Raw genomic sequence first — 57,671 nt, forward strand, 5'->3', positions numbered from 1 at the left:
CCGGTCAGGCTCCTATCAAGTCATGTCCTGCCCGGCACCGCGAAAGCGGCCCGGAAACGTGGACAAATCCACCTAAAGACAACCCGTAAGGGCGTCAGTGTAAAAAGCGAGTCACACGCTCCCGGACACCCATCCATCATCTCTGTGTAGCTGATCGGTGGTCGTGAGCGTCGTTGCTGACGTGAAGACGGCCACCGTGTGATTTTTCGAGGAAACTCTCACATCCCACTCAAAAGGCATCAACACCTCTCACATCCCACTCAAAAGGCATCAACACGATGACCGCTCCCTATATTGTCGACCCCGCTGGCCTGCTTGGCGAAGTTCTGTCGGGTCTGCCCAGAATTTGGTTGACACTGGGGGTGGGTGGTTTCTAGGCCGCGTGTGCGGCTGAGTAGATTGTCTCAAACTCGACCGGGGTGAGCTTCCCGAGAGCTCTTTGCCGGCGGCGGCGGTTGTACTTCTTCTCAATCCAGACGACCATCGCGAGGCGCAGTTCCTCGCGGGTGTTCCACCGGCGGGTGTTCAGAACGTTCTTCTGGAGCAGGGAAAAGAAGGACTCCATCGCGGCGTTGTCGATCGAGGACGCGACCCGGCCCATCGAGCCACGCAGGTCGTTGTTCTTCAGGAGCCGGACGACTTTCTTCGAACGGAATAGGCTGCCCCTGTCGGAATGGACAATCGTTCCGGACGGGGCGCGGAGGGTGATCGCGTTCCGGAGAGCTGCGGCGGCGAGTTCTGATTTCATGCGGGTGTCGATGGAGTAGCCGACGATCTTGTTCGACCAGCAGTCCTTGACCGCACACAAATACAGCTTCCCGTCACCGGTCCAATGCTTGGTGGGGGTCCCCCCGCCGGAGGCTCCCGGTGGGGGAATGTCCGTTAACCACACCTGATCCGGTCCCGTCGCGACAGTGCTGAAGTCGTGAGTGACTCGCCCGTTGTCGTGGACGACTCCGAGGAGGTCGTCGTGAACGGCAGGGCCGGGTTTATTGCCTTCGGTGGTGGGACGCCTGCGGCCCACCAATGGCTGCCAGGCGCCACACCCGGTTCTCGGAGGCAGTCGAGCCCTGGTCGGCGAGCTCATCGCTGAGGAACCGATACCCCAACGTCGGATCGTCGGCATGGATCTCCCGCAACACATCGATCAGATGCGCATCGTCCCAGTCCCTTCGGGACACGGGGTCCCGCAACCATTTGTAATACCCCTGGGTTGATCGGCCCAGGACCCTGCACGCCACTGCGACCGGCACCCTCAAAGGGGCGCCGGCCGCGGCCATCTCACGGACGAGCGTGAAGACTATTTTCCCGGCAGATTCGCCTGCGACAAATACGCTGCCGCCCGCCGCAACACCTCGTTCTCCTGCTCGAGCAACCGGATCCGCTTCCGCACCTCCCGCAGCTCCGCCTGATCGGCTGCGGTGACACCGGGCCGGTTGCCGTCCTCGATGTCAGCTTTGTGCATCCAGCCATGCAATGAATCGCCCCGGGGTGTCCGGAGACTTGATCGGGGTCTTGGTAGTAACGGTACAGAATTGAACGCTAGGCCGATTAACGGAGCCCTGGGACAGGACCGATACCATTTAGTGGCAACCAAGAAAATACTCCTGAACAGCAATTTCCTGCTGCTTTCAAACTCGCTACCTGACCCTGACCACCACCTCCGGCTCAGCGAAACAGACCGGCGCCATTCAGCCGCGACCCGTGCCGCTTAGGCCAGAAAATCCAGTAAAGAGCTACGGACCAGAGACTCCTGGAGGCTTAGCGTTCAATCCTGGTCCGTTACTACCAAGACCCCGCCTCGGCGGCAAGTGCGAGACCAGCTGAGGCAACGATTGCTAAGAGCGCCCACCGCCCATAGCGGCGAAGATGAAGGTCGCTCGGCCACAGGCGCTGCGAAACGGTGCCCAGCTCGCGTCGACGGAGTCGACCAATACGACCTCGGCTCCACGACCTCGCAACAGCCACCTATTGCGTCACCACCGCCCCAGACGCCGTCGACGCCCTCGCCGGTCCTCCCGCGAACGGCAACGAGGGAGCATGAAGCTCCTTCGGTGCTCGTACCGGCCTATTGCCGTCTGGTTTTGCGAATGCCGAAGATGCCGTGGATAAGGAGGCCCAATCCGACCAGGACTAGTAGAGCGTCGTGTCTAATGTTGTGGGTATAGTCGTCGAAGTTTGGTGCGGGCGTCGGTTGTGGTGAATTGCCAGTCGACTTGTCGCTGGTCGGCGTTGGTGGCGTTCTGCCAGGCGGCGAGTTCGGTGTTGAGCAGGTCGAGGTCGTCGATGCGCCGGGTGAGGCATTGCCGTGTCAGCGCGGAGAGCTCGATCTCGGCGATATTGAGCCAGGAGCCGTGTTTGGGCGTGTAGTGGATCTCCAGGCGGCGGGCGAGCGCGCGGGCCTTGCCGGGTTCGAATGCCTCGTAGAGCGACCCGAGGGTATGGGTGTTGAGGTTGTCCATGACCAGTACGACCCGTTCGGCGTGCGGATAGTCGACGCTCAGGAGCTGGTCGATCTCAGCGGCCCAGTCCACTCGGGTCCGCCTCGGCCTCGCGTCGACACGGCGGCGCCCGGCGAGTGGTTCAACCCAGACGAAGATCGAGCAGGTGCCGTGACGGACATACTCCGAGTCCTCTCGCAGGTCGCGGCCCGGCGCGGCGGGGATCGGGTCGCGGGCGTGGGCGAGCAGCTGGTAGGGCTTCTCATCCATACACACCACCGGTACCGCCGGATCGAACGGGCGATGGTAGACCTCTAGCACGTCCTCCATCCGGGCCACGAACTCGCCGTTGGCGTGCGGGGGGATCGTCCAGCACTTCTTCAGATGAGGACGAAGCCCCCTTTTTTGAGGGTCCGGCCGATCGTGGAATGATCCAGCGGCGGCAGGCCCTCGGTGAGCAGCACGTGTTTCTCCAGCAGCCGCAGCGACCACCGGTCGAAACCTGCCGGGGGCTTCGTGCACGCCAGCGCGATCACCCGCGCCTCAACATCCCCAGTCACCTTCGCGGGCACCGGCGGGCTTGCGCGTTTGCGGCGGCCGATCACCTCCTCGATACGGCCGGCGGACTCCGTGAACCGCTTCGCGACCAGATACACCGTGCCCTCACTGACCCCTGCCCGCTCGGCCACCACCCGACGATCCGGCACCGGGCCGGGTGCCTCGTCCAAAGCCAGCAGAATCCGTGCCCGGGCGATCATCCGTGCCGGATGCGTTCCCCGCGACACCACCCTCGTCAGCTTCACACGATCAGCGGCCATCAACACGACGACATGACCCTTCGGTCTCGGCATGGCAACGACTCCTCCCGATCAAGTATTAATCGGAAACAGCCAACCCCTTCAATACCCAAACAGTTAGAAGCGACACGCTACTAGGAACACCACAAGGATCCACAAGGGGACTTGGTTGAGAAAGAAGTTGTTTCCGTGTCGGGGGCCGTTTCCAACGAGGAGCGCGAGGATGGGGCCGAAGATGATGAAAAAAATGCCTCCGCCGATTTCCATCTTGGGGTGCCGGGCTTGCGGCTGAATGGTTGCCATCTTTGCTCCTCGGTGGCTCCTGCACGGCTTCCCCTCTGAGAAGCCTGTCTAAGCTGATTATCGTCTCTGGTGCTCGATAGCAGACCGCCTAACCGTGTTTTCCCGATGCGATGAAGACGCCGGTGAGTACGAACGCGACTAGCCCAATCCCCAATCCCGCGACGGCCAGCGCCCGGCCGCGTTCTCCGGTCTTGCGTATTTGTGAAAGAGCGATGCCGGAGAGGACGACTCCGGCGACCGACAAGAAGAACGACAGGACGAACCCCGCTATGGCGAAGGTGTTCCATTTGCGATTCACCACGGTGGGGAAGTTAGCGGATGAGGGGGCTGACCTGTCGTCTTTTCTTCGCCTCCGGTTACAGTAGGGCTGCACCGACGCCCTCGAATTGACATCAGTAGATTCACGCCCTAGCCATCTATGGCTTTGTCGACAGCATCGGAGACAAGGTTGCCGGCGACCGCACAAGCGCCCGTTGCGACGATTGCCGCTATCCCGTCGGTGATTCCATCGAAGAAGGCATCGCAGGCGATTTCGAAGGCAGTTCCTGTGATATAGCCCAACAGGTTTTCGCTGGTGAGCACTTCGTAGACGGATTCTCCCGCAGCAACGGCGCTGATGATTCGTTTGATGAGCGCGACTGCGATTGAGCCGTCCGGGTCGGTGCTATTGATCGGGTCATCTCCGGCGTAGGAGTACCGGTTTGCGTTCGCGGGGTTCAGCGGGGCATCAAGGGTGTCCTGCTGGGTCCAGGTTCCGGTCACCGGGTTGTACCAACGGAGTCCGAACTTGACGAGGCCGGATGCGCGGTCCTGGATCCCACCATGGAACGCGTAGGGGTTTTGTCCGGCCCCGTTTCCCGTTCCACCGGCCGTGAGGACCTGAGTGCCGTATGGGTCGTAGGAGAAGGAGAAGGCATTGGTGGAAAAGTCCGTGAGGAGCCCCACGGGGTTTTCGAGGCCGTCGTCGACATACAGGCAGGCGATGTCGGATGAGGTCGTGAGCATCAAAGGTTGGCCTGTGATCGGGTCGCTGTAGACGTAGCCGGACGCGGTCTGTGTCGTCACGACCTGATAGCCAACGATCTCGGGTTGCCCTTGGGCGTCGTTCTGTCCGTAGCTGATGTTGAACGTGTGCTGGTTGGGGGTCGTTTCGGAGAGAACTTCGTTCTGCGCGGCACCAGCGTAGGTATACGACGTGACGACTCCGGTCGCCGTGTTCTTCGAGGTGGTCATCTGCTCGGCCGCGTTGTAGGTGTACGTCGCGGTCGGGGTGGTCGTGAGATTCCCGGCCCCGTCATAGACGTACCCGGTGGTGGTGATCTGGTTCGCCGCGTTGTAGGTCAGGGTCTGGGATGAGGTGGTCGATCCGGATGCCGTGGCGGTGAGGCGGGGTCTTGGTAGTAACGGACCACGATTGAACGCTAAGCCTTCAGGAGTCTCTGGCCCGTAGCTCTTTACAGGATTTTCTGGCCTATGCGGCACGGATCGCGGCTGGATGGCGCCGGTCTGTTTCGATGAGCCGGAGGTGGTGGTCACGGTCAGGTAGCGAGTTTGAAAGCAGCAGGAAATTGCTGTTCAGGAGTATTTTCTTGGTTGCCACTAAACGGCATTGGTCTAGTCCCAGGATTCCGTAGATCGGCCTAGCGTTCAATTCTGTACCTTTACTACCAAGACCCCGTCCTCGACTAGGGGAAGCCCCGGATCCCTGGATCCGGCAGATGGCGAAGCAAGTCGGCGACGTGGAAGCAGCCCTCCGCGATGTCTGACTCGTCAACTCAGTTGTAGCCGCCGGCGAGTAGTTGGGCTTTCAGAATTTCAAATTCGCCATCGTCGAGGATTCCCTGGTGGCGGAGGGTGGCAGGCTTCGTCAGCGACGGAAACCGACGGCCCGCCACCCTAGGCAGTGCAACCCTGAGCCAGGCAGCCGTGGAGATAAGGCGGTCTGAGGCATTCTCCGTATCAGCCCCGGGACGCTGTTTCCTAAGCAACACTGGCGTCTGAACACGGCGAAGCGGGGAGTGATAACCGGGGACGCGCACATTGCCCCTGACCGGACCAGAGGAGCAGGGTCGTCATGATGCGGTGGCGGCCCGACGTAGGGCCGTGGCCGGCTGGTCTTCGTGCCATTCATCCACCAGCGCGCCGGCAGTCAGGACGACTCCGTAAACGCTTTCAGCTTGGTCGGCCGTTAATAGTTCGTCTCTTACATCGGCGAGCACGCGAGCTGGTTCGCGGTCAAAGGGCTTGCCGTATCCACCGCCACCACCCGTACGCACCGCCATGATGGCTCCAACCGGTACAGGGTAATCTCCCACGCGCTCGTTGTGGATTTCTGAGGTGCCGTCGGGAAAGAGAAGTTCGCCATGATTAGCGATCCCGTTGCCACCACCGGCAACGCCTCGGGAGAGGATGTCCTTTGTGTTCTCGAGAGCCGTCTTGATCATGCTGTTGGCCTGAAGAATGCGGAAGTCTCGTCGGACGCCCATACCGCCTCGGAATTCGCCGGCGCCCGCCGAGCCGGGGTTGAGAGCGAATTGCTCCACGATGATCGGATATCTCGACTCCATCACCTCGACTGGGGTGTTCCAGGTATCTCCGTCACCCATGTAGACCAGCGTGCCGCCGTCGTGGCCAGGGAAGCCGCCGTGGCCGCCCTGAACGGGCTCCGCCATGACGAAACGGTCTTCGGCGGGTGCGTTCGTGCAGAGAATGTATTCAGCCCACATTTGGTAACTGCCGGCTCGTCCGCGGTCTGCGGTCAGCTCGCCGAGTGCGTAGGCGACGGATTCGGTGATGATCACGTTGGCGTAGCCGTATGAGTCACAGGGCGCGGGCTCGACGGGGGAGATCATTGTGGGATGGTCGGGCCAGGTGATTTCGCCGATGTTCATGTGGGCGTCATTAGTCCGGCCGAGGGGATCGAGGATGCCCTTGAGTGCAGTGGCGACTGAGCTGAGCACTGCGGGCCGGCCAATGTTGATAGGACCGGTGGCCTGACGGGTGGTGCCGTCAAAGGAAACAGTGATTCGGTTTCCGGCAATGGTGACTTGGGTGTCGATCACCGGTGTGTAATCCCGGTCGACGCCGTCGAAGTCCATCTCGACTCGGGAGGAATATGTTCCATCGGGCAGCTTGCTAATTTCTTCACGCAATGCGGCTTCGGTGTTCGTGATGACGTAATCCATCAGGTCGGTGACGACCTCGGTTCCATAGCGCTTGCAGAGGGCTCTGACTCTGTCGGCGCCCGTGCGGCAGGTTGCCACCTGGGCGTAGAGGTCTCCGAGAACGGTCTCGGGCACCCGAACGTTCATCGCGATGAAGTCGAGCAGGTCACGGTTGGGATCACCAGCCAGGAAGATCCGCTGGTTGGCAAACCTCATGCCCTCTTGGTAAACCTCGGTAGATGCGGTCGACCAGCCGCCAGGGCTTGCACTGCCAATGTCCGCCCAGTGCGCCATTGTCGTGGTGTAGGCAACGATTTCATCTTCGTAGAACACGGGTAACGAGATGGCGACATCGGAAAGGTGGGTACCCGTCAGGTATGGGTCGTTGCAAATTAGGATGTCTCCGTCGCGGAGGGGTCTGCTGCACGGTTAGGTGACATCTGATCTGGCTTGCCCATGGGGTGGGCCTGGAAGGATGTTCCCGTGCCTAAGCCCTATCCTGTTGAGTTCCGTGACGACGTCGTGCGCGTTGCGAAGAACCGCGAGCCCGGAGTGACGATCGAGCAGATCGCGAAAGACTTCGGAGTCCACCCGATGACCTTGCAAACCTGGCTGCGTCGAGGTGACGTTAACGAGGGGGTGAAGCCTGGTCAGTCGCGCTCTGAGCAGGCAGATTTGCGGGAGGCGCGGAAACGGATCCGTCTCCTCGAGCAGGAGAACGAGGTGCTGCGGCGGGCGGCAGCGTATCTGTCGCAGGCGAACCTGCCGGGAAAAGGTTCTACCCGCTCGTGACGGAGCTCACCGGAGCAGGGATCCCTGTGACGGTGACGTGTCGGGTCTTAAAGCTCTCTCGCCAGCCCTACTACCGGTGGCTGGCTGACCCGGTGACGGCAAGGGACGTGGCCGGGGCGTATCGTGCGGACGCGTTGTTCGACGCGCACCGTGACGACCCCGAATTCGGTCACCGTCTCCTCGCCGACGAAGCCCGAAGCCACGGGCAAGCGATGTCGGACCGGACGGCGTGGAGGATCTGCCGAGACAACTCCTGGTGGAGTGCCTTCGGGAAAAAGCGGGCCAGGAACGGCAAACGGCCAGGTCCCGCGGTCCACGACGATCACTGCACCGTCACCGATGAGAACGGCCGCGTCCGGCACGAGTTCACCGCCGACAGGCCCAACCAGCTCTGGTTGACCGACATCACGGAACACAAAACCGCCGAGGGCAAGCTCTATCTCTGCGCCATCAAAGACGTGTTCGCGAACAAGATCGTCGGCTACTCCATCGACTCACGGATGAAGTCCCGCCTGGCCGTGAACGCCCTAAACAACGCGGTCGCGATGCGGGGAAACGTGGCCGGCTGTGTCGTACACAGCGACCGAGGATCTCAATTTCGGAGCAAGAAGTTCGTCCGCGCTTTGACCGGCCACGGCCTGGTCGGATCGATGGGGAGGGTGGCGTCCTGCGGCGACAATGCCGCGATGGAATCCTTCTTCAGTCTGCTGCAGAAAAACGTCCTCAACCGACACTCCTGGACCACCCGCGAGCAACTCCGCATCGCGATCGTGAACTGGATCGAGCGGACCTACCACCGACGCCGCCGACAGGCGTCCCTGGGCCGGTTGACCCCGGTCGAATACGAGACAATCATGAACACGCCAGCCGTCCCGGCTGCGTGACTACAACCTGTCACCTAAACGTGCAGCAGACCCGAGCTCCTCACCCCATTTTTCCTTGAGGCTGCGAACCGTTGCGGGCAGCGTTCCTAGGAAGACCGGTAGGCCCGGCGCTTCGGCCCAGAGTTGGCCCTCAGCGGACGTGATAGCGACGCCGAAGTCCTTGACGTCAAAGATGAGAGGGTTATAGGCGCTCCGCACGAGGGTATCGTGCATCTCTTCAGCGGCGGATCCCAGGGCATTACGAGTGATTTCTGCTTTGACGATGTCGATGGTTTTGGGCATGTTAGTTGCTCTTTCGGAACTCGAGGATGATGTTGCCAAGGGCGTCGATTCGCGCCGTCCACGCGGGAGGAACGATGACAGTGGTTGTCCATTCGTCAACGATGGCAGGACCGATGACTACATCCTGAGGGCCGAAATCGTCACGATTATAGACAGGGACGACGTCATCCCATCCAGTTGCCGGGAACCAGACCCGCCGATTTCCCCTGGTCACAAGGAGGCTTTTTCTATAGGTCGCGGCCACCATCGGACGCAAGACCGGGGCCACGTTGCGGCACCGAAGGACGACGACTTCCATTGATGCGGATTCGTCGCCGTGACCAAAACGCTGGCGGTGTCGCGAGACGAAATTTTGCTTGATCTTTTCAACCAAGGCATAGTCGTCAAGTGGCAACCACTCGGCTCGGACGGGAGTGTCGATTGTGTGCTCTTGACCGAGATACCGCACCTCGAGCGAGTAGCCGGGTCGAAGGACGTCATCCGCGAATCCATATGCTCTCAAGGTTGCGGCTGTTTGTGACCGCAGTTGTTCAAGCTCATCGCGGATGGCCGGGACGTGAGATGGTGCCAGTTCCGTGCGGGCGGTCATCGAGGCGTCGTCGCGATAATCAGCATTCAGCATGCCCCAGGCGGAGAAGCCAGCGGCGGCTTGGGGCACGATAACTGTGGTGATTCCGAGTTCTTCGCTGACGCCGGCAGCGAAAAGGCCGCCACCGCCGCCATAGGAGAGCATCGCGAATTCGCGAGGGTCAAGGCCCCGTTGGGTCGTGATTTGCCTGATGGCGTTCGCCATGTTCGCTTGGGCGACGGCGAGGATGCCTGCGGCGCTTTCCGTGACGCTGTGATTGGGGCCGAGTTCTCGGTCGATGACCTCGGTGGCAAGGTCGGCGCGGAGTTTCATGCGACCGCCGAGGAAGTTGTCTGGGTCAAGGAGACCGAGGACAACTTGGGCGTCGGTGACGGTGGGTACCTTGCCGCCGCGGTCGAAGCAGGCGGGGCCCGGGAAGGCGCCGGCACTTTCGGGTCCGACCTGCAGGCTTCCGGTCATTTTGTCGAGTCGGGCAATGGAACCGCCGCCGGCTCCGACGGAGATGATGTCAATGACTTGCCCCATGATGGGACGTTTTTCGATGATGGTATCGGCGCGCTCCACGATTTCACCGTCAGTGATGAGGGCCACGTCATAAGTCGTGCCGCCCACGTCGGCGCAGACAACGTTGGGGTAGCCGGAAGCCTGCATGAGCTGGCGGGCGCCAACGACGCCACCCGCAGGCCCGGAACCGAGAGTTTCGACGGGTCTGATCTGCGCATCGGCGATGGGGATAACTCCGCCGTTAGAGCGCATAAAGGCGATGGGGTTAGCGAGCCCCTCTTGGCGTGTGCGCTTGTCTATTTGGGATGCGTACGCCTCAAATGCGGGCTGGGTAAAGGCGTTAATTACGGTCGTCGACGTGCGTTCGTATTCGCGCCATTCTCGAATGAGCTCGCTGGAGACGCTAACCGAAATGCCGGGGTATTCGGCACGCACCAGCTCAGCGATTGTGTTCTCGTGGCCGGGAGAACGGTAGCTGTGAAGCAGCACGACAGCGATTGCTTCAACGCCGTGACTGAGGAGGATCTCGACTTCACGTCTCACTTCGTCCAAGTCCAACGGCGTTCGGATGGTGCCGTCAGCGAGGACCCGTTCATGCAACTCTCGGCGCAGGTAGCGAGGCACCAGCGGTTCCGCGGCGAGGTAGCGCAGGTTGTAGAGCTCAGGTCGTCCTCCGCGCCCGAGTTCGAGGACATCCCGGAATCCGTGGGTAGTGAGGAGGCCTGTTCGAGCCCCACGTTCTTGGACCAGCGTGTTAAGGGCGACCGTCGTACCGTGGATAAGCATGTCAATTTCTGGTAGGCCCACGGGGAGGCGTTTGACACCCGTGGCGAATTCCTCCGCTAGTGAAGTGGCTGTGGCGGGTTGCTTCTCAACTGTGACGCGGCCAGTTGCTTCCTCTAGGAGGATGTAATCAATGAATGTGCCGCCGACGTCGACGGCGAGTCGCCAGCCGGGTGCTGAGGGTGTAGCCATGGTTGATCCGTTCGTAGTGCAGGCAGCCATTGGTGGAGCCTTAGGGAAAATGGGGGGACCTAGAAATGGTTGACAGTGCGCGCTTCTTCGCGTACCAGATCGAGAATGCGTCCAGAGAGCTCTGCGAATCGAGGATCATCAGGCGTGGCTGCTGAGCGACCACGTGGCAGGTCGATCGCTATGTCGTGGAGTCCTCCTTCGGCGCGGCTTGACATCACGACGACCCGGTCGGATAGGAACACGGCCTCGGAGATGTCGTGAGTGACGAACACGACGGTGAGTTTGTGCTCCTCCCAGACCCGCATCAGCAGTTCCTGCATGAGGGTGCGGGTCAGAGCGTCGAGCGCACCGAAGGGTTCGTCCATGAGCATCACCCGGGGCCGGTACGCCATCACCCGGGCGATGGCAACGCGTTGCCGCATGCCACCGGAGAGCTGGGCGGGGTGCGCGTCCACAAAATCGCCAAGCCCCACAGTGTCGAGCAGTTCGCGGGCGCGTGCCTTCCGGTCACGGTCGGGGTCGCGCGCTTCTTTGAGAGCAAATTCGATGTTCTGGCCAGCGGTGAGCCAAGGCAGCAGCGAGTAAGACTGGAAGACGACACCGCGGTCAACGCCTGGGCCCCGCACCACGGAATCGTCGAGGCGTATCTCGCCCCCGGTCGGCGCCTGCAGGCCGGCAATTAGGTTCAGCAACGTGCTCTTGCCGCATCCTGAGACGCCGACCAGGGAGACAAATTCATTCTCTTTCACGCCAAAAGTGGTGTTCTTCAGCGCGAGCACGTCTTTCCGACGAGTTCGATAGCGCATACTCACGTTGTCAATTTCGAGCTTCATAGGCCGCCTTTGCGGAGGTAACGGAACGCGATGCGGTGAAGAACTCGGAAGAGTTGGTCGCTAAGAAGACCGAGAACGCCAAGCACGAGGATGTAGGCGAAGATCAAGTTCGTCTCCAGGTAGCGCTGGCCCAGGGTTATTCGATAGCCAATTCCTGACGTTGCCGCGACGAGTTCGGCGAGAATAAGCCACGTCCAGCACCAACCGAATGCGATCCTGAGTGAGTCGACGATGTTGGGCATGGCGCCGCGCAACACGATCTTCCAGAGGATGCGACTTTCGGACATACCGAGCGTTCTTCCAAAGTCGATGAATTCGGGTGGAACCCGACGTATGTCGTCGATGATCATGAGGACCAGGGCGAAAAACGTGCCAATCCAAATGACGACGTATTTCTGTGCTTCCCCGGTGCCCGCCCAGATGATCGTCAGGGGAAGGAACGCCGCCACCGGGAGGTACCGGCTGAACTCAACGAGCGGGGTGACGAGGGCGTCTGCCAGTCGTACCCTCGCTGCAACGAGACCTGTTGGGATGGCCATCACCGCTGCAATAGCAAATGCAACAAGGATGCGAGAGACCGAGATGCCGATGTCGCTCCACAAATCACCTGTCTGCGCCTGGGTGATGAGGGCTGAGATGACGTCCGGGATTGCTGGCAGGTAAAGCGGGGACACAACATGGGTTGTCGTGGCGATGACCCAAATTGCGATCACTATTGCAAAGCCGAGCAGGCTCAGGCTGATCCCCTGAGTTCGGGGTATCGAGCCGTCGATGCGCGTAAGCGGCGGGCTCAGGCGTCGGCCGTTGTAGCCGGCCGTCATGCGTTTCCCTCAAGGTCTTTCATCGCTTACTTTCCTGCTGCCTTGTCGACACCGGTCGCATTGATCGAGTCACTCAGGTCCACCTTCGTTTTCATCATTCCGGCGGAAATCATTGCCTTCTGGATCAGTGGCAGCGTCGTGGTTTTGAATGAGCCGTTGAGCTCGCTCGCGTTGTCCGCCAGGGTGTAGAACTTCGCGCCTTTGAACGCGGTACTGAGAGAGGAGACGCTTGCGCCCAGAGCCTTGGCGATGATCGCTTTCGCTTGAGTGGGATGAGCTTTGTAGAAAGTGATCGACTTGTTCCATGCGGTAGCGAGGGCGGCCGCGACTGCTGGGTGGGCTTTCAGGTATGAATTCTGGAGGTACAGGGCGTCGGAGATGAGGCCAGGAAATTCCGCCGCAGTCACGAGACTGTGGACGGTTCCGCCCGCGACGGCCGTACTGATGTACGGCTGATACGTCACGGCGGCCGTCGACCTTCCCGAGACCAGCACTCCCGCAGCCTGGTCAGCTGGGGTCGGGACGGATTTGATGTCGGAGAAAGACATACCGTCCTTGCTCAGAGCGGCAGAGAGCAGTAGTTGTGACGTGGTCCCGTCCTCGAAAGCCACGCTTTTGCCTTGCAAAGATTTCAGTGAGGTGACCCCTTTGCCGGCGAGGACTGCGTCGCCCGAAGTGCTCTGGTCGAGGAGAAGGGTCGCCTTGACAGGCAGCTTGGAGTAGTTCTCTAGGACGCTGCTGACCGGGAACGAGACGCCGTCAACCTGATTTGAGCTAATGGCAGGGGTCTGCCCAGGGTTTGGTTGTCGCCTGACCTGTGAGGATTCGTTCTCGCTGGAAGGATGTCCATCATGGCAAAGGCATACCCGAAAGAGTTCCGCGACGATGTCGTGGCCGTGGCCCGGAAGAGCCAGTCACCGTTGAAGCAGATCGCAAAAGACTTCGGGATCTCCGAAGGCTCCCTGCATGGCTGGATACACAAAGCTGACGTCGAGGACGGCAACCGCCCCGGCGTCACCGCAGCCGATCAGTCCGAGCTGCGGGAGGCGCGAAAGAGAATCCGGCTGCTCGAGCAGGAGAACGAGGTGCTCCGGCGGGCGGCAGCGTATTTGTCGCAGGCGAACCTGCCGGGAAAATAGTCTTCCCGCTCGTCCGCGAGATGGCTGCGACCGGCGCCCCAATCAGGGTGCCGGTCGCGGTGGCGTGCAGGGTCCTGGGCCGATCAACCCAGGGGTATTACAAGTGGTTGCGGGACCCCGTGTCCCGCAGGGACTGGGATGATGCGCATCTGATCGATGTGCTGCGGGAGATCCATGCCGACGACCCGACGCTGGGGTATCGGTTCCTGAGCGACGAGCTCGCCGACCAGGGCTCGACTGCGTCGGAGAACCGGGTGTCGCGCCTGGCGGCCATCGGTGGCCTGCAGGCCTCCCACCACCGACGGCGCGGCAAAGGCAACAAACCAGGTCCCGCGGTTCACGACGACCTCCTCGGCGTCGTCCACGACAACGGGCGAGTCACCCACGACTTCAGCACTGTTGCTACGGGACCGGATCAGGTCTGGTTGACGGACATCACCGAGCATTGGACCGGTAACGGAAAGCTCTACCTCTGTGCGGTCAAGGACTGCTGGTCGAACAAGATCGTCGGCTACTCCATCGATACCCGCATGAAATCGGAACTCGCCGCCGCGGCTCTTCGGAACGCGATCACCCTCCGCGCCCCGGCCGGCACGATCGTCCATTCCGACAGGGGAAGCCAATTTCGTTCGAAGAAAGTCGTCCGGCTCCTTAAGAACAACGACCTGCGTGGCTCGATGGGCCGGGTCGCGTCCTCGAGTGACAACGCCGCGATGGAGTCCTTCTTTTCCCTGCTCCAGAAGAACGTTCTGAACACCCGCCGGTGGAACACCCGCGAGGAACTGCGCCTCGCGATGGTCGTCTGGATCGAGAAGAAGTACAACCGCCGCCGCCGGCAACGAGCCCTCGGGAAGCTCACCCCGGTCGAGTTTGAGACAATCTACTCAGCCGCACACGCGGCCTAGAAACCACCCACCCCCAGTGTCAACCAAACTCTGGGCAGACCCCAGCGTCAGGGCGAGAACCGCTTGCTGAACTGGCAGCAGTGCTTTTTTGAAGCCGTACCCCACGAACGCGGAACTCGCGACGGCATCGGCCGACACCTCCCGGCCCCCTTGGAACGGTGGGCACGGGGCGAGCTGCACGCCCACCGGTGCGCGGTGCAAGAGAGCGGCATTGATTGTGAATGGTGCAAGTTCAGCTGCGTGGTTACCCGGTGCGTCCGTGAGGATGACGTCCGCGGCTGCCACGGCCTGATTGAGGTCATCGGTCCACTGGACCCCCGGTGTCGCCAGCTCCACGGGGCAGCACTGGATCAGGTCGAGGTCAAAGGCTCGGGCTGCTTCTGCCCACGCTCTGGCGATGTTGCCGTTCGCCCCGACGAACAGAAATCGGAGGTGAAGTGGGTCGCGGGTGCGGGAGATCGCGTAAAGGTCCGAGAGAACTTCGCAGGGATGGTTCTCTGACGTCATCGCATTGACGACCGGAAGAGCATCCGATGAGGCGAGCCCTTCCAAGACTTGGAGCTTGGGGTGTCTGACTACGAGGACGTCGACCCACGAAGCCAAGTAGCCGGCGACGTCGTCGAGCGCTTCGGGCTTGTCGAGGGTCTCTGGCGGGAACGTGATCGGTTGCAATCCCATGAGCGCCGCGCCTCGCTCGAACGACACGCGCGTGCGGAGACTCGACGAAGGAAAGAACAGCGCCGCGCACCCGTCCACACGGGGCCCGTTGCCTGCCGCGTACTTGTCGGCCAGCCGAAATACATCGCGCAGCTCGACCTTCGTCCAGTCATCGAGCCGCAGGAGGTGACGCATCCCCACACGATAGGGCCCTATCCGACGCGCCCGCGTCATGTCCTCCTTGACGCGCTCACCCGATGGGCGCAAGCCGGACGACCACCGCTCCCGCCGAGCTCGATTCCGGACTCCGCGGAAATACTGGGCGGACCCATGTACGTATGACCCGTACGATGAAATGCACGGTGACGGGGGGATAACTGCAACAATAGTTTCATGACGGGAATGAAGATCGGGTACGCCCGAGTCTCGACCAACGACCAAGACCTCACCGCCCAACGAAACGGCCTCCTCGCACTCGGCGTCGGTGAGAAGCAGATTTTCGTCGATCACGGCCTCACCGGGACGAACCGGGCAAGGCCGGGTCTCCGGGAGGCGATGGCGGCGACCCGCGCCGGGGACACTCTTGTCGTCACAAAACTTGACCGGCTCGCGAGGTCTTTACCCGACGCTCGCGATATTGCCGACGAGCTGACCGAGAAGGGTGTCGTCCTCAGTCTTGGTGGCAGCACCTATGACCCGACCGACCCGGTGGGCCGGTTGCTGTTCAACGTCCTCGGGATGGTGGCCGAGTTCGAAGCCGATCTGATCCGGATGCGGACCAGGGAAGGGATGGCCGTCGCGAAAGCGAATGGCCGCCTGAAGGGCAAGCAGCCCAAGCTCACCAAGGCACAGCAGAAGCACCTCCGGAAGCTTCACGACGCCGGCGAGCACAGGCAGGCAGAGCTGGCGGACCTCTTTCAGGTGTCGAGGACAACCATTTACCGGGAGCTGCGCCGCAGCGCCGAATGAACGGCCCCGCCATGAAGCGATCACAGAACGCCGCCATTTAGCGATCAACTCCACACACCCAGCGTGTCTAACTAGGGTCCGTTTCGGATTGTTAGACACTGATTCATGCCACCTCTTAGAACCTAACTGGACACAGGTGGCATGGAGGGCCATCGTGAGCGGGCAACGAGTCGGATACGTGCGAGTGAGCACACTGGACCAGAACACGGTCCGCCAGCTCGACGGGATTCCCGTCGATAAGACCTACACCGAGAAGGCATCGGGCAAGGACCAGAGGAACCGGCCCGAGCTGGAAGACCTAATCGGGTTTGTCCGCGACGGCGACACCGTGCTCGTGCACTCCATGGACCGCCTGGCCCGGAACCTTGATGACCTCAAACAGATCGTCAGCCGGCTCACTCGGAAGGGTGTCCGGGTGGAGTTCGTCAAAGAGGCCCTGACCTTCACTGGCGATGACAATGCCGCCTCCACGTTTCTTCTCCACGTGATGGGGGCCTTCGCTGAGTTCGAGCGCTCACTCATCGGTGAGCGACAGCGGGAAGGCATCGCCCTGGCGAAACAGCGAAAGGTCTACCGGGGACGACTGCCGGCACTGAGCCAGGTGAAGGCGGCCGAGCTCCGTCGACGGGCCAATGGCGGGGAGTCCAAGACTGCTCTAGCCCAGGCCTTCGGTATCAGCCGGGCGACCGTCTACGCTTACCTCCGCAGCGAGGACTCCGCTCTCAGTGCAGGTGAGAACGAGCTCGACGCGGTGCTTGAGACCCTGCCCGCCGATAACCGCCCACTGCCCTCCGTCGCAGCGTACGACGCCCTCCTGCCGTCCCACGCCTCGTCGGGCCACTCTTCGAAGCACGTCACCGGCTTGTGAAGAGATTGGCGGACAGGTGAATGTCCGCCAAAGCGTTCACAAACCGCGGAAACTCAGGGCCGCTTGTGCACTCAATCGCGAACATCGACACGCGTCGTAACAGGCACGAGGTGGCCGGCGAGGGGCCATTGAGAAACGTCGGGGACTGCTGTCGGTTTAGTTGACTCCGATCGGTAGGAGCTTTGGTTTCTGGTGGAAGGGCGGTGGGTCGGGGATGGAAGAACGCGAGGGTGTCTACGGCGCCGTGACGTACTCACGGACCAATGCTGTGAAAGCCGCTGGCGGCACCTCGGCCTCGGTAAACAGCGGGCTCTTGCGCGCACGGTCGGCGATGAGGTGCAAGGTGCGCGCGGCGTCGCGTCGGCTGCCGATCAGCGGCGTCTGGTCGAGCTGCCACCCACCGGTTTCCGTGTCCCCGAAGTCGTTCCGGATCGAGAGCAGGTGGAACAGGTCCGTGATGTCTTTCGCGGCGGACCTGGACGTGGTGGCGCTGGCTTTCAGGATGACGGCGGCCTCCACCGAGGGTACGGGGACGTCGAAGCGATCCTCGTGTTCGTCGAGGTAGGCGACCGTGACGTCGATGACGATCGGCTCGCCCGTGAGCGCCAAGGCAAGGCCCGGCGTCGCGTCGTAGGCACGCCCGCCCACCGTGAGGGGATGGAAGTGCCCGTCGAGACTGGGGACGAGAAGGTCGATCGCCCGGTCCCCTTTGACCAGCCGATTCCCGCCCTCGGGCTCGTAGTCGTTCGCGATTAGGCGGTCGTGAACCACCTGGGTCCCGGCAACCTCGGTGCTGATTCCTGCGTCGGCGTCATTCGTTCGGCGCGGCACGAGGTCGCCTACTGGGAAAGCTGCGAGCAAGAGCCCTGCCATGTGACCGCCGACGATCCGCACCTCAGGGAGCCCCTCGGTGGCGCGGACGACATCAGCAAGGGACTCGAACGCCATGTCGTCGGCGATCGAGACGCTCGGGATGATGCACGAGCGCCGGATCACGCAACACCCCAGCGAGATAGCACGCGCTCCCTGAGGCGCTCCACCGCATCTCGGGCATCTGGGCCGGGTGAGCGGGACACCTCCCACGCGGTGATGATCGGGTCCGTGAGTCGGCTCGGACCATCGGCCCAGGCGGCGGCCGTGGCGAAGATTGTGGGGTCGTCGGGCACCACGACTTCGAGGGTCGGGGCCACGCCGGGGTCTGCCGGGGCGAACCGGGCTGACAGGTCGAGGTCGCTGGCCGCGTAGAGCACGGCCAGGCGGCTCCGGCGCCAGGGCGCGATCTCATCGGCGGCTGAATCCCCGGACAGGAGCGTTTCCGTGTCCCCTGCGACCCTCTGGGCGCGCTCGACCTGCTCGCGCAATTCGGCCACGGCCGTCCAGGGTCGCCGGAGGCCACGTCCCCCCGGGTAGTCATTGACTAGGTAGTCCCACAGCCGCTCCGGATGGGTCACGGTCGCGGGCCTGTGGTCGTCGTCGACACCAAAGCGGGAAAGGCTTCGGAGGGACTGGTGGACGACCTGCTGTGTCACGCCTGCCTCGTTTGCGAGGACGGTTTGCGTGCGGGGCTTGGCCGTTCGGAGGAGAACCCGGCCAACGGCCATCCGCCCCCACGGCACACGGCCGCCCGTTCTGGCCGGGCTGACCGGGATGCCTGACCCCGTGTTGCGCTTCTCTTCTCCGCCGACAATGGCCTTGCGTTCCCTCACGGCGATGACGGCCACAAGTGGGTCCGAGAGGGCTCGGGTGGTAAGGGATGGGCTGAGGTGGTCGACGATGTAGAGCACACCGTTCCACGCGCTCGGGGGCTCGATGCTTTTGAGGTCGCGCGCGACTCGGCTGGGCGTCGGCGGGGCGCCCATGACGAAGGGGCGTAGGTGCCAAGTCTGCTTGCCCGAAACGACGTTGAGCAGTCCTGGAGAAGGGTAAGCGGCGGTCAGGCCCAGGTCGTCGAGGAGGCTCATGCCGTCCGTCATGGTGAGGCTCATAGCCCCCAAATTACCAGTTTGATCACTCAAAACCGATCATACTTGTAAGTATTGGTCGAGGTGGCTTGACGCTTCCAGCATTTGCGCGTCCTGTGAGGACGAAGAAGGCAGCCAGAGAAACGGACGAGCGCTCGTCTCTTGAGCGCTGACCATTGACGAGCGGCCATGCCCCGTAGCGTGGTCTAGCCCGATGGTCGCCGCGTCGCTTACGACGTGAGCACGGCCACCGTGGGATCCCGCGACCCGGTTTCGTTGTGGGTGCATGTCGCGTCACGGTTACCGGTGGAAAAACCCGCCGCGGTCAAAGACATCGGTGCCCTCGGGTTGCTCCTTGTCGCGGCCGGATTGGCCTGGGTTCTGACCGGTTCGTGGAGCTTGACACGTTGGTCAGTGTCGTCGGGTGGGAGCTGCGTTCCGGGGCTGACCCTGGGTTCCTGTTCCACCATGCCCGCCAGACCCGACACCTGCTCCGCTGGGCCGGCACCGGCACTCTGATGGACACCACCATCGGTGACGACGAGGTTGTCCCGGCTGGGATGGTTTTCCTGGCCAGCTCGGCCCTGACACGCTGACCGGCGCGCAGTCTCCCCACAGGCAAGTTAGTGGACTCGGCCGGGCGCGCCAGGGTGGGGCGGGTGCGCTGTCGTAGGGTCACCCCATGCCGCGCCTTTTGCCTCTTCACGACAAAGACGGCTCCCCGGGGGATTCGCGGTTGTGGATCAACCCGGACCACATCGTGACCGCTGCCCCCAGCATCACCCGCAGTGCGGACACTCACGGGGACGTGTTCACGGTGTGGGTGGAACTGAAGCTGGAAGGGGTCCCGATGATGCGGGTGTGGCTTGGGACCGCGTCCACCGCTGAGGCCGCCTCCGCCGTATGGGACACGTTCTTGATCCAGATCGCTGACGCGTGAACACGATCACCGAGCCGGTATTCGAGGCTCCCGACGACTGCCGAGTGGCAGCGTGAGCAAGACAGAGCTGGAACGGTTTTGGTCGTTCGTGGTGAAGGGCCCGGAACCGGATGACTGCTGGTTCTGGACCGGCGCCATCTCCGACGACGGGTACGGCCGGTTCTGGATTAAACGGGATGGCGGGCAGCAGGCGGTCCGCCCGCAACGGTATGCATGGGAGCTTCTGACCGGGGAGGCATTACCGTCGTCGACGTTGCTGCTGCACTCGTGTGACATCCCCATCTGTGTCCACGCCGACGGCGATTTGGACGTGTCGCATGTGGCGCCGGGAACGCACCGGCAGAACGTGCTCGACCGGTCCCAACGCGGCCGCTACCGCAACCGCGCCACCCTCCGCCTCGGCGACCTACCCAGGCAGGTGCGCGTGCAACGTTCCCTCGATCTCCGGGCCGTCATCCTTACACATGGGTGGCAGCCGGAACTGATCAGCGCCGCACTGCTCGGGGTGGAACTTACCCACCCTCGCCTGTTCTAAACACCGCCACCCGAAGCGCAACTCACGGTCTACGCGGCCTCGTCTCAGCGACCTAATTCCTGGTCGTGGTTGGTCGTGAGCTGCCGTACTCATGGACGCTCTTTCGTGGACACAAATGACAGTCCTGGCCGCCTCCAGGAACTCGCATTGTTCGCACGAATACCGGTCGAAGTTCCGCGGTCTGCGTTCCTATTCCGGCGCCGAGATGGACGGTTCGCTCCAGTCGGTCGAGTGCGGGTAGGAGACTTCGACGGCATACATCGTCTCACTCCGCACGGTCATAATTTGGTGGCTGGAATCGTCTCTCACGATAGGGATGATGCGGGCCATAAAGTGGCGGTCGCCACCGAAAAGGTGCGGCTTCGAGCGTCGCCACGACGACGCGATCCCTAACGCGATCCGCTTCGGCAACGGACCGTACTGAGCCAACCGTAACCACACCCCGTGCCGGCTCTTGTCGTCCACGATCGTCGTCCGTAACCGGTCCATGTCCGTGACCTTAGGGTCGGCTTCGTGGCTGCTTTCGGCAGGCTCCAGGCCATCCTCCGCAGCCGCTACCTCCCGCTCCAGTCCGATCGCGGCAGCGCCCTGCCGAACACTCTGATCCGACGACTTGCTCACGCCACTCCCCGCCGCTTTCGTACGCGCAACTGGTCGAGCGTACCAACCTCAAGGGCGTCAGTGTTTAATGCACGTATGCTATTGGCATAGGCCGCGTCTTCGCCGCGGCTGCCGGTTCAGGTTTCGGGGTGGTGTGGTGCGTGGTGGGGTGACGTTTTTCCGGGCCGGTGGCGGTGCTGCTGCTCGTGCTTATCTGGAGCAGGATCATGCCCGCGCGGATGACTACTACCTTGCTGAGGGTGCGGGGTTGGCTGACCGTGTGGTGGTCTCCGGGGACGGTCACGTGCTTGTGTCGGGGGTGCTTGATGGGGAGGGGTATGAGGCGTGGGCGGACTGGCGTGACCCTGTCACCGGGGAGGCGCACGGGACCCCGCGGGAACGCAAAATTGTGGACCCGGTATCGGGGGTGGTGGTGGGTTCGGCGTCGTCGCCGCGGTTCGTGGAGATGACAGTCAACAGTGACAAAACGTTGTCGATCGCGGCTGCGTTGAACCCGGCCGTGTCGGTCGCGCTGGACGCCGCGCAACGTGATGCGGCGGACGAGATGACCGCGTACATGGGGCGTCATTCGAGGACCCGTGTTGGCCCGTTGGGTGGGCAGCGTTTGGTGCCGGTGGAGCGGTTGGAGGCGGCCGTGATCAGTCACCGGACGTCGCGGGCTGGGGACCCGCACAGGCACCTGCATTTGCAGTGGAACGCTCGCGTGTTCGCGGAGGGGAAATGGCGCGGCCTGGACACGGCAACGACCCTTCGGCAACAGGGTGCGTTGCGGGGTATCGGGGGGTCGCTAGAGAATTCGGAGCTCAGAGTACGTTTAGGTCCTCCGGCGGACGAGTTCCGGATTCCGTCCGCGACGGGGACACGAGAAACCTCTCACGAGAACCACTTTCGAGAGTCTCATATCCGCATGTTTCCGGGGGCACAACGAATGGTCAGCCCTCTCTCCCGGAAATGGTCGTTTTCTAGAAAGACGACCCTATGGAGGGCAGCCCGGCCTTCATCGTCGCCATAAAATGGAGCCAGAAGTACGGTAATTCCAGGCCAGAATGAGCCTTACCGTACTCGAGGCGCCGAATTCTCAAACGCCCCCAGAAAGAACGGCCGGCCGGTCTTCGGCCCCGTCCATGTCGCGTTCCGTCCACGACCAGTAGAGGGCGTCGGCCGGGTCGACACCCTGTGCCTCCGCGTGGCGGAGAGCTGCCTCGACAGCTCCCCAACTCTCGTGCCCGCGGAGCGTCACGGCTGTGTCGTGGCCAAGAGCCTGATCGGCCACCTTCGCAAACCTCAGCGCGTCAGCGCGTTCGGTGACGTCGCCGTACTGGTCGATCAAGGTCACGAGGTTGTCAACGCGGGCGTGCTCGTTCCGGATCGTCTCGGTGGCCGACACCGTGGCGTCGGACGTGCGGGCGATCGACGCAAGCACCTCGGAGACCGGCTGCGCCTCTTCGGTCTCGACATACAAGTGGTTTTCGTGCCGGCCCCGGGTGAGCCCCACGTAGGCCAGCTCGCGCGACGTCGACGCGTCGGCGAGCACGTGTGCGGTGTCGGCGGTCAAGCCCTGGGTGCGGTGGAGGGTTGAGGCGTAGCCCAGCTCGACGGACTTCGCCACGTACTCACGGGGCAGGGTGATCTTCGCCCCGCTCTTGACGTTGGCAACAGACAGGGACCCGTCCTGGTGGGCTTTGTCCACGGTCCAGACGTCGTTGTTCTTCACCCGGTCCCGGCCACCGCCCGTCTTGAGTTGCGCGTCGTTCTGCCGGGTCACGATCGTGTCGCCACGGTAGGCCGAGAGGCCGTCGTGCAGCGGTGCGGATTCGGTGCCTCGGACGAGGCCCTGGGACATGCGGAGCGCTTGCGCGCGGCCGTTGAGCTCTGACACGGTGGCGTTGGTTTTCGCGACCATGACGGACTGCAACCCGGCCTCGGTGTCGTGCTGCCAGCCGGAGAAGACGTCGGCTGTCATCCGGTCGACGTTCCCGCCCGTGACGCGGCCGTTGTCGACGTACCAGGCGAACGGGTCGCCGGTCCCGGTGGGGTCGCGGAGGAGCTTGGTGGCTTCCGCTTCCTCCCGGTTGGTGAACCGGTGCAGTACTTCGAGCTTCACCGATCCGACCTCGTGCTCGAGGAGGCGAAGCGCCCCGCCGGCCTCCACCGCGGAGAGCTGCTTGTCGTCACCGATGAGTCGCACGTGTGCGCCGTGGCGTTCCGCGATCCGGGTCACCTTCGCAAGGTTGGTCGTGCCGGCCATGCCGGCCTCATCCACCACGACCACATCTCCCGGTGTCAGGTCGACACCCTCGACAGGACCGTCCTGGTGGAGGAGTTCGGTGAGGCTGCCTTTGCCGTGGGTGAAGGAGTGGATGGTGTTTGCCTTCACGCCGATAGCGTCGGCCATGACTTCCGCTGCGGCCGCGGACGGGGCCAGACCGATCATCCGGCCACCCTCGGCCTCGATCGCGCGGGCTGCGACCTGCAGGGCGGTGGTCTTCCCGGTACCCGCAGGACCGGTACCGACGACGAGGCGACTGCTGGACGTCGCGAACTCGCCCGCCAAAGCGCGCTGCCCGGCATCGAGGTGTGTGCCTTCGGCCTCTGCGATCCGATCGAACGTCTCCCGGCTGACGGGCCGAACGGTCCGGTCCCGGGCGGCGTCAAGGAGGGTGTCTTCCGCGGCGAGCACGGTCCTCGAGGTGAGGAGCTGCGTCCCCTTGTGCTCGTAGATACTCACCCCGTCTTTCCGGGTGAGGGGCTGAAAAGCGCCGTGCGGGGCGGGCGGGGTGACAGCAATCGAGTCGGTGGTGAGAGCGTGCTTGGTGATCTGCTCCACCGTGCCCTCGACCACGTTCCCACGGGTCCGTTCGGCCTGCACGAACCGCCGGGTTTCGGCTTCGATCATGTGCGGCCCCCAGACCGCGTGATGCTCCGACACGGCCTCGACCACCCGGGCGGACGCCTGCTCGATCGTGATCTGCTCCACCGTGCCGGCCCCTGAGTCGCCGCCTCGTGCGGCTGCCCTGGCGTCACGGAGAACACTGTCGACCACACGGGCACCGACCGTCTCGACGGCACGCTCACGCCAAGCGGTGCGGAGGTCCGCCAGGGAGCGCGCGGTCTCTTTCTTGGGGCGGGTGTCGAGGGTTGCCTGCTGTGCCAGGGCGATCCGGGCCTTCAGGTCAGGGGCTCGTCCATGGTCTCGCCGGTAGTCCTTTTCGAGCTGCTTCATGGCGTCTTTGATCCCCGCCGACCGGGTGGAGAACCCTGTCGTCAGGCGGTCGTCCACGCCCGCGATTTCCACGACCGGACGCTTGCCGCGGGTGACCTCGCGGAGTTCTGTGGTGACGCCGAGACCTTCGGTCACCCGGTCCATGACGCGGGCGTTGTAGAACTCAGACGCGGCGACACCCTGGCGGTGCAGCAGCTTGGAGTCGATCGTCCGCCACTTCCCATCGACACCCTTGACCTTGTTCGCCACGACCAGGTGGTCGTGGAGCTGCGGGTCACCAGTACGGGAGTCGTAGTGCCGGAAGCGAGTAGCAATCAGGCCGCCTTCGATGTCGATCTGAGCGACGCCGTTCGTGCCGGCGCGGGTGGCGATCGCTTCTTCTTCGAGGTACTTCACGGTGTCGGCGATAGCGGCCTCGTGGGCGTCTTCGATGATCTTCCGGGTGTCGTTGTCACCCAACCCCCAGAGGGTTGACACACTTTTGGCTGGGGAGAACACCAGGTCAAAACCGGCCACGGCCTGCTGCGTCGGACGGGACGCTGCGGTAATGTACCGGCCCAGCTCTTCCTTGTCGGCAGGGGGCCGGCCCTTCGCCTCATGGAACGCCTGCGCGCCCTCCCGGACACGGATAGCGCGGCGTTCCTCGGCGTCGGGTTCGCGGTGTTCCGTGCGCTCAAAGCGGGCGTAGCCCTCGTCAATCGCACCCCTGAGACCGGCCCCGCCCTGCTCATAGGAGTAGTAGCCACGGCCAAGCTTGGCCATGGCCTGCGCCTCCTCCGCGGTCTTACCGGAGGCCTGCGCGTCGGCCATGATCCGGTCGGCGTCTGGGTGCAGGCCCTCACCAAAAAGGGCCTTCATCTGGTCCTCGGTGACGGTGCCCTTGACGCCCAGAGCGTCAAGGCCGGAACCGACCCACACACCGGGAGGGTTGCCCTCGGCGGTGTAGTAATCGCCCAGCTCACGGCCCGGTTCGCGCTTAATATCGGCGGTCGCCGTCTCGCTCGTGTAGTAGGCATACCCGTCTCCCGCGGAGAGGATATGCATGGTCATCACGGCGTCAGACTACCTCACTGATTCGTAATGCCAGAGGTGTGACGAATTGACTGACGAAGAATGAGGATGGAGGTCGGCCAGGAATGGGAGTGACTGCGGCTGTGGTGGGAGACCGGAAAGAGAACGGGAGCAGGTCGAGGAACGAGGCATGTGGGAGTGAACGGCGGTCGATCAACAACAGTCGAGCCCGGCCTCTGGTTCGTCGCCTGTCCTCCTGGCGTGGTGTCATCAGCCCGGGGCCCAATTCCTAACGGACCGGCCGGGCATACTGGTAACTGGATCAATCAAGGGGGTTCACATGGCAGAGGTTCGAAAATCCGCTAAGCAGACCGCGGCCCGGCAGCGGGCACGCGAGAAAGCTGCAGAGTTCCGCGAGAAGCACGACACACTCGAGCAGCTCGCCACCGACTACTTCGAGGTGGCCGACTCGATCGACGACGTTGAAGCAAAAGTCGCGAAGGAAATCGCGGCAGCACGAGATCGTGCCGACAAGCTCATCACCCAGGGGAGAGCAAAGTCTGATGCGGTGATCGCCAAAATGCTCGACCTCGGTACACCGCGCGACGAGGTCGCCGGACGACTCGGCATCTCCACCCGCGACGTGAAAAGGAACACCCCCAACCCAAAGGCCGCAGCGACGGCGTCGCAGGAAACGCCGGCTCCGTCGCCGGAAGGTCCCGACGAAACAGGCGACGCACGCACCGACGTCACCATGTCGGCGTAGCGGTGACCGTTGATTCCTGCTGAGGGTCAGAACAGGCGCGGGTGGGTCAGCTCCACACCAAGGAGAGCGGCGCTGATCAGTTCGGGTTGCCAACCATGGTCGAGGATCACTGCCCGAAGATCCAGAGACCGCTGCACCCGGACCTGCCGGGGAAGATCCCCCAACCGCAGACTCTGCCGGTTGCGGTAGCGGCCCCTTTGGGACCGGTCGAGCATGTTCTCCCTGTGCGTCCCCGGCGCCACATGCGACAACTCAAGATCCGCCGATGCGTGCACACAGATCGGGATGTCGCACGAGTGCAGCAACAGGGTCGACGACAGCAGGGGCTCACCGGTTGCGAGCTCGTACGCGTACCGCTGCGGGCGGACCGACTGCTGAGCGCCGTCCCGTTTGACCCAGAACCGGCCGTAGCCGTCATCGGAAATGGCGCCCGTCCAGAACCAGCAGTCATCCGGTTCTGGACCTTTGACAACGAACGCCCAGAACCGTTCCTCCTCCGTGCGCGTCATACCGGCCCCCGGGGGTAAGCCATGTCGCTGGACCACACCAGAAGACCCCACTGCTCCTTCTTGCCGGAGCCCGTCCTGGTGAGGGCGATGTGGTCGAAGTCGCCGCCCGGGTGCGCATTCATGGCGCACTGATGTGCGACCCCGTCGAAGAGGAAAAAGGATCCGCACCGGAACACCCCTCAACCGTACGACGGCCGTGGGCTGACGGCGTTCGCCGCTCCGGGTCGGGCAGGGCGGACGGTGAGCCTTCGGAAGGCTGGATGATGGGGGGATGCTCCTGGCCTACGTCGACGAATCCTACGATCGCGACTTCTACTTCATCGCCGCAGCCATCGCCCCCCAAGAAGCATGGGACAACGTCGAAAAAGCTGTCGCCGACATCCAGTCCAGAACCCACCTCGAGCACGGTGTCCCGGCTGATGCGGAGCTGCATGGACACGAGATCATGGGCGGCGCCGGAGAATGGGCGCCGCTTCGCGGGAAGCACCGTGAAGCCGCAGGCGTGTACGCCGCCGCCCTGAGCGCAGCCCGCACTGCCGGGGTGGAGTTCATCTTCCGCGGCGTCGACATCGGCCGACTGAATGCCCGCTACCGGTACCCCGACCAACCGCACAGTGTCGTCCTCGGGCACCTCCTCGAACGCATCGACCAACGCGCCGGACAACGACAAGAAACCGACCCGGTCATCGTCATCGCCGACGAAATCGCGACCCAGGAAGAACACCGGAAACAGTTCGAGGCGTATCAACTCACCGGAACACCCGGATACCGGTCAACGACCCTCCCACGAATATCCAGCCCCATCAACTTCGCCTCCTCAAGGCTTTCACCGGGACTGCAGATCGCTGACCTGGCCGCGTACCTGCACCACCGCCGCAACACCGTCGTCGAACCGCACCCGGCAGGAGCCCGTACCGTGAGGCGGCTCTCGGGGATCCTGGAGCAGACCACAGTCCACAACCTGACCTGGACGCCATAACGGAGGCGGAGGCGGAGGCAGGCGGAGGGCCAAAAACGAAGACCCCGCAGTGCGGGGTCTTCGGCTGGCAACGTTCCGGTAACCGGCCCGTCGTAAAACCGACAATACACGGCCCCACCGACCTTGTCAGCCGCTCAGTGACGACCCACGCACGCTTCTCTCTGGGGGTGCGCGAGGGGCCAGCCCCTCGCCCGCCCGGGGCACCCCGGGCGGACGGCCAGCGTCACCCCACCGCAGCAGGCTGAGCGGCGGTAGCAGTGCTGTCCCAGCAGGCCCTGCACATCCGACGTCCCTCACCCCGCCCGAGAGCGTCCGGGTGGAAGGTGATCCCGGAGAGGATCACCGTCAACGCCAACGTGCCCCCGGTGAACCGGGCACCGCACCCGTCACACTGCACCACCGGCGGGCTGACACTGACGATCCCATGCACCAGGCCCGGAACATCCGGCCACAACCCCGCCTCGCGGGTGGTCATGAGGCGGCCAGGAGCGCCACACGCTCGACCTCAGAGAGCCGGTACGGGAAACTGCATGACCCGAACCCGTCGGCGGCAGCAGTCGCGGCGTCTTCGGTGCTGTACGTGCCAAGGACCGCCGTCACAGCGCAGTCCAGGACCACCCATGCGGTCAGGGTTTGGCTGTACCCAGACGGGCAGACGATCACCTGGGCTGACCGGGCGGCCGCCCCGTCACCGGTGTCGACGTAGCCAACCCCCACCGGGCTCGGACCGCCACACTCTTTGCAGGCGTACCCCGCATGTTGCGGCTCAGCCGGTCGCGTCTTGATCTCCCGCGTCTGGACCTGTCGTTTCCGTGTGTGCTGCATTGTGGTTCCTTTTCTTCTTCATCGTTGTTTTTGCCTGAAGGCACGAAGTGTCGAGAAGGACGGCAGGGCGAAGTGCAACCCCCTGGAGGCGGTGGGGGAGAGAAGTTCGGCACGAAATAAGGGAACGCAGTGACCGCGTGCCGCACTTGTCGGAGGACCGGCCGCGAAGCGGCTTGCGCGGAGCCCGGACGGACGTACGCTGCCGCAGGCTTCCGGCAAAATAACGACGGCCCGTAGGGCCAGACAGGGCAGCTCTGCTGCTCCACCCGGGAGCGCAGCGACCCGCCTGCTTGCCGGCCTGCTCTCATACCCCGCCTCGAGGCGGCCCCTGGGCGCGAGAAAGCCCCCGGGTTGGTCAGGACTGGGGGAGTTCTGACGCCCGGGGGCTGGTGCGACTGATTGGGGGAATCAGCCGTTGCAAGAAACGTACTCGAATCGGCCGCCGTTGCCCCTGAGAAGGGCATGTGACCTCCAATCGTCTGGCTGGGAGGCGACGAACGCTCCTCGGACGGGGCCTTCCCCTGGCCGGTCATCATGCGGTTGCATCTACTTGTCGGTGTGGTGGGACTCACCGACGCAGGGGATGCAGTGACAAAAAGCTTCGAGTTCACGCGATTCCGGCAGCAATTGCGGACCCGGCCGCAGCGGCAGCTCCTCGGCATCGACATGAGCCAAGACGATGCGCTCCGGCTCCTCGGAGACGAGGCAGCTCTCCGCGTCGAGTACCGGGCATGGCTGCGACGTAAGGGCTTGCCGGAGCCCGTCTGCGACGACGCCGGCACCGGCGCACTACAGACGCCGAAGCGGACACTTTGGAACCGCCTCACGGGCCGTTGACGGCTTAGTAGCGCGCCACTGACGTGAGGACCTGTCTTGCAGGCAGACCGGCGCGTGCCCGGTCGATTGCTTCCCCGGCGCCGGGGTGTCGACGCTCAACACGCTCGCTTCTGCGAGGGTGTCGCCCTTGGGGCGGTGTCGGACGTACCAGATGACGGCGTCGACGCGTGCCGGCGTCATCCCGGCCACTCGTCCGGCTCCGGGTGCAGTCGGCGGGTGAGAGCTGCGAGGTCCCGTTCGTGCTGGATCATCCACGCGACAGCGCTGTTGAGGCTGTCCGTGGTGCGAAGCCACGGCCGGCCACCGGCATCGTCTCGACCGTGGGCATAGCAGTGATACACCGCTCCCCCACCGGCATTCTCGGACCGCACGTATCCGATGGGGGCCTCTTTGACCCGGCGCACCTGCCATACCCCGAACGTGCCCGGGATCGGCGGGACCGCGAGCGGGTGCGCTGGGATCGGCCGGCCCACAATCACGTCGACGCTTCTCCCAGGCCCATGCACTCCCACGGCCGGATCGTACGGCGGCGCTCCGTCATCAACGGCTCCCCTTCCACCAGGTGCTGCGGCAACTTGCAGTCCGCGCTCGGACTCCTCGCCACCCCGAGCTCGGCACCTAAGCGAGCGGTAAGAAAAAACGAACGGCTTCCCGCGGCCGACGCTCCTGGAACAGGAATGCAGACCCGTAGACTCAAAGCACCGATGTGGGAGGCGACCATGAGTATTCGAACGCAGGCCAAAATCCGGCCTGAAGATGACCGATCCCCTCAGCAAGTGGCCCACGAGACAGCTCTCGGTGAGATCTCTGACGTCATTCTGAATCTCGAGCACAGTCTTACTCGATCGAAGAAGGCCTTAGTCCGGGTTCGAAAAGCCGGCGGCGACAACAATGTCGAACTGGCTCTCATTGACACAATCGCTGACCTCGAACGCGTCCACAAGCGCCTAATGCAGGACACGTATTACGCGGGTGACAGCCTGCGGCTTATTTAGTGCCTGGAGTTCGCAGCGGCCTAGAGATTCAGCAGGCCCTAAAAGCCTTTGTCACCAAGTGGTCGGGCTATGCCGGCTCCGAGCGCGCCGAGGCACAGTCCTTCCTAAACGATCTGTTCGCCGCGTACGGCACAGACCGGAGCGAAGCTGGCGCTCTATTTGAGAGCTTTTCGGCCTCCGCCGGGTTCATGGATCTTTTCCTCCCAGGTGTCCTCATCGTCGAGATGAAAGCACCACACGTGCCGCTCGAGAAAGCCAAGGATCAGCGAGTTCGGTACTGGCAAGAGTCATCTGACTCCGCGAAAGACATCCCAGCTGCGCGGTATGTAGTCGCGTGCAACTTCGGTGAGTTTGAAATTTGGGAACCAGGTCGATTTCCCAACGAAGCCCGAAGCCGCTTCCCACTTTCGGAGCTTCCCGACCGATACGACGCCCTCCTCTTTCTCCAGTCGCAGACGATGGAGCCGGTGTTCTCGGAGCACCGCCGAACGTTGACGACTGATGCGGCCGTTCATGTCGCAGCCCTCTACACATCGCTAGCTGACCGGTCCGCGGCTCCCATTGATGAGATTCAGCGATTCGTCATGCAACTGGTTTGGTGCCTGTTCGCTGAGGACCTTGGCATGCTCGACGGCTACCCGCTTCAAAACTCCGTCGACGCCCTCCTCAAGGAACAACACCCCGACAGCGCCAAAGACATTGGCTACCTCTTCACTCTCCTGAACCAGAAGGGCAACCACAACCGGCAAGGCCGTTACGAAGGCACCCGGTACGTCAACGGCGAGTTGTTCCAGCAGCCCGCGGCTGTGTTCATGAATCGCGACGAACTCGAGCACCTCCGTGACGCTGCCGAGTTCAACTGGCGAGCCGTCGACCCCACCATCTTCGGTTCCCTCATGGAAGGCGTCCTTGGGCAAGAGCGGCGGGACATGCTCGGCGCCCACTACACCCACGAAGCCGACATCATGAAGATCGTCTCGCCCACAATCATCCGCCCCTGGAGGGAGCGCATTGAGGCGACCACCACACCCCAGGAAGCGCGCGACCTCCTCGACGACCTGTGCGCGTTCCGGGTCCTCGACCCCGCCTTTATGCGCAAGTCGGGTGTCTCAAGAGACACACCGGCTGAGCGGCTCCTGCTTCTGTAGATGGCTTGTAATTTCTCGTACTCACGCGCGGCGCGCTAGATTTGGGTCTGCCCAGGGTTTGGTTGTCACCTGACCTGTGAGGATTCGTTCTCGCTGGAAGGATGTTAATCATGGCAAAGGCATACCCGAGAGAGTTCCGCGACGATGTCGTGGCCGTGGCCCGGAAGGGTCAGTCACCGCTGAAGCAGATCGCGAAGGACTTCGGGATTTCCGAAGGGTGCTTGCATGGTTGGCTGAAGAAAGCAGACGTCGAGGATGGGAACCGTCCCGGCGTCACCGCCTCGGAGCAGGGCGAGCTGCGAGCGGCGCGGAAACGGATCCGGCTGCTCGAGCAGGAAAACGAGGTGCTGCGTCGTGCGGCAGCCTATTTGTCGCAGGCGAACCTGCCGGGAAAATAGTCTTCCCGCTCGTCCGTGAAATGGCCGCGGCCGGGACCCCGATCAGGGTGCCGGTCGCGGTGGCGTGCAGGGTGCTGGGCCGATCGACCCAGGGGTATTACCAATGGTTGCGTGACCCCGTGTCCCAGCGAGACTGGGACGACGCGCATCTGATCGATGTGCTGCGGGAGATCCATGCTGACGACCCGACGCTGGGGTATCGCTTCCTCAGCGATGAGTTAGCCGACCAGGGATCGACGGCGTCGGAGAACCGGGTGTGGCGTCTGGCGCTCATTGCAGGGCTGCAGGCCTCCCACCACCGACGACGAGGCAAGGGGAACAAACCCGGGCCAGCAGTCCACGACGACCTCCTCGGAATCGTCGACGACAAGGGCCTTGTCACCCACGACTTCAGCACCGTCGCAACCGGACCGGACCAGGTGTGGTTAACCGACATCACCGAGCACTGGACTGCAGGCGAGGGGAAACTCTATTTGTGTGCGGTTAAGGACTGCTGGTCGAACAAGATCGTCGGCTACTCCATCGATGCCCGTATGAAATCAGAACTCGCTGCCGCGGCCCTGCGGAACGCGATCATCCTGCGCGCCCCGGTCGGAACCATCGTCCATTCCGACCGAGGTAGCCAATTTCGGTCGAAGAAGGTCGTGCGGCTTCTGAAGAATAATGGCCTCCGAGGTTCCATGGGCCGAGTCGGATCTTCAAGCGACAATGCCGCGATGGAGTCCTTTTTCTCCTTGCTTCAGAAGAACGTATTGAATACTCGCCGGTGGAACACCCGGGAGGAACTGCGCCTCGCGATAGTCGTCTGGATCGAGAAGAAGTACAACCGCCGCCGCAGGCAAAGAGCCCTCGGAAAACTCACCCCGGTCGAGTTTGAGACAATGTATTCAGCCGCACACGCGGCCTAGAAAACCACCCACCCCCAGTGTCAACCAAAGTCTGGGCAGACCCCTCGGAGGCCGGCGCCCCTGTGCCGCAGCTCGTCGGCGAAGGTCAGCATGTTCTGCGTCGAGCGGCCAAGCCGGTCAAGAGTCGTGACGACCAAGGTGTCACCGTCGTGAATCGCATCCAAGGCACGGTCGAAACCCGGTCGCGATGCTCGAGCGCCCGACACCCCCTGGTCGATGTAGAGGTCATCGCGGCGCACGCCGGCGCCGAGAAGGTCTGCCTGCTGCCGGTCCGTGGCTTGTTGGCGGGTCGATACGCGGGCGTAGCCGATCAACTTGCTCATGAGGCCCTCTCGCTGTCCCATAACTAATGGTTGCTACCCGAATCCAAGCAGTCACTTATGGCACATAGTTACGGGAATCGCGGCGAGTTGGATTTCCGGGAAAACGTCGTTGTGAGAGCGAGTGCCCGTGGGACAGCCCAAATCCCTAGGGATATGAGACAGGAGCGCCGTGAGAGCGGACGCCATCCGGTCACTGAATGAGTAGCCCATGAATTGCCTGGAGTGCATGTCAAGGGCCAGGTTCGTCAGGCGGGCGTCATCCCAACTTCAACGTGCACATTGCAGCTGCTCCACGGCGACTTTTCATGCGAAAGAGTGTTCAAATCCCGCCGGAGCCACGGGCAGTCGGGCTCTGACACGAAGGCGCGGTCCACGCCGCAAGGAGCTTTGCAGCAACTTCCTCCGTATCAACATTGAGCATTCGGTAGTCCTTCGTCATAACCTCATCAAGCTCCGCAGCAAGTGCGGCAACCGTCACACCCCGTTCCAGGACGACGCTCAGCGGACTAACCAGGTCGTCGTATTCGGTCGGGTCTTGGCTGAATATGGGGTTATCGAAGACACCGATCGGATCCCAATCATGCAGAATATCGGCAATGAGCTTCTGCTGCTTCGTGAATTCAGCACGATCGTCGAACTCGCTAGTTTGAAAAAGTCGCATAACTTACCTCCGAGTAACTGTGATTACATCGCCGTACATATTTACGATTACACGAAGATTGCGCGCGGTGTATATGCGTGTTCCATTTCTACCCTTGGATACTGAACCGCGCTCGATTGTCTGATCGATGCTGTCTTGCGATGCGCGTCCTTGACCTATCCTCTTAGCCAGGTGAGATTCCATCTCGTCTTGGCGCTCCCGAGCGGCAAGGTCGGCACGCTCGGCAGCTTCCCTACGCTCCTTCGCCTTCTCAGTGGACCGTTCCTCGTACGCTCGTTCTTCCTCAGCCCTCTGCTCTGCCAACGCCTTGGCTCGTGCGGCCTTTGCTTGCGTACCCTCTTCTGACCCGCCGCCCCGACCCTCACCCATCGTGTTCTTGAGCGTGTTGCTCTCGTCCTTTCCGGAGACGTCGCTCGCACCAATGGGGTCGGCCGGGTAGACATATGGATTGGAATTGCCGCCGTAGATGGGGTCGGTGCTGAGGAACCTGCCGGTGTTGGGGTCGTAGAGGCGGACTCCCATGAGGACGAGGCCGGACAGGGAGTTGTCGGAGCGTTTCTGGCTGCCGAGCCATCCGTAGCTGGTGCTGCCGGTGGATGCGGTCCGGTCGATTCCGTATTCCGTGGATTCGTTGTAGGAGCCGGTTTGGATCCCGGTATCAGTGGTGGCATCAAGGGCGGTCGCAACGATGTCGCCGTGCATGTTCGCCAGCTCCAGGGTCACCGCACCCGTCTGGTCCTCGGATGCCGCATAGCCGCCGTCGATCCCATCGAGCGACCGGTTCCAGTTGCTGCCGCCAGTCGAGGACCAGGTGGGGCTATCCGAGTCGCCGGAGTAATGGTTGGTGGTCGTGGTCGCCCCATTGACGGTGGTGGCGATGCGGTCCTGTTCAGGGTCGAGACCGTAGGAGAGGCTGCCGGCGCCTTGGGTTTCGGTGTTCACCATGTCATTGCTGTAGTAACCGACGGTCAGATTTCCGGCGTCGGAGGCGTATTGGCCGACCCCGGCAGCGTCTACGGCGGGCACGGTGGTGGTGCGGCCGAAAGCGTCGTACGCGTACCCGGCGTTGGTGATTCGATCGGCCTGGTCGTACGTGCTGTTTACCGTCGTCGGCGCGGTCGACGTGGAGCACGCCCCCGTATTGCCGGCCGCATAGGCGGCCAGACTCGTGCGGTTGGAGTCCGCGTCGAACGCGTACTGCCGGGTGGCGCAGGTCGTCGCCTGCCCGGTGCTGACGGAGTCTTGGACGGTAGTGAGGCGGTCGTCTTGGTCGTAGGTGAAGTGCTGCGTCGACACCGGTGACGTCTGACCGGTGATCTGACTCTCGAGGCCGCGGGTTTCGGTGAAGTTCATCCACGTCGACCCGCCCATCGCATACGCCAACGAGGTTGCAGCTCCCGTGTTGTCGAAAGTCGACGCAGCGGTCAGTCCGTTCGGGTAGGGGGCGTTCGAGAAAACGGAGCTTGAACTACGGTAAGCCGGAAAATGTCGCTCATCCAGCCGCCCCAACAGGCCATCTTGTTCCGAGAAGCTGGGGACGAATCTTGGGCGGCCTCAAAACCCGTCGTCGACGCCTTCATTCGAGAAAATGATTCCGAGTGGGGGTTGTGAGAGCTGCGGATCCGCAGCAATCCAAGGGTCAGGGCGTTGGTGCTGGCGGGCTATTGCTCTCCTCGGTTGCGAGAAATGGGCTCCGCGGGATCCGAAAGCCGCTTGGCGTAGGTCAAGCTCCGAATTCTCAAGCGACCCCGGGAGGGAGTTCCGAAGAGTACCCGGGCCGAGAATTCGCGGGCGAGTTGAAAGAGGGTCTACGCGTGCCTCCGCGTTGGGGCTGACACTGCTGGAGCTGGCGATATCGACGGCCCCGATGCGATTAGCCGGCCGCAGTCGTGAGTGCCCTCCCCACCGATACCCGGCCGATGCCGTCCGCCACCGCGTACGACGTCCTGCCGCAGTCCGATGCCTTTACCCAAAGCAGGCAGGGCGAAGGTGCCGATTCGTGAAGAGAAGTGCGGACATTTCGTTGTCCGCACTTCTCTTCACAAGCCCCGAAAGTACGCCGGCCTCTGTGCACTCCACTACGGACATCGACACGGTGGTCGTCCGGCTTGCGCGCGCGGACGAGGCAACCGATTGGACAGGAGTCCCGAATGTCTTCTCAGTGTTGTCGGAGTTGCGTGGTTCGGCGGCGGCGTGATGCCCAGAGGAGACCGAAACCTGCGGAAAGAAGCAGGGCTGCTGCGGTGAGCGGGGCGGCCGGGTTGCTGCCCGTGAAAGCCAGCTCACCCGTCCCTGTCGACCCGCTCCCGGAGCTCCCCGAAGAGGAAGTCGTCGAGGCCGGAACAGCCGCTGTCGGCGTCGGCGTGGGCGTGGCCGTGGGCGTCGGCGTCGGCGTCGGCGAGGTTACGGCTGCAGCGTTCACGGTGACCGTGTAGATCGCGGACACGGACGGGAGCGACCCGTTCGACGCGGTGATCGTGACAGACGTCGATCCCGCTGTTTTGGGCGTGCCCGTGATCTCACCTGTCGTCGCGTTCAGGGTCAAGCCGGTAGGAAGGCTACCTGAACTGACCTTGTACGTCGGCGACGGTGTCCCGGTCGACATCACGGTGAAGTGGTACGCCGTTCCGACGGTCGCCGAGGTGGGGGCGCCGGAGGTGATCGCGGGACTGGGCGTCGTCACGGGAGCACTACCGGGCGCACACCCCGTGGGAGTGGTGATCGTGTTGGTGTCAAGAGTCACGGCACCGTTGTTGGCCAGGAGTCGGCCGATCACGGTGGCACCGGTGGTAGCGGTAATGGACTGCTTAGCCAGGATGGTGCCTTGGAAATGGGCTGCGCTCCCGAGAGTCGCCGAGCTTCCCACCTCCCAAAACACGTTGCACGCCGACGCGCCTCCGGTCAGGGTGATCCGGGTACCGGACCCGATCGTGAGAGTGCTGGCGGCTTGGAACACCCACACCGAATCTGCCGTCCCCGCCAGGGTGAGGGCGCCGTTGTTCGACAAGGCGAGCGTCCCACCCGAGTAGACACCCTGGCCAAGAGAAAGACCGTTCAGTTGGCGGAGCCCGGAAGTTGTCGGGGTCAAACTGGCGGCGGCGTTGAAAGCGGTGGTCGTGTCGGCCTCCGCGCCGGTGGCGACCGCGTCGGTCTGGTGCACGGTCCCGGTCAGGGTTCCCGGCGGGAAACCAGTGATCGACGTACCCGGCGACACCCCAACATCACCGGCGATGACCGAGGGTCCAGTGTTCGTGACGGTGCTCGCCCCGAGAACACCAAACGGTGCCGCCGTTCCGAGATCGATCGGCCCAGCAAGGGTCGTAGCGGCTTGTGCATTCCCGGCAGCCGAGACGCTGAGGATCACACCCAGGATGATGGCTGTCCCAGCGGTAGGTACTGTCCGGCGAATGGTTGATCTGGTGAACACGGAAGGCCCCTGCCAACGTCGTGATGCCGGACTCCGGGCCCCTGCCCGAAAGCCCCGCGAATATGATCGCCCGAAAACATCGAGCACCAAAATAGGTGACGAGGCAGCGTAACGCCCCGCGTCGACCCCGCCCTGATCAGGGTCCCGGCTACCACCGCGCATCAGCACGGCTCTTCCCTCTTGAGACTAGGCGCACTCGTAGGAAGCGCATTCCCCCCAAACGGGGGCGCTGATCAGCACCTGCCCTGGACAGGTGATCAAAATGGCGAGGACCGCACGCTAAGGGTTCCCGAGCGTGCGGGTTCAGCGGCGTCGGCGCTAGCTTGATCCGATGTGGGAATCCGAGGCCAACGAGTATGCGCCGATTCGAGAAGCGGAACTGGAACTGCTGTCCTCGAGTGCACGACACGACCGAAAGCGACTCGCGGTCATCCTGTCACCTGACTTCGCGGAGATTGGTCGGTCGGGCCGCCGCTGGACCCGGGATGAAATCGTCGCATCACTTGGCGGCGAGGCAATCCGCGACGCACCGATCACATCCGACTGGCTGTTCAATCGTGTCGGCCCCAACCTGGTCCTCGTGAACTACATCATTCACCAAGACGGCTATGAAAGCCGGCATTGTTCCCTCTGGGAAATGCCAGGCCCTGTCCTTCGGTATCACCAGGGCACGCCCATCCCCGTTCGGTAGGGATTGGTAACCGTGCATGCTCTGACGTCGCCATTCAGTGCCCGATCGGCCGGACGACAAGCTTCCCATCGGGAGACAAACCCGTACCCCGTCTGGGGTCCTTGACGGTGGCCGGGAAGGAATTCGAGGGTTCGATGCTGCCGAATGGTTCCGGGGTCGGTCACGATCCCATCACGGCGGCCAGGAAAACCCTGGTTCTACAGGCCTCGTCGTCCCAGAGGGCAGGTACACCCCCGTCCTGGGGCGTTGGGGTACGTCCTGGCGTACCTAGGCTTCGAATGAGCGACGGCACCAGCCAGCGCGGCATGACCTCTTACGGTGCATTACCCGGAGGAGTCCACCACGACCCCCAGGGAACCATGACCGCATCGACAGCGACTGTCCACCCGCCGCTTCCTACCGACGAGGACCTCTTGGCACTCGTGGCCGCCGGTGACCGTCACGCGTTTGCCGCACTGTACGACCGGACCGCCCCTCGGGTTCTTGGCCTCGTCACCCGGTGTCTCCGGGACCCGGCGCAATCTGAAGAGGTGACGCAGGAGGTTTACCTTGAGCTGTGGCAGAACGCCGCCCGATTCGACGGGTCCAAAGGCAAAGCGTTGTCCTGGATGCTGACCGTCGCCAGGCGCCGCGCGATCGACCGGGTGCGAGCATCCCAGGCGTCCCGAGACCGGGACATCAAGATCGGTATCCGCGATCATCCGCTCCCTTTCGACGTCGTCGCGGAAACCATCGACACACAATTCGCCAACGACGACGTTCGCCGCGCGATGACACGTCTCACCCACGTTCAACGAGAAGCGATCGAACTGGCCTACTTCGACTCCCTCACCCAGGCGGAAATCTCGGAACGGCTCGGGGTGAAAATCCCCACAATCAAAACCCGCCTTCGGGACGGACTCATCGCCCTCCGCCGAGAAGTAACAACGACAGCGGCCTAGCCTCCAGACGACACTGCGGATCACCCTTGAACGTTCCCCCACGTGCGGACCTTGGGAATCGGTGCCTGGTCAGACGTTCCCTGCCCCTCCGAATAGGTCAACGAGATCGACAACAGCCCCGTGTGGGTCGGGGATCTAGCTGGCGGGCTGGGCGAAGATCGTCACACCGAGCATCACGAGCGCCAGGAAGCCGAATCCTGTTTTCCGGAGGATCCCGGTCGAGGTGCGCATGGCGATCACCGCTTGGAGGGCGTAGTAGGGGTCTTGGTAGTAACGGACCAGGATTGAACGCTAAGCCTCCAGGAGGCTCTGGCCCGCAGCTCTTTACAGGATTTTCTGGCCTATGCGGCACGGGTCGCGGCTGAATGGCGCCGGATTCGGTTTCCACTGCAACATCTCGCGGCGGTCTGTCCCGCTGAGCCGGAGGTGGTGGTCACGGTCAGGTAGCGAGTTTGAAACCAGCAGGAAATTGCTGTTCAGGAGTATTTTCTTGGTTGCCACTAAATGCCATCGGTCCAGTCCCAGGTTTCCGCAGATCGGCCTAGCGTTCAATTCCGTACCGTTACTACCAAGACCCCGACACGAACGTGCGGCCTGGCATGAACGACGTCTCGAACCAGCCATTGCGGCGCTCCACGATCCCCTTCGATTCCGGATCCCGTGGTTTCAGCAGCACCAGCCTCGTCGCCAGCATCCCCATGAATTCCGCCACCCCTGCCGCGCGGCGCGGTCCCCGACCGATACCGGCGTCGTTGTCCCAAATCAGCCGCCTCGGGATCCGACCCAACTGCTGAAGCAATTCCCACGACCCCAACAGAAGATCTTCCGTGTGTCTCGTCGGGATCATCCGGCCCAGGACGAACCGTGAATGCGCGGGCGTGATCACCAGCACCGGCAACAGTTTCGAGGTCCCGTCCTCGAGGGGGATCTTCTTCGGTGGGAACCAGAGGTCGCATTGCGCGGCATCTCCTGGCTCCCAGACCAGACGATCCGCCGGGTCCACGCGGGCCTGCTCAGGGCGCAGACCCCGGACGTTGTCACGGAACCAGGTAATCGATCCCGACCAGCCGACGCGTTCCGCGATCACCGTCGCGGGCATCTCGGGGTGCTCGGTCAACAGGGACCGCACCCGCGCCTCGAAGGGCGAGAACGACGTCTCCTGCGGTGGCCGCTCATATTTCGGCGGACTCGTCGACGAGACAGCCCTCGCGACCGTCGCCCGCCCGATCCCCAACTTTTTAGCGACTTGCCGCTGCGGGATACCGTCCGCGACAAGCCTCCTGATCAAGGCCCAATCTTCCAAAGTAATCACCCATCCAATCTGTCTGGGTGGCCTCATTTTCAAGCGTCGCTATGGCCTCATATTCGAACGTCGTCGACACTCGGGAGCACGCAGAGGGTTCCCGTTCGGGCGCTGGCTGGTCATGCCTGGAGGCGCCTCCGACTCTTCATCGGGTGCGAACGTAGTCGGTGATCTGATGCGCGAGGTCGGCGAACCTGGCGTCTCGCGTGCGAATCTAGAGATGTGCATTACAGACTCATGAACGACTACGCGGCGGAATGGCCATTCTGGGGCTCAGAGGGTCAGTGCGGCGATGGCGACCCCGCTTTACCCTCCTGGCTGGAGGCAGATGTGCGGGCCTGGGCTGAAGACTTCAACCAGAACTATTCCTATGACTCTGGCTGGCCAACGGAGGGCTCCGCCCGCGACCACAAGCGCGTGGCGCAACGCCTCATCCAACAGGTTGAGCGAACCATCGGGCCCAAGGGTGACACCGTCGAACTGCAGTACTGGGAAACGAACCGCAGAAAAGGGCTTTAGAACTCGCATGCACGCTTGCCGTTCCTCTCTGAACCTCGGCCTGCGCGAACGAAGAGCGTCCCGCGCCTCTTGTACCTAAACGCTATGCGCTCGCTTCGCGCCCGAGTCATGCAAGCGTCGACCTCAGGGGCACGCTGGGCTCGCAATCGTCACCACCTGCACGATTCGTTTCTCCTAGAGTGAAGAAGTGACCAGAACCCAACGCGTTTTGCTCTTGGCCACGGCTAGCTTGATGCTCATTTCGTTGACTTCGTGCTCTACGGCCGATCGTGGGCAAATGCTTCAGCCTGGCACGAAGACGAAAGTGACTGCAGCCGACCTGGTTCCTGCCAACAAGTTCGTTTCCATCCCCCGCGATGAACGTGTGACTTACAAGCAGGTGACGGGAACCCTGCCGCGCGACCTTGCTCCCTCGTTTTGGTCAGCTTCGCGAGTCGCCGCCAGTTCTCGAGTTTTGCCGATCCATCTTGCCTTCGGAGACTGCGGAGAGCGCCACGAGGAGCACATCTATGTGCACGAAACCAGCTCGGCGGTGCTCATCGATGTATGGGACGGACCGACGACCGACAAACCTGGCGGGTCGTGCGCCGGAGCTGAGCGAACGGTCCCTTACTTAATCCATCTTGACGCGCCGCTGGGAACGCGGGGCCTCTTCACACACGAGATTGTTCGGGCGTAAGTCCCGCACGGCCGCCCTTGCCTTCCAAGTACCGAATAAATCGCACGGTAGCCGTTCCCTTCTGTGCGACCTTGGCAATCAGCGCACGGTCAGACGTTCCCTGCCCCTCCGAATAGGTCAACGAGATCGACAACAGCCCCGTGCGGGTCAGGGATCTAGCTGGCGGGTTGGGCGAAGATCGTCACGCCGAGCATCACGAGTGCGAGGAAGGCGAATCCTGTTTTCCGGAGGATCCCGGTCGTGGTGCGCATGGCGATCACCGCTTGGAGGGCGTAATACGCGGCGAACGCCCGAGAGGCGATCGCGACGATACTCAGGGTGGGGACCGTCGCTGCGAGTGCGATCGCTGCGGCGCCGCTGATGAGGTAGGGCCGGGGGCCTGTGAACCATTTATTCAGGCCGCGCAGGTTTCCGTCGGCGGCGGCCGTGTCGGCGATAGCGGCACTGAATTGGCTGAGGACAGCGGACAGGACCAAGGGAAGGGCCAGCCAGGGGGCGATGCGACCGGTGATGTTCAGCAGGGTGGCGTCCGCGCCCGCGTGGGTGCCAATACCCATCACCGGGGTCGCGACGGCGACGAAGCCGATGTAGATCGACGCCGACACGATCTGGGCGAGGCGCGACGCCCACACCCGGGTCGGGGCGTCGTACTCGTTCCCGAGGTAACGGACCGTTTCGAAACCCTGCACGGTGATCACAATTCCGCCGAGGATCAGCAGCACACTCAGCGGAGGAAGCGACGGAACCGGTGGGAGACGCAGGGACCCAGACGACGCCGTTGTCAGGTCGTGCAGGAGCAGGACGCCGCCGAGGACCGTGGTGAGGATCAGGACCGCGATCAGGGAGACCCGGTCGAGCCTGTTGAGGCCCGCGAAACCGCGGACCGCGCCGATCGCGACGATCAGAGCGACCGCGACGCACGCGATGACGGGCTCCCACAGGGCGGACCCGGCAGAGTCAACAAACCCGACGAGGTATTGCGCCATGATCCTCAGATACAGGGCCACCGAGATTACATAGGCGATGACGATGACACCATCCGCCCCAACGCCCAGCCGTGCCGTGACACGGTCAAGGGTCCCGGCTGCTTCCCTCTTCTCGACGACGATGACGTTGTGGCGGATGACCGTGCCGATCAGCCACGCGACGACGCAGATCGCTACCACCCCGACCACCGACAACGCCCCGAGGGTGCTCTCCAACACCGGGACGATGATCAACAGGCCAGAGCCGAGGATCGACGCCAACGGGGTCACGGACGCGAGCACGACCGGGCGGCGGTCCACCGGCTTTCTAGGGGCCGTCATCTGCTGATTAGAGCAGCCCTCGTCCCACCCACCAAATGCTGAAACCGGTGGCCCCTCCCCCGCGTCTACCTTGCGTCGCACGGGCGGCACTTTCAACTCTCGGCTTCCGCCTGCCGCACAGGTTAACAACGGGAACGACATCTCTCACCATCACCGTTGTTCGGGCCCTCGCCCTGATCACCGAAGCATGAGCAGCCCACACCGGCGCGCAGGACGGAATAGACGTCGTGTTCCCATCCAGCCGCGTCCGCGGTTGAGGCATCCCGATCCACGGACACGAGTACTTCGGCGAGGGCAATAGCAACAACGCCGAAGACAGCCGGTACAACCAGAACGACTCCTTAGCTCTCAAAAGCCAAGAACCCTGCGGCAGAGAAGATCAGGGCGCCCTGCGTGCCAGGTGATTGGGTCTGACCGCGCCCCATTGCGCAGGCAGACCCAATCCGGGCAGGTGGACGTCAACAGTCCGCGTTGCAGAACCACCGGAACAAGCCCGACCCGTGAGGCGCAACGCCTCACTTCCAGGCTAAACATCTCCTCAGCCTTGTCAAACGAAAACGTTCGGACACCAGGCCTCCCGGTCGCAATGTCACGCCCTTAGGCACTGTCAAGCACTCCAGATATTCACCGCACGGTAGGGGTTCCCCTCCGGGCCCTCTTGCTGGCTGAAAACGACACACGTTCGAGGTCCGTATGCCATGCGCCTGGCTTCAGGCTTGCAGGATGTCGGTCGTCATCGCGAGCTCACGCCCCTGCTCGATCTCGGCGGCCAGTGCTTCGAGGGCTCCCGACGCGATGCCGAGCGAGTCGGAGCCGAGGAGCTGGTGGAGCGGGGTGTCGACATCTTCTGCCAGGCGAATGATCGCGGCGGCGGCTTTCGCGGGGTCGCCGAGCTGGGTGCCGGGCATGGCCTGGTGAGCCGCGGTCATGTCGCGGACCGCGGCGTAGCCGTCGGCTGTCGAAGTCGGCAGGCCGAGAGAGTTGGCGGTGAGGAAGTCGGTCTGCATGTAACCGGGCTCCACCAGGTTCACCCGGATTCCGAATTCAGCGACCTCCTGGGCGAGGGATCCGGTCAAGCCCTCGAGGGCGTACTTGCCGGCGCAGTAGAGACCCCAGCCGGGGAAGGTCGTGAGGCCCAGGATGGAGGAGATGTTGATGATGTGCCCCGATCCTGACGCTCGAAAATCGGGAAGGACAGCGCGGAGGACGTTCCACACGCCGAAGATCTGCACGTCGAACATCTGGCGCGCTTCGAGATCGGTGACCTCTTCGACCGCTCCGAGGAAACCGTAGCCGGCGTTGTTGACGACGACGTCGAGCGAACCGAAGCGACCCTTGGCAGCCGTGACGGCATCGATGACGGCCGTCTCGTCGGAGAGGTCGACGGCGAGCGGCAGCAGGCGGGCTGTGTCGATGGCGTCGAGAGCTTTTTCGAGCCGTCCCACGGAACGCGTCGTTGCCGCGACGTTGTGCCCCTGGGTGAGCAGCTGGGTGACGAGTTCGAGACCGAGGCCCCGGGATGCGCCGGTGACGAACCAGGTCGATGGGGTGGTGAGAGCGGGCATGGTGGGTTCCTCTGTTCGGTGAAAGCGATCGTCGAAGCGGAACGCACCGACCATTCGAGTCTTCGTCGGCGGTGACGCCCCAAGGACGCCATACCTGGCCCGACGAAGCCTCGCCCCAGCCTGACTAGGACGCAGCGACCCAGGCGCGACCGCCGCACGGAATGGGAGGATCTCGGTATGCCCGACACGAACCGCGAACTCGCCGATTTCCTGCGGCGAGCCCGCAGTGCCGGCGATCCGACTCGCGCGGGCCTGCCGCAGGACGACCGGGTGCGGCGCGTCAAGGGCCTCCGCCGTGAGGAGGTCGCGCTTCTCGCGGGCGTCTCGACCGACTACTACACGCGACTCGAACAAGGGCGCCACATCACACCCTCTCCCAGCGTGCTTGACACGGTCGCCCGAGCGCTCGACCTCGACTCCGTCGGTCGTGAGCACCTGGGGCACCTCGTCGGCGCGAACCCATCCCGAGCCGTCCGCTCGACCCCTGCCGTTCAGCGAGTAAGGCCCGGCCTCTACCAGCTCCTGGCCGCTCTCGAAGCGGTCCCCGCGATGATCCTCGGCCGACGTACCGACATCCTGGCCAGCAACGCGCTTGCGCGCGCGCTCTTCTCGGACTTCGACGCATTCCGGCCGCGAGAACGGAACTATGCCCGCTGGCTGTTCCTCGACGACACCGCCCGCGCCCTGTTCGTGGACTGGGAAGTCCAAGCCCGAGCTGCCGTCGAGAACCTTCGCTTCGACACAGGCCACGACCTCGACGATCGCGGCACCCGCGAGCTCGTGGACGAGCTGACCGAGCGGAGCCGCGAGTTCAGGCAATGGTGGTCAGAGCACCGGGTCTACCAGCGCACATTTGGATCGAAACGCCTCCGTCACCCCATCGTCGGCGAGCTAACCGTCGACTACGAGACCCTCACGCTGCCCGGCGACTCCGAGCAGACACTCTTCATGTACACCACCCAGGTCGGAACCTCGTCACACCAAGCCCTGGACACGCTCATCAGCTGGACCCAGACCGGACCTCGAGTCCCGGCTTGACGCGTCCTGGGCTCCGTGACCATCGGCCCCTCCAGCCCGGCGCCGAGGAGCGGTAGACGTTCCCTCCGCGCATGGTGAAGGTTGAGCGAGAGACGGGCCGGACGGGCTAAAGCTCCCGGGGATGTCGTAGTTTTGCCTCATGCCTCTCAATAACGTTGCCCGCGAGCAGCAGATCGCAGTCTTTGGAGCCGCGGGAAGCGGTAAGACCGTTTTGCTGTCCTCGTTCTATGGGGCAGCTGTCGAGCATCAGATTTCCGGCACTGACAGATTCGATGTTGTCGCCGAAGACGCGGGGCAACGAACCTCCCTTTACCAGAACTATCTCGGCATGAAGAAGTCGGGGCTCGCTCGGGTCTTGACCCCGGATTGTGGACACGGTGTCATTTGGGTTATGCCGCTTCGGTGAGGCTAGCGGACAGGGCTGCTTCGTAGGCGTTCGGGCTGATGTTGCCGATCGCGGAGTGGCGGCGGCGGGTGTTGTAGCGGTTCGCCCACCGGAACACGGCCCGGTGGGCGGTGCCCTGGTCGGGGAACGTCGGCCGGCCTTCGAGGAGCTCGCGTTTGAGGGTCGCGTTGAAGCTCTCCGCGAGCGAGTTGTCGGCGCTTGACCCGATCCCGCCCATCGACTGGGTCACCTTCAACTCCTTGCAGAGGGTCACGTAGGCCTTCGAGGTGTACACCGACCCGTGGTCGCTGTGAAACACCGCGCCAGCGAGACTGCCGCGGTCGTGGGCCGCGACGTGGAGGGCGTCTTCGACGAGCCCGACGCGCATGTGGTCCGCGATCTGCCAACCCGCGAGCTTGCGGGAGCAGAGGTCGATCACGGTCGCGAGGTAGAGGTTGCTGCCGTCACCGATCGGCAGGTAGGTAATGTCGCCCACATACCGCTGGTTCGGCTCAGCCGCGGTGAAGTCCCGCTGGACCAGATCAGGGAACCGCCGCCCTGACTGGTCAGGGATCGTCGTCTTGACCCGGCGGCGCAGCCGGATCCCGGCCAACTGGTGCTCCCGCATCACCCTCGCGACGCGTTTGCGGTTCACCCGCTCCTCGGGCGCCGCGCCCTCGTTGAGGTCAGCAGTGACCCTGGGTGCCCCGTAGGCACGATCTCCGCCCTGCTCCGGGTCCTGCACCACCCGGATCCGTTCGGCCAACACCTCGTCCGCCGCTACTCTCGCTGACCGTCCCGGCGCGGCGGCGAGCCACGCGTAAAACGATGACCGGGCGACCTCGATAACCTCACACAACCGCTTCACGCCATAGGCGTCCTTGTGATCCTCGACGAACTGGAAGCGGTTCACCAGTTCGTCTCCCCGGCGAAATACTTCGCCGCCTGACGCAGAATGTCCCGCTCCGTCGCCAGCTTGCGAGCCTCGGCCGTCAACGCGACGTTCTCCGCCTCGAGGCGCACGATCCGCGCCGACTGCGACTCCGGCCGCCCCGCCGTCGACACCGTCGACGCACCAACGGTGATCATCCCGGAGCCGAGGTTGCCGACCCATTCCTTCAACGCACCGCGGGAGATCCCGAGATCGACGGCGATGCCCTTGAGCGTCGCGCCCGGCGCCGACTCATACAACTCCACCGCCCGCCGACGAAACTCATCCGTGTAATTCTTCCTTGCCATCCTTGAATTCTCGCTTCCCCAGCATCGTGCTGGAATCAGCGTGTCCAAAATCCAGGGTCAAGGCCCGTCCTGCTGCGGATCATGGCCGACCGCCACGTGAACCAATCCACAAAGCTCCCCTCCCCCGGTGTCGACCAACACGGTGTCTGCTGCCCTGAACCGGCGACCGCGGAAACGGTACGGATACGCCACCCCACTGAGAGACTTGAACAACTCACCGGTGCGCTGACCGATTGAACCTCCCCAGCAACCATCGACCACCTATCGACAGATCATCGAACACGGCCCCTGAGCACCCACCGAACCAACCTGAGCTAACCGACCACGCACTAGCGATGATTTGAAGTGCCGCTTTGGTAGGAGGCGGCGGCAGGCTCGTAGCGCACGGGCGGGTACGCCTGCCGCACGAGCGCGCGCAGCGACTCCAGCGAGCTCGAGGTCGGGACGAGACCAGCGGCGCGCGCCTGCACGAGCACGTTGCCGATGGCGGTGGCCTCGACGGGCCCGGAGAGCACGGTGCGCCCGGTGCGGTCGGCGGTCAGCCGGCAAAGGAGCTCGTTCTGCGAGCCGCCCCCGACGACGTGCACCGTCGTGATCTTCCGGCCCGAGAGCGCCTCCGCTTCGTCGAGGGTCCGCGCGTACGCGGCAGCGAGCGATTCGAGGATGCTGCGGACCACCTCGGCGCGGGTCGACGGGGGCCGAACGCCGTGTTCGACGCACCAGTCCGTGATCCTGCCCGGCATGTCTCCCGGGGGCGTGAAGCGGTCGTCGGCCGCGTCGAAGACCGCCGCCGGGCCGGTCACGTCTGCCGCGGATGCCAGCAGCGTGGCCAGATCGCTGGAGCGGGAGGCGTCGGAGGCGGCTGCATCCCACCACCGCATCGACTCGGACAGCAGCCACAACCCCGAGATGTTCTTGAGAAAGCGCACGCGGCCGTCGACGCCGCCCTCGTTCGTGAAGTTCGCTCTCTGCGCAGCGGAAGTCATGATCGGCGACGGCACCTCGAGCCCGACCAGCGACCACGTTCCGCTCGAGATGTACGCGGCGTGCTCGTCGTCGAGAGGCACGCCGACGACGGCGGAGGCCGTGTCGTGCGAACCGACGGTCGTCACGGGTATCGCCCGCCCGCCGCCCAACGACGAGGTGAGGGCCGGAAGGAGCCCACCTATGGTCGTCCCCGGGTCGACCAGCGGCGCGAACAGCGACAGCGGAACGCCCGCGGAGGCGAAGATCACAGGATCCCACCCACCCGTCACCGGCGACAGCATTCCCGTGGTCGACGCGTTGGTCCGCTCGGTCACCTCGACGCCGGTCAGCCAGCGACCGATCAGGTCGGGCATGAGAAGCGCGCGGTCGGCGAGGCCGAGCGTGCCCGCTGCGCGGTCGGCGGCCAACTGGAACACGGTGTTGAACGGCAGATGCGCCAGCCCGGTACTGGCGTAGAGCGACGCGGCCGAGATCGCCGCGTGCACCGCGGGCACCGCCGCGGCGTTCCGCTCGTCGCGGTAGTGGTAGGGCAGACCGACCAGGCGGCCCTGCCGCAGCAGACCGTAATCGACGGCCCACGAGTCCACGCCGATCGACGCGATCTCAGGATCGAAACGACTCGCCGCGGCCAGCCCGTCGCCGACAGCGCTCCACAGCCCGAGGACGTCCCAGTGCAGCCCTCTCGCACCGGAACCCTCGGGCACCGACACCGGCCGGTTCGCGAACCGCGCCACGTGCTGCAGGCGCAGCTCGTTCGGCGAGACGTGCCCCAGGATCACCCGGCCGCTCGTCGCCCCGAGGTCGACGGCGGCGACGGTGCCACTCACCGGGTGCCTAGCGGAGGAACGCGGCGGCGACGCCCGCGTCGACCGGGATGTGCAGCCCGGTCGTGTGCGACAGGTCACCCGCGGTCAGAACGAACACGGCGTTGGCGACGTTCTCCGGCAGCACCTCGCGCTTGAGCAGGGTTCGCTGAGCGTAGTACTCGCCGAGCTCCTCCTCGGGAACCCCGTAGACGGCGGCGCGCTTGGCGCCCCAGCCGCCGGCGAAGATCCCCGAGCCGCGGACGACCCCGTCGGGGTTGATGCCGTTGACCTTGATGCCGTACTCGCCGAGCTCCGCCGCGAGCAACCGCACCTGGTGCGCCTGGTCGGCCTTCGTCGCCGAGTAGGCGATGTTGTTCGGCCCGGCGAAGACGGAGTTCTTCGACGAGATGTAGATGATGTCGCCGCCGAGCTCCTGGTCGATCAGCACCTTCGCCGCGGCCCTCGATATCAGGAACGAGCCCTTCGCCATGACGTCGTGCTGGAGGTCCCAGTCGGCGACGGTCGTCTCTAGCAGCGACTTCGACAGGCTCAGCCCGGCGTTGTTGACCACGAGGTCCAAGCCACCGAAGGCCAGAAGGACCTCCTGGATGCCGGCCGCGATCTCGTCCTCGCTGGTGACGTTCGCCTGGATCCCGATCGCGACGTCGGTCGAACCGAGTTCCGCGGCGGCGGCCTGCGCCTTCGTCAGGTCGAGGTCGGCGATCGCTACGACCGCCCCCTCGGCGGCGAGGCGGGTCGCGATCGCCTTGCCGATGCCGGACGCGGCGCCGGTCACGAGAGCGATGCGGCCCGCGAGAGCCTTCGGCTTCGGCCGGCGAGCGAGCTTCGCCTCTTCCAGCGCCCAGTACTCGATCCGGAACTTCTCCGCCTCGTCGATGGGAGCGTAGGTCGAGATGCCCTCGGCACCCCGCATGACGTTGATCGCGTTGAGGTAGAACTCTCCCGCGACGCGAGCGGTCTGCTTGTCGGCCCCGTACGAGAACATGCCGAAGCCCGGAATCAGGACGATCGCAGGATCCTGCCCTCGGATCGCGGGCGACGCGTCGTCGGCGTTCCGGTCGTAGTAGGCCTGGTAGTCGGCGCGGTACTCGTCGTGCAGCACCTTGAGGCGCTCGATCGACTCCTCGAGAGTGGCAGTGGACGGTAGATCGAGCAGCAGCGGCTTCACCTTCGTGCGCAGGAAGTGGTCGGGGCACGACGTGCCGAGTGCGGCGAGCCGCGAGTGCTCGGCGTGCGAGAGGAACTCGAGCACGCGAGCGTCGTCGGTGAAGTGGCCGACCTTGACCTCGTCGGTCGAGACCAGACCGCGCAGGACCGGCGCGAGAGCCGCGGCCTTCGCACGGCGAGCCGACCCGTCGAGGGGCGCGTAGCCGTCGAGGGCCGGGCCGAATGGTTCGGCACGGCCGTTGGCGTCGATGTACGCGGCGGCCGTCTGGATGATCCAGAGCGAGTTCGCCTCGGCCTCGTCCGACGTGTCGCCCCAGGCGGTGATGCCGTGACCGCCCAGGATCGTGCCGATCGCCTGCGGGTTCGCCGTCTTGATCGCGGCGATGTCCTCGCCGAGCTGCCAGCCGGGTCGACGCCACGGAACCCAGACGACTCTGTCGCCGAAGATCGTGGTCGTGAGGGCTTCGCCGTCGGCGGAAGTCGCGATCGCGATGCCGGAATCGGGGTGCAGGTGGTCCACGTGCGCGGCGTCGACGAGACCGTGCATGGCCGTGTCGATCGACGGCGCAGCGCCGCCCTTGCCGTGCAGCGTGAAGTCGAACGCCGCCACCATCTCGTCTTCGCGGTCGACGCCCGGGTAGACGTTCGACAGGGCGCGGAGGCGGTCCAGCCGGAGCACGGCCAGGCCGCTCTCTTTCAGGGTGCCGAGGTCGCCGCCGGATCCCTTGACCCAGAGCAGCTCGACCGGCTCACCCGTGACGGGATCGATCTCGGTGCCCTTGGCAGAAGTGTTGCCGCCGGCGTAGTTCGTGTTCGCAGGATCGGAACCGAGCCGGTTCGACCGAGCGATGAGATCCTGCGCCGTCGTGGTGCCCGTGGTCGTGCTCATCGGTCAGGCGCTCCAGCTCAGCTGCTTGCCGCCGACGCGTTCCGCGGCGAGTTTCTGCTGGTGACCCGACTCGGCATACGCCTTCATCGGGTCAGCCGGCAACCCGCGGCTCTCGCGCCACTCGGCCAGAGCCGGACGGACATCGGTGTAGAACGCATCCATCAGGATCCCGTTCGCGCCCAGAACATCATGCGACGCCTGCGCCGCCGCGAGGGCGTCGCCGTCGACGAGCAGCGCGCGCGCCGTCATCTCCTGCACGTTCAGAACCGAGCGGATCTGCCCGGGGATCTTGTCTTCGACGTTGTGGCACTGGTCGAGCATGAATTGCACGGGCGAGCCGACGTCCAGGCCGCCGCCGTTGATCACCTCGAACAGGATCCGGAACAGCTGGAACGGATCCGCCGCGCCCACGATCAGGTCGTCGTCGGCGTAGAAACGCGAGTTGAAGTCGAACGAACCGAGCTTCCCGAGGCGCAGCAGCTGCATCACGATGAACTCGATGTTGGTGCCCGGCGCGTGATGGCCGGTGTCAAGGCACGTGAACGCCTTGTCGCCCAGGGCCGACACCTGCGCGAAGCTGGTGCCCCAGTCCGGAACATCCGTGTGATAGAACGCCGGCTCGAAGAATTTGTACTCCAGTACCAGGCGCTGGTCGTCGCCGAGGCCTGCGTAGATGACGGCGAGCGAGTCGGCGAGGTGATCCTGGCGAGCGCGGAGGCTGTCTTGCCCGGGGTAGTTGGTGCCGTCGGCGAGCCAGATTTTGAGGTCGCGCGACCCGGTCTCGGTCATGATCTCGAGGCACCGCAGGTGGTGGTCGATCGCCTTCTGACGGATGGCCGCGTCGGAGTGCGCGAGGCTTCCGAACTTGTACTCGTCATCCTGGAAGGTGTTGGAGTTGACCGTGCCGAGCTCGACGCCGAGGTCGTTCGCGTACGACTTGAGGCCGGCCCAGTCATCGACGAGGTCCCACGGGATGTGCAGCGCGACCGCGGGAGCGAGGCCGGTCAGCTCGTTGACCTTGGCCGCGTCGGCGATCTTCTCCTCCGGCGTCCGCGGCGTGCCCGGCGTGCCGAAGACCTTGAAGCGGGTGCCCGAGTTGCCGAACGCCCAGCTCGGGAGCTCGATGCCCTGACGCTCGAGGATCGGCGCGATATCGGCGAAATTGGTCATTAGGTATTCCATTCCTACGGTCTGAATCGTTTCAGGTAACTGGGCCTTGATCTTACGGGCGAGAGACCAGTATTTTCAAGTAGTTCTGAAACGATCAAAAAGTCGTCGGTCACATTTCCGGTTTTCGCCGATAGCCACAGAAGGAGACACATGGGGTCGTCGAGCATTCGAGATGTTGCGGCACTCGCTCAAGTGTCGGTGAGCACAGTGTCGAACGTCTTGAACCACCCCGAGAGGGTCTCGCCGACGACCATGCGGCGTGTCCAGGACGCCGCCGCCAAGGTAGGTTTTGTTCGCAGTGATGCTGCTCGTCAACTGGGAAGCGGGGCAAGTGCTTGCATCGGGTTGGTTTTGCCCGACCCTGGTATGCCGTACTACGCGGAATTAGCCCGCGGGGCAGAGCTCGAAGCGGCGCGATCCGGCTTCTCGCTGCTTGTCGGGGCGGCGCATCACGATCTCGAGCGAGAGGGTCTCTACCTCGACTTTTTCCATTCACAACGCGTTCGTGGCATCGTGATGTCGGCGACGGAGAATCCGCGTCGGCTGGAAGAGCTGCGTCGACGAGGAATCTCGGCCGTTCTTATCGATACCGCGGGTCCAGCATCCCCGTTTTCTTCTGTATCTATTGATGATGTCGCGGGAGGTCAGTTGGCGGTTGAGCATCTTCTCGATGAGGGAAAGCGGCGGATTGCGTTCCTCGGAGGCCTTTTATCCTCGGCTCCGGTGGCGGCGCGATTGCGGGGCGCGATGCAGGCAGTAGCAGCCTGTCCCGGTGCGGAGCTTCAGGTCATATCGACGAGTGGCCTGACCGTTCTGGCAGGGCGCTGTGCCGGGGAAGAGATCGCCTCGCGTCCCGCTTGCGAGCGGCCGGACGGCGTTTTTTGCGCCGACGACCTCCTCGGGATCGGCGTGCTACAAGGCCTTTGCGAATTGGCGGAGGTCGCCGTTCCTGGGGAGGTCGCGGTGGTGGGCTTCGACGACATCCCTCTCGCGCAATCGACGGTTATCCCTTTGTCATCGGTCCGGCGACCGGGTGAGATGATCGGTCGGATGAGTGTGGAGCTGCTGCTGGCCGAGGTCGAGGACGGCGCGAGAATTGTTCCGCGGCACATTTCGTGCCTTCCTCGAATTGTCGTTCGGTCATCGACTGTGGCGCGATCGGTGTGACGGATGGCTCCGTCGGGCTGACGTGGCTCAGGCGTTCACGTGGTGCTGTCTCGGATGATGAGTTCCGGTTGCAGCAAGTGGCGACCGTGCTGATGAGCCTCGTCACCATCGATCTCCTCCTCGAGGAGGTCGAGGGCGGCGCGCGCGAGGGATGCGCGCGGCTGACGGATTGTTGTTAGGGGCACGATCGTGGATGCTGCGAAGTCGATGTCGTCGTAGCCGACGATCGCGATGTCGTCCGGCACGGAAAGACGCCCGTCGACGTTGAGGGTTTGGAGCAGGCCGATGGCGAGAAGGTCGTTGGTTGCGAAGACGGCGTCGGGCCGGTCCTGTTCTGGCAGGGCGAGGATACGCTCCGCGACGTTCCGGCCTTCTTCGACGGTGAGGTCGCTTGTTTCCATGATCGACAGGGTGACGTCATGGTTGTCGCGGGCCGCCCGAGAGGCGCCGGCGACGCGGTCGCCGATCTGCGCTAACGGGCCTCCGGCGATGACCAGCCGGCGGCGTCCGGTCTCGATGAGATGCCGTACGGCGAGGTATCCGCCGGCGTCACCGTCGAGGCCGACGGAGCAGACCTCACGGGAGTCGACGTTGCTGTCAAAGAGCACGACGGGTGTCCCGTTCGCACGTAAACGGGCCAACCGCGGGGTCATGCCATGCTGGGGAACGATGAGAAGCCCGCGGACTCGTTGTTCGTCGAACAGGTCGATGTAGCGTTGTTCGCGAGCGGGATTCTGGTCGCTGGAGCCGATGACGACGGTGTGTCCGGCGGTTTCGGCGGCCGCCTCCAGTTCGTGGGCGAGGCCGGCGAAAAAGGGGTTGGCCACGTTGACAACGACTAGGCCGATGGCGGTGCCGCGACCCATGCGCAGTTGCCGAGCGAGGCCGTTGCGGACAAAGCCGAGTTCTTTGATGGTGGCTTGAACCTTGGCCAGGGTTGGCGTGCTGACCTGGTCGGGGTAGTTCAGCACATTGGAGACGGTTCCGACGGACACGCCGGCCGCCCGGGCCACATCACGAATGCCGACGTTGGACCTCATCTCTTCGCTCCTCCGCGTCGGATTTAGTTCGCCAGATGGACGGTCCGGACCCTTCATCCGAGTCGCTGTTGATTTTCTGGCTGAACCAAGGACGCGTCGAACTGTATGTCGCTATTGAAACGGTGGTGTCCGTGTTCGATGCCGTCAAACACGGCACCATCCGGTAACTGTACCGTTGCGGTGACGCCGACCGGGATGTCGACCTCCACATGAAATTGACCGATGCGAGCGGTCCAAGATGTCTGGATCGGGCCGTACGGCGACTCATAGCTCATCCGGGCGCTCGTCACCTCGTCGCTAGGAAGAGGTGCGACGCGCACCTCGCGCGCTCCCGGCGCGACCGGTGAAATGCCGCCAATGTGTTCGTGCATCCAGCTGGCGACGGCGCCGAAGGCGTAATGGTTGAACGAGGTCATCGTCCCGGGGTTGACAGATCCGTCCGGTTGCAAGCTGTCCCATCGTTCCCAGATTGTGGTCGCGCCGAGATCGACCGCGTACAACCACCCCGGGAATTCGCGGTTGGTCAGCATGCGGTAGGCATCATCCGAGCGCCCGATACTCGTCAGCGCTTGCAGGACGACGGGAGTGCCAAGGAATCCGGTGGCAACGGTGAAGCCCTGCGATTCGACAAGTTCCGCAAGGCGACGGCCGGCGAGGTCTTGGATCCTGGGCGCCCGGAGGATCCCCCAGGCCAAGGCCAATGCGTAGACGGTTTGGCAGTCGCTGGCAACCCGACCCTGAGCATCCACGTAATTGTTGCAGAACGCGTCCCTGATGCCGTCCGCCATATCCGCGTACCGCTTGGCATCGCTCGTGTTGTCGAGGACCGCGGCGACTTGAGCAAGGATGTCAGTGGAGTGGAAGAACGATGCCGTGGCGACGACGTCCGGGTCTGCTTGGGCGGCGGCGGGCTCGTCTGGGGGGGCCAGTGGGTCAAGCCAGTCGCCGAGCTGTTCCCCGCCGGTCCACAACAGCGTGTCACCGGCGAGGGATCGCACCCGTTCAACCCATGCGGTCATGCTTGGGTATTGTCGCCGCAACACGTCAAGGTCGCCATAGCGCTGATAGAGCACCCAGGGAACGATGACCGCGGCATCGCCCCATCCGGCCAGGGGCTGCTCCGTGGGGAAAACGCGCGGCACGACGGCGGGGACGGTTCCATCCTCCAGTTGGTCGACGGCGAGGCTTTCTACCCATTCGTTGAGGAAGCGGGAGACGTCGAACAAGGTGGTGGCGGTGGGGGCGAAAACTTGGGCGTCTCCGGTCCAGCCCAGCCTTTCATCTCGTTGAGGACAGTCGGTCGGAATGTCAAGGAAGTTGCCGACCATGCTGTTCACCACATTACGGTGGAGCTGATTCAATCCGGGATGGGAGGTGTCCAAGGATGCTGTTGGGGTGAGGGCGCTTCCCACGACAACCGCCTCGAGGTCCAGAAGGGCACCTTCGGGTAGGCCGCTGATCTCGATGTAGCGGAAACCGTGATAGGTCAGCTGAGGTTCAAGGAACTCGTCGCCCGAGCCGGCGAGGTAGTACCTGTCCGTGGCTTCGGCGGAGCGGAGGGGCCTGACGGAGAGCTCGCCGTTCTCTAGCACCTCGGCATGGCGCACCGTGATCAAATCCCCGTGGTTGCCGCGGACACGGAGCCGAGCCCAGCCCACGACATTGCGGCCGACGTCCGCCACAATTGTCGCGCCCTTACGGCTGATTTGGAGGGGTTTCAGGGCCTCGAGTTCGCGGACGGGTGGTGCGGTCGCGAGCTGCACACGGCCCACTGGGGCGGTCGAATACGTCACCGGGGTCGTCAGCGTCGGCGAGGATGAACGGCGTAAGTCGGTGGTTTGACCGTCGTAGAAATCGTTGGCAAGTACTTGCGAACTTCCGGCGGCCCATGAGTCGTCTGTGCCGATCGTTATCTGGCGGCCATCGGCGTAGGTCAATTCCAGCTGGCAGAGCAACGCGAGGTCGTCGCCGTAGAACGCATCCCGGTGGATTGGGAGCGACGCGATCCGCCCCCGGTACCACCCATTGCCCAACAAAGCTGCGACGTCAACCGGTCCGGCGGAAAGCATTTCCGTGACGTTGTAACTGCGGAAACGGATGAGACGGTCGTACGTCGTCCAGCCCGGCACGAATTGGTCCTCTCCGACGCGCTGACCATTCAGGTAGATCACCGCAATGCCGAGGGCGGACAGGTGCAATCGTGCGGAGGTGAGGCCCTCGTCAACGAGGAAGGTGGTGCCGATGATCGGTGCGGGATCCTGGGACGTGGCACCTGACACGGGGGTGATCCAGTGCGCCGTCCAGTCGGACGGGTCCAGGGGCGAGACTTCGATCGCGGACCCGGGACTCCACTTGCTGAAGGGGCCCTCGCCCGTCACTCGGACCCGGACTGTGACGCGCTCGCGCGCGGCCAGCGTCGGAAAAGGCCATGACACGAGCACTTGCTGGTCGCCATTGAGGGTGGCGGTGCGTCGTCGCCCATCTGCGTAGTGGGCTTCGATCTCGGCCCGGCGCTGCCGCCAACCGGATGGCGCGCCCGTGATCCGCCAGCTCAGCCTTGGCTGGGTCGCATGGACGAATGTCAGCGGGTCCTCAGCTGGTCGGGTGGGTGGGGACGCGTTCGTTTGTTCGATGACCATGGGTGCTAGAATTTGCGGCCGCTCCGCTCGGACGGCAGTGTGTGTCTCCACCAGCTGCTATTCCAATCCGGTGCCGGCGACACCGCGGGCGAACCATTTCTGGAACACCACGAAGACGACCAGCACGGGGACCATGGCGATGACGGCGGCCGCAAATCCCACGGACGGCGAGATGTTCGTGAATTGTGTCGTCGCCAATGGGGCAAGGGCGAGGGTCAGCACTCGAGTGTCAGGGCCGGGAGCAGCGATCTGGGGCCAGATGTAGAGGTTCCAGGCGGTGAGGAAGGTGACCACGGAGTACGCGGCGATGATCGGTCGTGCCAGCGGCAATGCGATCCGGAAGAACGTTTGGAACCAGTTGGCTCCGTCGATTCGTGCCGCTTCGATGAGCCCGTCCGGAAGGGTGGCGAAGAACTGCCGGAACAGCAGCACACCAACGGACGCTTGTCCTGCTACCGGCAGAATCAGCCCGAGGAATGTTCCGACCAGGCCGAGCTGCAAAGTCACGACGAAGGTGGGGATCAGGATGAGGTTCGTTGGCATGAAGATCGGGACGATGAACAAGACGAACACTGCGTTGGCGCCGCGGAACTTGATCTTGGACAAGGCGAAACCAGCCGGCAGGCAGATGAACAGCTGCACGGCGAGGACACCCAGGACAAAGATGAACGTGTTGACGACGGTCCGTAGCGTCAGGTAGTTCCAGGCTTGGGCGAAGTTGTTCCAGATCGGCTTGGATGGCAACAATCGAGGCGGGTATTGCACAATGTCACGGAATGACATCAGGGATCCGGACAGCAGATACAGCATCGGGATCGCAATGATAAGCCCGAAGATGATGATGGTGGTGTAGCGGCCGAGGTGTAAGCGCTTGGCGGTTCTCATCGGTTGACCCTTCTGATCAGGAGTCGGCCTGCCGCGACAATCGCCACCACGACGAGAAGCTGGAAGACCGACAGGGCGCTGGCGTAACCGACGTCTTGGTTGGTGAAGGCCTGCTGGTAGGCGTAGAGGCTGAGGCCCCGGGTGGCGCCGAGAGGACCGCCGTTGGTCATGATGAGCGATACATCCAGGGAGCTCGAGACGAAGTTGATGATTTGAAGGACAGCGACGACGAATGTGGTGCCG

Annotated in this window: 49 protein-coding genes and 4 pseudogenes (1 of these 53 only partly in view); 21 read left to right on the plus strand and 32 right to left on the minus strand. The window is 63.6% G+C overall.

The genetic code is table 11. From position 1 onward, the window contains the following. Positions 1-373: 373 nt before the first annotated feature. From AX769_RS25565 to AX769_RS25570, 3 genes and pseudogenes are all read right to left on the minus strand, one after another. Positions 374-1,477: pseudogene (locus AX769_RS25565) on the minus strand (IS3 family transposase); the annotation flags it as partial. A gap of 673 nt (positions 1,478-2,150) precedes the next feature. After that, positions 2,151-2,933 (minus strand): IS630 family transposase, encoded by a 783-nt coding sequence (locus AX769_RS24415; protein WP_204249216.1) that lies wholly within the window; start codon positions 2,931-2,933, stop codon positions 2,151-2,153. After that, the gene (locus AX769_RS25570; RefSeq protein ID WP_066274926.1) at positions 2,822-3,292 is read right to left on the minus strand and encodes a helix-turn-helix domain-containing protein; all 471 of its coding nucleotides are present in this window, start codon (positions 3,290-3,292) and stop codon (positions 2,822-2,824) included. The genes AX769_RS24415 and AX769_RS25570 overlap by 112 nt, the downstream gene beginning before the upstream one ends. A 111-nt stretch (positions 3,293-3,403) precedes the next feature. Between AX769_RS25570 and AX769_RS24420 the strand changes: the two genes are divergently transcribed. Further along, a complete protein-coding gene (locus AX769_RS24420) occupies positions 3,404-3,580 on the plus strand; it encodes a hypothetical protein (protein ID WP_157887891.1) in 177 nt (58 codons plus the stop codon). A gap of 49 nt (positions 3,581-3,629) precedes the next feature. On the opposite strand, the gene AX769_RS24425 is transcribed toward AX769_RS24420, so the two are convergent. The 3 genes from AX769_RS24425 to AX769_RS22075 all read right to left on the minus strand — a co-directional run bounded on the left by AX769_RS24425 (position 3,630) and on the right by AX769_RS22075 (position 7,104). Next, positions 3,630-3,842, minus strand: a complete 213-nt coding sequence (locus AX769_RS24425) for a DUF4190 domain-containing protein (protein WP_066284576.1) — start codon at positions 3,840-3,842, stop codon at positions 3,630-3,632. 107 nt (positions 3,843-3,949) lie between these two features. Further along, entirely contained in the window at positions 3,950-5,077 is a 1,128-nt protein-coding gene (locus AX769_RS25575) for an RHS repeat-associated core domain-containing protein (RefSeq protein WP_239452109.1), read from the minus strand. A gap of 536 nt (positions 5,078-5,613) precedes the next feature. Further along, the gene (locus AX769_RS22075) at positions 5,614-7,104 is read right to left on the minus strand and encodes a hydantoinase B/oxoprolinase family protein (protein WP_082764188.1); all 1,491 of its coding nucleotides are present in this window, start codon (positions 7,102-7,104) and stop codon (positions 5,614-5,616) included. An 84-nt stretch (positions 7,105-7,188) separates the two neighbouring features. Here AX769_RS22075 and AX769_RS22085 point away from each other — a divergent pair. After that, positions 7,189-8,381 (plus strand): IS3 family transposase gene (locus AX769_RS22085; RefSeq protein ID WP_157887892.1). Its coding sequence is split into 2 segments (ribosomal slippage): positions 7,189-7,473 and positions 7,476-8,381, totalling 1,191 coding nucleotides; the frame shifts between segments, so codons are not numbered across the junction. Here AX769_RS22085 and AX769_RS22090 read toward each other — a convergent pair. Genes AX769_RS22090 through AX769_RS23430 form a run of 5 tightly spaced genes read right to left on the minus strand, consistent with a single transcriptional unit; the run spans position 8,382 to position 13,299 of the window. Further along, a complete protein-coding gene (locus AX769_RS22090) occupies positions 8,382-8,663 on the minus strand; it encodes a hydantoinase B/oxoprolinase family protein (protein ID WP_066284584.1) in 282 nt (93 codons plus the stop codon). A gap of 1 nt (position 8,664) precedes the next feature. Beyond that, positions 8,665-10,731 carry a hydantoinase/oxoprolinase family protein gene (locus AX769_RS22095; protein WP_162269032.1) on the minus strand — a complete coding sequence of 689 codons (2,067 nt, stop codon included), beginning with the start codon at positions 10,729-10,731 and terminating at the stop codon, positions 8,665-8,667. A 59-nt stretch (positions 10,732-10,790) separates the two neighbouring features. Next, complete coding sequence (locus tag AX769_RS22105) at positions 10,791-11,564, minus strand: ABC transporter ATP-binding protein (RefSeq protein WP_066284588.1); 774 nt, start codon at positions 11,562-11,564, stop codon at positions 10,791-10,793. After that, positions 11,561-12,385: an ABC transporter permease gene (locus tag AX769_RS22110; RefSeq protein WP_066284590.1), complete on the minus strand. Its 825-nt coding sequence runs from the start codon at positions 12,383-12,385 to the stop codon at positions 11,561-11,563. The genes AX769_RS22105 and AX769_RS22110 overlap by 4 nt, the downstream gene beginning before the upstream one ends. 26 nt (positions 12,386-12,411) lie before the next feature. Continuing rightward, complete coding sequence (locus tag AX769_RS23430; protein ID WP_082764190.1) at positions 12,412-13,299, minus strand: ABC transporter substrate-binding protein; 888 nt, start codon at positions 13,297-13,299, stop codon at positions 12,412-12,414. Here AX769_RS23430 and AX769_RS22125 point away from each other — a divergent pair. Then, positions 13,237-14,429, plus strand: a protein-coding gene (locus AX769_RS22125; RefSeq protein WP_157887893.1) for an IS3 family transposase whose coding sequence is annotated in 2 segments (ribosomal slippage) — positions 13,237-13,515 and positions 13,518-14,429 — 1,191 coding nt in all. Because the reading frame shifts where the segments join, the coding sequence is not laid out codon by codon here. The genes AX769_RS23430 and AX769_RS22125 overlap by 63 nt on opposite strands. On the opposite strand, the gene AX769_RS22130 is transcribed toward AX769_RS22125, so the two are convergent. Next, positions 14,409-15,281, minus strand: coding sequence for an ornithine carbamoyltransferase (locus tag AX769_RS22130; RefSeq protein WP_066284594.1), 873 nt, complete (start codon positions 15,279-15,281; stop codon positions 14,409-14,411). The genes AX769_RS22125 and AX769_RS22130 overlap by 21 nt on opposite strands. A gap of 207 nt (positions 15,282-15,488) precedes the next feature. Here AX769_RS22130 and AX769_RS22135 point away from each other — a divergent pair, with 207 nt between their 5' ends. Together AX769_RS22135 and AX769_RS22140 are read left to right on the plus strand one after the other, a co-directional pair. Beyond that, positions 15,489-16,055: a recombinase family protein gene (locus AX769_RS22135; protein ID WP_066284595.1), complete on the plus strand. Its 567-nt coding sequence runs from the start codon at positions 15,489-15,491 to the stop codon at positions 16,053-16,055. A gap of 154 nt (positions 16,056-16,209) precedes the next feature. Beyond that, positions 16,210-16,770: pseudogene (locus tag AX769_RS22140) on the plus strand (recombinase family protein); the annotation flags it as partial. Between the two features lie 387 nt (positions 16,771-17,157). Here the strand turns inward: AX769_RS22140 and AX769_RS22145 are convergent. Both AX769_RS22145 and AX769_RS22150 read right to left on the minus strand, forming a co-directional pair. Next, positions 17,158-17,871 (minus strand): hypothetical protein, encoded by a 714-nt coding sequence (locus tag AX769_RS22145; protein WP_157887896.1) that lies wholly within the window; start codon positions 17,869-17,871, stop codon positions 17,158-17,160. 44 nt (positions 17,872-17,915) lie between these two features. Next, complete coding sequence (locus tag AX769_RS22150) at positions 17,916-18,908, minus strand: hypothetical protein (RefSeq protein ID WP_066284597.1); 993 nt, start codon at positions 18,906-18,908, stop codon at positions 17,916-17,918. A 658-nt stretch (positions 18,909-19,566) separates the two neighbouring features. Here AX769_RS22150 and AX769_RS22160 point away from each other — a divergent pair. Continuing rightward, the gene (locus AX769_RS22160) at positions 19,567-19,824 is read left to right on the plus strand and encodes a hypothetical protein (protein WP_066284600.1); all 258 of its coding nucleotides are present in this window, start codon (positions 19,567-19,569) and stop codon (positions 19,822-19,824) included. A gap of 52 nt (positions 19,825-19,876) precedes the next feature. Then, positions 19,877-20,359: a hypothetical protein gene (locus AX769_RS22165; protein WP_066284601.1), complete on the plus strand. Its 483-nt coding sequence runs from the start codon at positions 19,877-19,879 to the stop codon at positions 20,357-20,359. 189 nt (positions 20,360-20,548) lie between these two features. On the opposite strand, the gene AX769_RS22170 is transcribed toward AX769_RS22165, so the two are convergent. Further along, positions 20,549-20,980: a hypothetical protein gene (locus AX769_RS22170; protein ID WP_066284603.1), complete on the minus strand. Its 432-nt coding sequence runs from the start codon at positions 20,978-20,980 to the stop codon at positions 20,549-20,551. Positions 20,981-21,047: 67 nt separating this feature from the next. Here AX769_RS22170 and AX769_RS26175 point away from each other — a divergent pair, with 67 nt between their 5' ends. Next, entirely contained in the window at positions 21,048-21,992 is a 945-nt protein-coding gene (locus tag AX769_RS26175) for a relaxase domain-containing protein (RefSeq protein WP_082764191.1), read from the plus strand. Positions 21,993-22,058: 66 nt separating this feature from the next. On the opposite strand, the gene mobF is transcribed toward AX769_RS26175, so the two are convergent. Next, positions 22,059-25,253 carry a MobF family relaxase gene (gene mobF, locus AX769_RS22180; RefSeq protein WP_066284605.1) on the minus strand — a complete coding sequence of 1,065 codons (3,195 nt, stop codon included), beginning with the start codon at positions 25,251-25,253 and terminating at the stop codon, positions 22,059-22,061. A 301-nt stretch (positions 25,254-25,554) separates the two neighbouring features. Here mobF and AX769_RS22185 point away from each other — a divergent pair, with 301 nt between their 5' ends. Next, positions 25,555-25,980: a hypothetical protein gene (locus tag AX769_RS22185; RefSeq protein ID WP_066284607.1), complete on the plus strand. Its 426-nt coding sequence runs from the start codon at positions 25,555-25,557 to the stop codon at positions 25,978-25,980. A gap of 26 nt (positions 25,981-26,006) precedes the next feature. On the opposite strand, the gene AX769_RS22190 is transcribed toward AX769_RS22185, so the two are convergent. Next, entirely contained in the window at positions 26,007-26,489 is a 483-nt protein-coding gene (locus AX769_RS22190) for a hypothetical protein (protein WP_066284608.1), read from the minus strand. Between the two features lie 271 nt (positions 26,490-26,760). Between AX769_RS22190 and AX769_RS22200 the strand changes: the two genes are divergently transcribed. From AX769_RS22200 to AX769_RS22240, 5 genes are all read left to right on the plus strand, one after another. Beyond that, entirely contained in the window at positions 26,761-27,468 is a 708-nt protein-coding gene (locus tag AX769_RS22200; protein WP_066284612.1) for a DUF3800 domain-containing protein, read from the plus strand. A gap of 1,383 nt (positions 27,469-28,851) precedes the next feature. Continuing rightward, positions 28,852-29,130, plus strand: a complete 279-nt coding sequence (locus AX769_RS22215) for a hypothetical protein (protein WP_157887897.1) — start codon at positions 28,852-28,854, stop codon at positions 29,128-29,130. A 719-nt stretch (positions 29,131-29,849) separates the two neighbouring features. Beyond that, a complete protein-coding gene (locus AX769_RS22225; protein ID WP_157887898.1) occupies positions 29,850-30,125 on the plus strand; it encodes a hypothetical protein in 276 nt (91 codons plus the stop codon). Further along, entirely contained in the window at positions 30,125-31,273 is a 1,149-nt protein-coding gene (locus tag AX769_RS22230) for a type IIL restriction-modification enzyme MmeI (protein WP_066284623.1), read from the plus strand. The genes AX769_RS22225 and AX769_RS22230 overlap by 1 nt, the downstream gene beginning before the upstream one ends. A 110-nt stretch (positions 31,274-31,383) precedes the next feature. Continuing rightward, positions 31,384-32,579, plus strand: a protein-coding gene (locus AX769_RS22240; RefSeq protein ID WP_157887899.1) for an IS3 family transposase whose coding sequence is annotated in 2 segments (ribosomal slippage) — positions 31,384-31,662 and positions 31,665-32,579 — 1,194 coding nt in all. Because the reading frame shifts where the segments join, the coding sequence is not laid out codon by codon here. Positions 32,580-32,623: 44 nt separating this feature from the next. Here the strand turns inward: AX769_RS22240 and AX769_RS22245 are convergent. From AX769_RS22245 to AX769_RS22255, 3 genes and pseudogenes are all read right to left on the minus strand, one after another. Beyond that, positions 32,624-32,902, minus strand: a pseudogene (locus AX769_RS22245) (recombinase family protein); the annotation flags it as partial. 319 nt (positions 32,903-33,221) lie between these two features. Further along, on the minus strand, positions 33,222-33,563 hold the full coding sequence (locus tag AX769_RS22250; protein WP_066284626.1) for a hypothetical protein: 342 nt from the start codon (positions 33,561-33,563) through the stop codon (positions 33,222-33,224). A 3-nt stretch (positions 33,564-33,566) separates the two neighbouring features. Further along, positions 33,567-34,916, minus strand: a complete 1,350-nt coding sequence (locus AX769_RS22255; RefSeq protein WP_157887900.1) for an RHS repeat-associated core domain-containing protein — start codon at positions 34,914-34,916, stop codon at positions 33,567-33,569. 890 nt (positions 34,917-35,806) lie between these two features. On the opposite strand from AX769_RS22255, the gene AX769_RS25580 reads away from it, so the two are divergent. Then, positions 35,807-35,998 carry a hypothetical protein gene (locus AX769_RS25580; protein ID WP_066284629.1) on the plus strand — a complete coding sequence of 64 codons (192 nt, stop codon included), beginning with the start codon at positions 35,807-35,809 and terminating at the stop codon, positions 35,996-35,998. A 41-nt stretch (positions 35,999-36,039) separates the two neighbouring features. Here the strand turns inward: AX769_RS25580 and AX769_RS26180 are convergent. After that, positions 36,040-37,152, minus strand: a pseudogene (locus AX769_RS26180) (ice-binding family protein); the annotation flags it as partial. A 169-nt stretch (positions 37,153-37,321) separates the two neighbouring features. On the opposite strand from AX769_RS26180, the gene AX769_RS23440 reads away from it, so the two are divergent. Both AX769_RS23440 and sigK read left to right on the plus strand, forming a co-directional pair. Then, a complete protein-coding gene (locus AX769_RS23440; RefSeq protein WP_082764193.1) occupies positions 37,322-37,681 on the plus strand; it encodes a DUF4440 domain-containing protein in 360 nt (119 codons plus the stop codon). A 278-nt stretch (positions 37,682-37,959) separates the two neighbouring features. Beyond that, positions 37,960-38,622: an ECF RNA polymerase sigma factor SigK gene (gene sigK / locus AX769_RS22270; protein ID WP_304440150.1), complete on the plus strand. Its 663-nt coding sequence runs from the start codon at positions 37,960-37,962 to the stop codon at positions 38,620-38,622. 565 nt (positions 38,623-39,187) lie between these two features. Here sigK and AX769_RS22275 read toward each other — a convergent pair. Continuing rightward, positions 39,188-39,934 carry a helix-turn-helix domain-containing protein gene (locus tag AX769_RS22275; protein ID WP_239452105.1) on the minus strand — a complete coding sequence of 249 codons (747 nt, stop codon included), beginning with the start codon at positions 39,932-39,934 and terminating at the stop codon, positions 39,188-39,190. A gap of 228 nt (positions 39,935-40,162) precedes the next feature. On the opposite strand from AX769_RS22275, the gene AX769_RS22280 reads away from it, so the two are divergent. Beyond that, positions 40,163-40,444, plus strand: coding sequence for a hypothetical protein (locus AX769_RS22280; RefSeq protein WP_157887902.1), 282 nt, complete (start codon positions 40,163-40,165; stop codon positions 40,442-40,444). An 834-nt stretch (positions 40,445-41,278) separates the two neighbouring features. On the opposite strand, the gene AX769_RS22285 is transcribed toward AX769_RS22280, so the two are convergent. Then, positions 41,279-42,430: a hypothetical protein gene (locus tag AX769_RS22285; RefSeq protein WP_157887903.1), complete on the minus strand. Its 1,152-nt coding sequence runs from the start codon at positions 42,428-42,430 to the stop codon at positions 41,279-41,281. 710 nt (positions 42,431-43,140) lie between these two features. Continuing rightward, complete coding sequence (locus AX769_RS22290) at positions 43,141-43,995, minus strand: SDR family NAD(P)-dependent oxidoreductase (protein ID WP_066284674.1); 855 nt, start codon at positions 43,993-43,995, stop codon at positions 43,141-43,143. Between the two features lie 177 nt (positions 43,996-44,172). Here AX769_RS22290 and AX769_RS22295 point away from each other — a divergent pair, with 177 nt between their 5' ends. Together AX769_RS22295 and AX769_RS23445 are read left to right on the plus strand one after the other, a co-directional pair. Next, positions 44,173-45,033 (plus strand): helix-turn-helix domain-containing protein, encoded by an 861-nt coding sequence (locus tag AX769_RS22295; protein WP_066284635.1) that lies wholly within the window; start codon positions 44,173-44,175, stop codon positions 45,031-45,033. A gap of 139 nt (positions 45,034-45,172) precedes the next feature. Further along, positions 45,173-45,439, plus strand: a complete 267-nt coding sequence (locus AX769_RS23445; RefSeq protein WP_082764194.1) for a hypothetical protein — start codon at positions 45,173-45,175, stop codon at positions 45,437-45,439. On the opposite strand, the gene AX769_RS22300 is transcribed toward AX769_RS23445, so the two are convergent. The 4 genes from AX769_RS22300 to rhaI all read right to left on the minus strand — a co-directional run bounded on the left by AX769_RS22300 (position 45,423) and on the right by rhaI (position 51,697). Next, positions 45,423-46,657, minus strand: a protein-coding gene (locus AX769_RS22300) for an IS3 family transposase (protein WP_157887904.1) whose coding sequence is annotated in 2 segments (ribosomal slippage) — positions 45,423-46,348 and positions 46,348-46,657 — 1,236 coding nt in all. Because the reading frame shifts where the segments join, the coding sequence is not laid out codon by codon here. The two genes, AX769_RS23445 and AX769_RS22300, sit on opposite strands and share 17 nt — an antisense overlap. Positions 46,658-46,986: 329 nt before the next feature. Then, complete coding sequence (locus tag AX769_RS22310) at positions 46,987-48,471, minus strand: rhamnulokinase family protein (protein ID WP_066284637.1); 1,485 nt, start codon at positions 48,469-48,471, stop codon at positions 46,987-46,989. A gap of 7 nt (positions 48,472-48,478) precedes the next feature. Continuing rightward, on the minus strand, positions 48,479-50,527 hold the full coding sequence (locus AX769_RS22315) for a bifunctional rhamnulose-1-phosphate aldolase/short-chain dehydrogenase (RefSeq protein ID WP_066284639.1): 2,049 nt from the start codon (positions 50,525-50,527) through the stop codon (positions 48,479-48,481). Positions 50,528-50,530: 3 nt separating this feature from the next. After that, positions 50,531-51,697, minus strand: coding sequence for an L-rhamnose isomerase (gene rhaI, locus AX769_RS22320; protein WP_066284640.1), 1,167 nt, complete (start codon positions 51,695-51,697; stop codon positions 50,531-50,533). Positions 51,698-51,847: 150 nt separating this feature from the next. Here rhaI and AX769_RS22325 point away from each other — a divergent pair, with 150 nt between their 5' ends. Beyond that, positions 51,848-52,864: a LacI family DNA-binding transcriptional regulator gene (locus AX769_RS22325; protein ID WP_082764195.1), complete on the plus strand. Its 1,017-nt coding sequence runs from the start codon at positions 51,848-51,850 to the stop codon at positions 52,862-52,864. 35 nt (positions 52,865-52,899) lie between these two features. Here the strand turns inward: AX769_RS22325 and AX769_RS22330 are convergent, their stop codons facing one another. The 4 genes in view from AX769_RS22330 to AX769_RS22345 are tightly spaced (at most 57 nt apart) and all read right to left on the minus strand, a layout consistent with a single transcriptional unit that may run on beyond the window. After that, positions 52,900-53,904 (minus strand): LacI family DNA-binding transcriptional regulator, encoded by a 1,005-nt coding sequence (locus AX769_RS22330; RefSeq protein WP_066284641.1) that lies wholly within the window; start codon positions 53,902-53,904, stop codon positions 52,900-52,902. A gap of 53 nt (positions 53,905-53,957) precedes the next feature. After that, positions 53,958-56,543: a family 78 glycoside hydrolase catalytic domain gene (locus tag AX769_RS22335; RefSeq protein WP_082764196.1), complete on the minus strand. Its 2,586-nt coding sequence runs from the start codon at positions 56,541-56,543 to the stop codon at positions 53,958-53,960. A gap of 57 nt (positions 56,544-56,600) precedes the next feature. Next, complete coding sequence (locus AX769_RS22340) at positions 56,601-57,428, minus strand: carbohydrate ABC transporter permease (RefSeq protein ID WP_066284644.1); 828 nt, start codon at positions 57,426-57,428, stop codon at positions 56,601-56,603. Continuing rightward, positions 57,425-57,671, minus strand: the 3' portion of a protein-coding gene (locus AX769_RS22345) for a carbohydrate ABC transporter permease (RefSeq protein WP_066284645.1). It continues 698 nt past the right edge of the window; the window shows 247 of its 945 coding nt (coding positions 699-945); its start codon lies beyond the right edge, outside the window; its stop codon occupies positions 57,425-57,427. The genes AX769_RS22340 and AX769_RS22345 overlap by 4 nt, the downstream gene beginning before the upstream one ends.

The sequence above is a fragment of the Frondihabitans sp. PAMC 28766 genome (assembly GCF_001577365.1).
Taxonomy (GTDB): domain Bacteria; phylum Actinomycetota; class Actinomycetes; order Actinomycetales; family Microbacteriaceae; genus Frondihabitans.

Bases quoted from the DNA above. Each gene is read 5' to 3' on its own strand.
- AX769_RS25570 (WP_066274926.1), bottom strand. From the start codon at position 3,292: ATGCCGAGACCGAAGGGTCATGTCGTCGTGTTGATGGCCGCTGATCGT.
- AX769_RS22090 (WP_066284584.1), bottom strand. From the start codon at position 8,663: ATGCCCAAAACCATCGACATCGTCAAAGCAGAAATCACTCGTAATGCC.
- AX769_RS22095 (WP_162269032.1), bottom strand. From the start codon at position 10,731: ATGGCTACACCCTCAGCACCCGGCTGGCGACTCGCCGTCGACGTCGGC.
- AX769_RS22105 (WP_066284588.1), bottom strand. From the start codon at position 11,564: ATGAAGCTCGAAATTGACAACGTGAGTATGCGCTATCGAACTCGTCGG.
- AX769_RS22110 (WP_066284590.1), bottom strand. From the start codon at position 12,385: ATGACGGCCGGCTACAACGGCCGACGCCTGAGCCCGCCGCTTACGCGC.
- AX769_RS22130 (WP_066284594.1), bottom strand. From the start codon at position 15,281: ATGCGTCACCTCCTGCGGCTCGATGACTGGACGAAGGTCGAGCTGCGC.
- AX769_RS22135 (WP_066284595.1), top strand. From the start codon at position 15,489: ATGAAGATCGGGTACGCCCGAGTCTCGACCAACGACCAAGACCTCACC.
- AX769_RS22145 (WP_157887896.1), bottom strand. From the start codon at position 17,871: ATGGCGTTCGAGTCCCTTGCTGATGTCGTCCGCGCCACCGAGGGGCTC.
- AX769_RS22150 (WP_066284597.1), bottom strand. From the start codon at position 18,908: ATGAGCCTCACCATGACGGACGGCATGAGCCTCCTCGACGACCTGGGC.
- AX769_RS22160 (WP_066284600.1), top strand. From the start codon at position 19,567: ATGCCGCGCCTTTTGCCTCTTCACGACAAAGACGGCTCCCCGGGGGAT.
- AX769_RS26175 (WP_082764191.1), top strand. From the start codon at position 21,048: ATGCACGTATGCTATTGGCATAGGCCGCGTCTTCGCCGCGGCTGCCGG.
- mobF (WP_066284605.1), bottom strand. From the start codon at position 25,253: ATGACCATGCATATCCTCTCCGCGGGAGACGGGTATGCCTACTACACG.
- AX769_RS22185 (WP_066284607.1), top strand. From the start codon at position 25,555: ATGGCAGAGGTTCGAAAATCCGCTAAGCAGACCGCGGCCCGGCAGCGG.
- AX769_RS22190 (WP_066284608.1), bottom strand. From the start codon at position 26,489: ATGACGCGCACGGAGGAGGAACGGTTCTGGGCGTTCGTTGTCAAAGGT.
- AX769_RS22200 (WP_066284612.1), top strand. From the start codon at position 26,761: ATGCTCCTGGCCTACGTCGACGAATCCTACGATCGCGACTTCTACTTC.
- AX769_RS22225 (WP_157887898.1), top strand. From the start codon at position 29,850: ATGAGTATTCGAACGCAGGCCAAAATCCGGCCTGAAGATGACCGATCC.
- AX769_RS22250 (WP_066284626.1), bottom strand. From the start codon at position 33,563: ATGCGACTTTTTCAAACTAGCGAGTTCGACGATCGTGCTGAATTCACG.
- AX769_RS22255 (WP_157887900.1), bottom strand. From the start codon at position 34,916: ATGAACTTCACCGAAACCCGCGGCCTCGAGAGTCAGATCACCGGTCAG.
- AX769_RS23440 (WP_082764193.1), top strand. From the start codon at position 37,322: ATGTGGGAATCCGAGGCCAACGAGTATGCGCCGATTCGAGAAGCGGAA.
- sigK (WP_304440150.1), top strand. From the start codon at position 37,960: ATGAGCGACGGCACCAGCCAGCGCGGCATGACCTCTTACGGTGCATTA.
- AX769_RS22280 (WP_157887902.1), top strand. From the start codon at position 40,163: ATGAACGACTACGCGGCGGAATGGCCATTCTGGGGCTCAGAGGGTCAG.
- AX769_RS22285 (WP_157887903.1), bottom strand. From the start codon at position 42,430: ATGACGGCCCCTAGAAAGCCGGTGGACCGCCGCCCGGTCGTGCTCGCG.
- AX769_RS22290 (WP_066284674.1), bottom strand. From the start codon at position 43,995: ATGCCCGCTCTCACCACCCCATCGACCTGGTTCGTCACCGGCGCATCC.
- AX769_RS22295 (WP_066284635.1), top strand. From the start codon at position 44,173: ATGCCCGACACGAACCGCGAACTCGCCGATTTCCTGCGGCGAGCCCGC.
- AX769_RS23445 (WP_082764194.1), top strand. From the start codon at position 45,173: ATGCCTCTCAATAACGTTGCCCGCGAGCAGCAGATCGCAGTCTTTGGA.
- AX769_RS22315 (WP_066284639.1), bottom strand. From the start codon at position 50,527: ATGAGCACGACCACGGGCACCACGACGGCGCAGGATCTCATCGCTCGG.
- rhaI (WP_066284640.1), bottom strand. From the start codon at position 51,697: ATGACCAATTTCGCCGATATCGCGCCGATCCTCGAGCGTCAGGGCATC.
- AX769_RS22325 (WP_082764195.1), top strand. From the start codon at position 51,848: ATGGGGTCGTCGAGCATTCGAGATGTTGCGGCACTCGCTCAAGTGTCG.
- AX769_RS22330 (WP_066284641.1), bottom strand. From the start codon at position 53,904: ATGAGGTCCAACGTCGGCATTCGTGATGTGGCCCGGGCGGCCGGCGTG.
- AX769_RS22335 (WP_082764196.1), bottom strand. From the start codon at position 56,543: ATGGTCATCGAACAAACGAACGCGTCCCCACCCACCCGACCAGCTGAG.
- AX769_RS22340 (WP_066284644.1), bottom strand. From the start codon at position 57,428: ATGAGAACCGCCAAGCGCTTACACCTCGGCCGCTACACCACCATCATC.